The sequence below is a fragment of the Rhizobium sp. P2_G2 genome (assembly GCF_056403555.1).
Window position 1 is genome coordinate 1 of the sequence record NZ_JBFUFF010000048.1, and the last position, 47,251, is coordinate 47,251.

44 protein-coding genes, 1 tRNA gene and 1 pseudogene are annotated in these 47,251 nt (G+C 61.0%); 23 read left to right on the top strand and 23 right to left on the bottom strand.

What is annotated here, in order from left to right:
- Window positions 1–188: 188 nt before the first annotated feature.
- Entirely contained in the window at window positions 189–1,244 is a 1,056-nt protein-coding gene (locus tag AC1D06_RS26105) for an SIS domain-containing protein (RefSeq protein WP_477988698.1), read from the bottom strand.
- Window positions 1,245–1,443: 199 nt separating this feature from the next.
- Between AC1D06_RS26105 and AC1D06_RS26110 the strand changes: the two genes are divergently transcribed.
- Complete coding sequence (locus tag AC1D06_RS26110; protein ID WP_477988699.1) at window positions 1,444–2,505, top strand: nucleotidyltransferase family protein; 1,062 nt, start codon at window positions 1,444–1,446, stop codon at window positions 2,503–2,505.
- A 128-nt stretch (window positions 2,506–2,633) separates the two neighbouring features.
- On the opposite strand, the gene AC1D06_RS26115 is transcribed toward AC1D06_RS26110, so the two are convergent.
- Window positions 2,634–3,140 (bottom strand): DUF992 domain-containing protein, encoded by a 507-nt coding sequence (locus AC1D06_RS26115; protein WP_477988700.1) that lies wholly within the window; start codon window positions 3,138–3,140, stop codon window positions 2,634–2,636.
- Window positions 3,141–3,520: 380 nt separating this feature from the next.
- Between AC1D06_RS26115 and AC1D06_RS26120 the strand changes: the two genes are divergently transcribed.
- The 3 genes from AC1D06_RS26120 to serA all read left to right on the top strand — a co-directional run bounded on the left by AC1D06_RS26120 (window position 3,521) and on the right by serA (window position 7,406).
- Window positions 3,521–4,354 carry an outer membrane protein gene (locus AC1D06_RS26120; RefSeq protein WP_477988702.1) on the top strand — a complete coding sequence of 278 codons (834 nt, stop codon included), beginning with the start codon at window positions 3,521–3,523 and terminating at the stop codon, window positions 4,352–4,354.
- A gap of 185 nt (window positions 4,355–4,539) precedes the next feature.
- Complete coding sequence (locus tag AC1D06_RS26125) at window positions 4,540–5,718, top strand: phosphoserine transaminase (RefSeq protein ID WP_477988703.1); 1,179 nt, start codon at window positions 4,540–4,542, stop codon at window positions 5,716–5,718.
- Between the two features lie 86 nt (window positions 5,719–5,804).
- Entirely contained in the window at window positions 5,805–7,406 is a 1,602-nt protein-coding gene (serA, locus tag AC1D06_RS26130; RefSeq protein WP_477988705.1) for a phosphoglycerate dehydrogenase, read from the top strand.
- A 76-nt stretch (window positions 7,407–7,482) separates the two neighbouring features.
- On the opposite strand, the gene AC1D06_RS26135 is transcribed toward serA, so the two are convergent.
- Window positions 7,483–9,156, bottom strand: a complete 1,674-nt coding sequence (locus tag AC1D06_RS26135; RefSeq protein ID WP_477988706.1) for a tetratricopeptide repeat protein — start codon at window positions 9,154–9,156, stop codon at window positions 7,483–7,485.
- A 439-nt stretch (window positions 9,157–9,595) separates the two neighbouring features.
- Between AC1D06_RS26135 and AC1D06_RS26140 the strand changes: the two genes are divergently transcribed.
- Window positions 9,596–9,775 (top strand): hypothetical protein, encoded by a 180-nt coding sequence (locus AC1D06_RS26140; RefSeq protein WP_477882625.1) that lies wholly within the window; start codon window positions 9,596–9,598, stop codon window positions 9,773–9,775.
- Window positions 9,776–9,850: 75 nt separating this feature from the next.
- Here the strand turns inward: AC1D06_RS26140 and AC1D06_RS26145 are convergent, their stop codons facing one another.
- Window positions 9,851–10,354: a cytochrome b gene (locus AC1D06_RS26145; protein WP_477988707.1), complete on the bottom strand. Its 504-nt coding sequence runs from the start codon at window positions 10,352–10,354 to the stop codon at window positions 9,851–9,853.
- A 163-nt stretch (window positions 10,355–10,517) separates the two neighbouring features.
- Between AC1D06_RS26145 and AC1D06_RS26150 the strand changes: the two genes are divergently transcribed.
- The 3 genes from AC1D06_RS26150 to AC1D06_RS26160 all read left to right on the top strand — a co-directional run bounded on the left by AC1D06_RS26150 (window position 10,518) and on the right by AC1D06_RS26160 (window position 13,031).
- Window positions 10,518–11,180 carry a response regulator gene (locus AC1D06_RS26150; protein WP_477882628.1) on the top strand — a complete coding sequence of 221 codons (663 nt, stop codon included), beginning with the start codon at window positions 10,518–10,520 and terminating at the stop codon, window positions 11,178–11,180.
- On the top strand, window positions 11,177–12,505 hold the full coding sequence (locus tag AC1D06_RS26155; RefSeq protein ID WP_477988708.1) for an ATP-binding protein: 1,329 nt from the start codon (window positions 11,177–11,179) through the stop codon (window positions 12,503–12,505). Before AC1D06_RS26150 ends, AC1D06_RS26155 begins: the two co-directional genes overlap by 4 nt.
- Before the next feature lie 88 nt (window positions 12,506–12,593).
- The gene (locus AC1D06_RS26160) at window positions 12,594–13,031 is read left to right on the top strand and encodes a plastocyanin/azurin family copper-binding protein (protein WP_477882631.1); all 438 of its coding nucleotides are present in this window, start codon (window positions 12,594–12,596) and stop codon (window positions 13,029–13,031) included.
- A gap of 78 nt (window positions 13,032–13,109) precedes the next feature.
- Here the strand turns inward: AC1D06_RS26160 and sciP are convergent, their stop codons facing one another.
- The gene (gene sciP / locus AC1D06_RS26165; RefSeq protein ID WP_477882633.1) at window positions 13,110–13,385 is read right to left on the bottom strand and encodes a CtrA inhibitor SciP; all 276 of its coding nucleotides are present in this window, start codon (window positions 13,383–13,385) and stop codon (window positions 13,110–13,112) included.
- A gap of 247 nt (window positions 13,386–13,632) precedes the next feature.
- On the opposite strand from sciP, the gene mnmA reads away from it, so the two are divergent.
- Both mnmA and AC1D06_RS26175 read left to right on the top strand, forming a co-directional pair.
- Window positions 13,633–14,829: a tRNA 2-thiouridine(34) synthase MnmA gene (gene mnmA / locus AC1D06_RS26170; RefSeq protein ID WP_477882635.1), complete on the top strand. Its 1,197-nt coding sequence runs from the start codon at window positions 13,633–13,635 to the stop codon at window positions 14,827–14,829.
- 106 nt (window positions 14,830–14,935) lie between these two features.
- Window positions 14,936–15,012: transfer RNA gene (locus AC1D06_RS26175), tRNA-Met, on the top strand.
- 104 nt (window positions 15,013–15,116) lie between these two features.
- Here the strand turns inward: AC1D06_RS26175 and AC1D06_RS26180 are convergent.
- Window positions 15,117–16,430 (bottom strand): calcium-binding protein, encoded by a 1,314-nt coding sequence (locus tag AC1D06_RS26180; RefSeq protein WP_477882637.1) that lies wholly within the window; start codon window positions 16,428–16,430, stop codon window positions 15,117–15,119.
- A 274-nt stretch (window positions 16,431–16,704) separates the two neighbouring features.
- Window positions 16,705–17,352 carry a hypothetical protein gene (locus AC1D06_RS26185; RefSeq protein WP_477882638.1) on the bottom strand — a complete coding sequence of 216 codons (648 nt, stop codon included), beginning with the start codon at window positions 17,350–17,352 and terminating at the stop codon, window positions 16,705–16,707.
- Window positions 17,353–17,586: 234 nt separating this feature from the next.
- On the opposite strand from AC1D06_RS26185, the gene AC1D06_RS26190 reads away from it, so the two are divergent.
- A complete protein-coding gene (locus tag AC1D06_RS26190) occupies window positions 17,587–20,571 on the top strand; it encodes a beta strand repeat-containing protein (RefSeq protein WP_477988710.1) in 2,985 nt (994 codons plus the stop codon).
- Here AC1D06_RS26190 and AC1D06_RS26195 read toward each other — a convergent pair.
- Window positions 20,482–20,778: pseudogene (locus tag AC1D06_RS26195) on the bottom strand (M10 family metallopeptidase C-terminal domain-containing protein); the annotation flags it as partial. The gene AC1D06_RS26190 and the pseudogene AC1D06_RS26195 overlap by 90 nt on opposite strands.
- Before the next feature lie 382 nt (window positions 20,779–21,160).
- Here AC1D06_RS26195 and AC1D06_RS26200 point away from each other — a divergent pair.
- Complete coding sequence (locus tag AC1D06_RS26200; protein WP_477882641.1) at window positions 21,161–21,403, top strand: hypothetical protein; 243 nt, start codon at window positions 21,161–21,163, stop codon at window positions 21,401–21,403.
- Between the two features lie 22 nt (window positions 21,404–21,425).
- Here AC1D06_RS26200 and AC1D06_RS26205 read toward each other — a convergent pair whose 3' ends face one another.
- Both AC1D06_RS26205 and AC1D06_RS26210 read right to left on the bottom strand, forming a co-directional pair.
- On the bottom strand, window positions 21,426–21,986 hold the full coding sequence (locus AC1D06_RS26205; protein WP_477882642.1) for a hypothetical protein: 561 nt from the start codon (window positions 21,984–21,986) through the stop codon (window positions 21,426–21,428).
- A gap of 6 nt (window positions 21,987–21,992) precedes the next feature.
- Window positions 21,993–22,802 (bottom strand): calcium-binding protein, encoded by an 810-nt coding sequence (locus AC1D06_RS26210; RefSeq protein ID WP_477988711.1) that lies wholly within the window; start codon window positions 22,800–22,802, stop codon window positions 21,993–21,995.
- A gap of 313 nt (window positions 22,803–23,115) precedes the next feature.
- Here AC1D06_RS26210 and AC1D06_RS26215 point away from each other — a divergent pair, with 313 nt between their 5' ends.
- Together AC1D06_RS26215 and AC1D06_RS26220 are read left to right on the top strand one after the other, a co-directional pair.
- Complete coding sequence (locus AC1D06_RS26215; protein ID WP_477988713.1) at window positions 23,116–23,628, top strand: DUF6622 family protein; 513 nt, start codon at window positions 23,116–23,118, stop codon at window positions 23,626–23,628.
- Window positions 23,629–23,766: 138 nt separating this feature from the next.
- Window positions 23,767–25,104, top strand: coding sequence for a CAP domain-containing protein (locus tag AC1D06_RS26220; RefSeq protein WP_477988715.1), 1,338 nt, complete (start codon window positions 23,767–23,769; stop codon window positions 25,102–25,104).
- Between the two features lie 88 nt (window positions 25,105–25,192).
- Here AC1D06_RS26220 and AC1D06_RS26225 read toward each other — a convergent pair whose 3' ends face one another.
- The 3 genes from AC1D06_RS26225 to AC1D06_RS26235 all read right to left on the bottom strand — a co-directional run bounded on the left by AC1D06_RS26225 (window position 25,193) and on the right by AC1D06_RS26235 (window position 27,291).
- Window positions 25,193–25,384, bottom strand: coding sequence for a hypothetical protein (locus AC1D06_RS26225; RefSeq protein ID WP_477988716.1), 192 nt, complete (start codon window positions 25,382–25,384; stop codon window positions 25,193–25,195).
- 159 nt (window positions 25,385–25,543) lie between these two features.
- Entirely contained in the window at window positions 25,544–26,392 is an 849-nt protein-coding gene (locus AC1D06_RS26230; RefSeq protein WP_477882651.1) for an amidohydrolase family protein, read from the bottom strand.
- A gap of 131 nt (window positions 26,393–26,523) precedes the next feature.
- Window positions 26,524–27,291 (bottom strand): IclR family transcriptional regulator, encoded by a 768-nt coding sequence (locus tag AC1D06_RS26235; RefSeq protein ID WP_477882652.1) that lies wholly within the window; start codon window positions 27,289–27,291, stop codon window positions 26,524–26,526.
- A gap of 220 nt (window positions 27,292–27,511) precedes the next feature.
- On the opposite strand from AC1D06_RS26235, the gene AC1D06_RS26240 reads away from it, so the two are divergent.
- From AC1D06_RS26240 to AC1D06_RS26275, 8 genes are all read left to right on the top strand, one after another.
- The gene (locus tag AC1D06_RS26240; RefSeq protein ID WP_477988718.1) at window positions 27,512–28,621 is read left to right on the top strand and encodes a mandelate racemase/muconate lactonizing enzyme family protein; all 1,110 of its coding nucleotides are present in this window, start codon (window positions 27,512–27,514) and stop codon (window positions 28,619–28,621) included.
- Between the two features lie 10 nt (window positions 28,622–28,631).
- The gene (locus AC1D06_RS26245) at window positions 28,632–28,961 is read left to right on the top strand and encodes an L-rhamnose mutarotase (protein WP_477988719.1); all 330 of its coding nucleotides are present in this window, start codon (window positions 28,632–28,634) and stop codon (window positions 28,959–28,961) included.
- A 357-nt stretch (window positions 28,962–29,318) separates the two neighbouring features.
- A complete protein-coding gene (locus tag AC1D06_RS26250) occupies window positions 29,319–30,386 on the top strand; it encodes a Gfo/Idh/MocA family protein (protein ID WP_477988721.1) in 1,068 nt (355 codons plus the stop codon).
- Window positions 30,383–30,838, top strand: coding sequence for a MaoC/PaaZ C-terminal domain-containing protein (locus AC1D06_RS26255; RefSeq protein WP_477988723.1), 456 nt, complete (start codon window positions 30,383–30,385; stop codon window positions 30,836–30,838). Before AC1D06_RS26250 ends, AC1D06_RS26255 begins: the two co-directional genes overlap by 4 nt.
- Window positions 30,839–30,871: 33 nt before the next feature.
- Window positions 30,872–31,606: an SDR family oxidoreductase gene (locus tag AC1D06_RS26260; RefSeq protein WP_477988724.1), complete on the top strand. Its 735-nt coding sequence runs from the start codon at window positions 30,872–30,874 to the stop codon at window positions 31,604–31,606.
- A 48-nt stretch (window positions 31,607–31,654) separates the two neighbouring features.
- Window positions 31,655–32,500, top strand: coding sequence for a fumarylacetoacetate hydrolase family protein (locus tag AC1D06_RS26265; RefSeq protein WP_477988725.1), 846 nt, complete (start codon window positions 31,655–31,657; stop codon window positions 32,498–32,500).
- A 20-nt stretch (window positions 32,501–32,520) separates the two neighbouring features.
- Window positions 32,521–33,798, top strand: a complete 1,278-nt coding sequence (locus AC1D06_RS26270; protein WP_477988726.1) for an L-fuconate dehydratase — start codon at window positions 32,521–32,523, stop codon at window positions 33,796–33,798.
- A 284-nt stretch (window positions 33,799–34,082) separates the two neighbouring features.
- On the top strand, window positions 34,083–35,195 hold the full coding sequence (locus AC1D06_RS26275) for a calcium:cation antiporter (protein WP_477988727.1): 1,113 nt from the start codon (window positions 34,083–34,085) through the stop codon (window positions 35,193–35,195).
- Window positions 35,196–35,247: 52 nt separating this feature from the next.
- Here the strand turns inward: AC1D06_RS26275 and AC1D06_RS26280 are convergent, their stop codons facing one another.
- Complete coding sequence (locus AC1D06_RS26280) at window positions 35,248–36,108, bottom strand: PhzF family phenazine biosynthesis protein (RefSeq protein ID WP_477988728.1); 861 nt, start codon at window positions 36,106–36,108, stop codon at window positions 35,248–35,250.
- Window positions 36,109–36,315: 207 nt separating this feature from the next.
- Here AC1D06_RS26280 and AC1D06_RS26285 point away from each other — a divergent pair, with 207 nt between their 5' ends.
- On the top strand, window positions 36,316–38,028 hold the full coding sequence (locus AC1D06_RS26285; RefSeq protein ID WP_477988729.1) for a sensor domain-containing diguanylate cyclase: 1,713 nt from the start codon (window positions 36,316–36,318) through the stop codon (window positions 38,026–38,028).
- Between the two features lie 109 nt (window positions 38,029–38,137).
- Here the strand turns inward: AC1D06_RS26285 and AC1D06_RS26290 are convergent, their stop codons facing one another.
- From AC1D06_RS26290 to AC1D06_RS26330, 9 genes are all read right to left on the bottom strand, one after another.
- Window positions 38,138–39,862, bottom strand: coding sequence for an ABC transporter substrate-binding protein (locus tag AC1D06_RS26290; protein WP_477882668.1), 1,725 nt, complete (start codon window positions 39,860–39,862; stop codon window positions 38,138–38,140).
- Window positions 39,863–39,937: 75 nt separating this feature from the next.
- Window positions 39,938–40,345: a DUF2160 domain-containing protein gene (locus AC1D06_RS26295; protein WP_477988730.1), complete on the bottom strand. Its 408-nt coding sequence runs from the start codon at window positions 40,343–40,345 to the stop codon at window positions 39,938–39,940.
- On the bottom strand, window positions 40,342–40,665 hold the full coding sequence (locus AC1D06_RS26300; RefSeq protein WP_477988731.1) for a hypothetical protein: 324 nt from the start codon (window positions 40,663–40,665) through the stop codon (window positions 40,342–40,344). Before AC1D06_RS26300 ends, AC1D06_RS26295 begins: the two co-directional genes overlap by 4 nt.
- Window positions 40,665–41,549: a carbohydrate ABC transporter permease gene (locus AC1D06_RS26305; RefSeq protein WP_477988732.1), complete on the bottom strand. Its 885-nt coding sequence runs from the start codon at window positions 41,547–41,549 to the stop codon at window positions 40,665–40,667. The genes AC1D06_RS26300 and AC1D06_RS26305 overlap by 1 nt, the downstream gene beginning before the upstream one ends.
- Before the next feature lies 1 nt (window position 41,550).
- Window positions 41,551–42,417: a carbohydrate ABC transporter permease gene (locus AC1D06_RS26310; protein WP_477882834.1), complete on the bottom strand. Its 867-nt coding sequence runs from the start codon at window positions 42,415–42,417 to the stop codon at window positions 41,551–41,553.
- Window positions 42,418–42,419: 2 nt separating this feature from the next.
- Window positions 42,420–43,499: an ABC transporter ATP-binding protein gene (locus AC1D06_RS26315; protein WP_477882836.1), complete on the bottom strand. Its 1,080-nt coding sequence runs from the start codon at window positions 43,497–43,499 to the stop codon at window positions 42,420–42,422.
- 10 nt (window positions 43,500–43,509) lie between these two features.
- Window positions 43,510–44,592: an ABC transporter ATP-binding protein gene (locus tag AC1D06_RS26320; protein ID WP_477988733.1), complete on the bottom strand. Its 1,083-nt coding sequence runs from the start codon at window positions 44,590–44,592 to the stop codon at window positions 43,510–43,512.
- Window positions 44,593–44,639: 47 nt separating this feature from the next.
- Window positions 44,640–46,184 carry a glycerol-3-phosphate dehydrogenase gene (glpD, locus tag AC1D06_RS26325; RefSeq protein WP_477988734.1) on the bottom strand — a complete coding sequence of 515 codons (1,545 nt, stop codon included), beginning with the start codon at window positions 46,182–46,184 and terminating at the stop codon, window positions 44,640–44,642.
- Between the two features lie 135 nt (window positions 46,185–46,319).
- The gene (locus AC1D06_RS26330) at window positions 46,320–47,096 is read right to left on the bottom strand and encodes a DeoR/GlpR family DNA-binding transcription regulator (protein ID WP_477988735.1); all 777 of its coding nucleotides are present in this window, start codon (window positions 47,094–47,096) and stop codon (window positions 46,320–46,322) included.
- Window positions 47,097–47,251: the final 155 nt, after the last annotated feature.

Consider the following 47,251-nt stretch of genomic DNA (forward strand, 5'->3'; position numbering starts at 1 on the left):
GAAGCCCGAGAGGCMACGGCAGCGAGAAATCAAACCCGCCGAACCAGAATAAGCAAACCCAAGCGTCGGGCCGGGAGAACTATAAGCCTGACGACTTCAACCGCTCCAACCGCCCGGTGCGGACCCGCATGCCGGGTGGTGTGGGAGGGGCGGAGCTGATTGGCTCCCCCCTATCCCGATTCAGGACTTCACTCGATGGCGGTGATCTTGGAGCCGTTCAGAAATTTGGCCGGCTCGAAACCACGGGCAAGCGCCATCGGCACCATCATCAGCTGGATGGGGACGATTTCCAGCACCGGCAGCAGGCCCTCGGCGACGGTGGGTAGCGGGAAGGGCAGGATCGACGCGACCGCCAGGGTCACGGCATCTTCGGGCTCGATGATCAGGCAGCGCCCGCCGAAAGCGGCGATATCGGCGGCGGTCTTGCGGTTGAGCTCCTGTGTCGAGCCATTGCCCATGAACATGATCGCGCGAAACCCCTCACGAACCAGTTCGAGCGGTCCATGGCGGAACTGACCGCCGCTCAACGCCGTCGTCGAAGCCTTGGCGGCCTCCGCCGTCACCAGTGCCGCCATGGCCGCACTGCCATAGCTGGCGCCGCGGCCGATGAACATGATCGGCGCATCATGGCCGACGAAATCGGCGAGGCGGGCGGCTTGGGCCTCCGCCCGCGGCAGGAGGCTAGAAAGCGCATCGGAGAGTGCGGCGATCTCGGCCGGCAGTGTGTTGCCGCGGCCGATGAGCACTTCTTCGAGCATATAAAGCGCTGTGAGACCGGCTGTATAGGTCTTGGTCGAGACCGTCTGCTCGGGACCGACTTCGGTGGCGATCGAAAACTTCGCCCAGCGGGTCATCGAATTGTCCGGCGTGTTGGTGATGCTCACCCGCATGCTGCTATGGCCGTCGATCTCGGCCATGCGCCGCAGTTCGACGCTTTCGCCGGACTGGGTGACGGCAATGATCAGCGTGCCCTCGCGCAACAGGCCCGGCGCCTGCTGGATGAGTTCCGATGTATCCCAGAGCGAGACCGGAACCGGCAGGCTCTGGCTGAGCCTCAGCCACGAGCCATAGGCGCTGTAGAGCGAGCCGCCCATGCCGGTAATGACGACATGGCGGATCTGCCCGCCCTGGATCAGCTGGCGGATATCGCCGGCACGCTCGAAGAAGTCATCGGTGAGCAGCCGGGTCAGGCGGCGGATGGCCTCGGGCTGTTCGGCGATTTCGTCGAGATAGGATTGGGACATGGGCTCCTCCATCGGCGGCGTCTTGCAATGGTGAGACGAAAGGCCGTGGTGGGCACCGGGTCAAGGGAAAATGGTCCCGTGTGGTGCGTTTTTCGCGACGGCTATGCATGGGTGCGCTGTTCGCTTGACCTGCCAACACCCGCGGCTTGCTCATTTTCATCTGCTATACTAGAATTGCGAAAATAGTATAGGAACAGGCATGAAACAAATCGACCTCATGTTCCGGACGATGATTGCGGAGTTGCAGCAGCGGACATTCGATGCGCAATGGATGGCAGATTTCCCGCCTTCGGGACGGTTCATTCGGGTCGTGGTCGATCATCGCGCTTATTGGTATTTTGATCAACCCGATGGAAAGGGCGGACAGAAGCGGCACTATGTCGGGCCTGTCGATAATCCCGAAATCTCAGCGCGCGTGGAAGAGTTCAGGGAGATTAAGGACGATTATAAAAGCCGCCGCAGGATCGTTTCGGCATTGACGCGAGAAGCTGGGTTGAGCGCGCCGGAAAGGTTCACGGGCGATGTGGTCGAGGCGTTCGCCAATGCCGGCCTCTTCCGACTGCGCGGCGTGCTCGTCGGTACGGTCGCCTTTCAATGCTACGCGACCCTTCTTGGCGTCCGCTTGCCCGCTGCCGCGGTCATGACGGGCGACGCGGATCTGGCCAAGGACCATGCAATCTCTGCCGAAGTTGAGGATTCTCTTCCTCCCATCCTCGATCTCCTGCAACTGGTCGATCCGACTTTTCGTGCGCTACCGCATTTGAGTGGCTCGCCCCGATCGAATGCCTTTCGAAATGCAAGCGGTTATCGGGTGGAGTTTCTGACGACAAATCGAGGATCCGACGACTATGCAGACGAACCGGCACCCATGCCGGCGCTTGGTGGTGCCGGCGCGGAGCCGCTGCGGTTCATGGATTTTTTGCTGCGGGACCCGGTGCGGACGATCCTCCTGCATGGCGCTGGCGTTTCAGTCGTCGTCCCCGCGCCCGAACGGTTTGCAGTTCACAAGCTGATCGTCGCCAGCCGCCGCCCTGATGATGCCGGCGACAGGGCAAAACGGGACAAGGATATCCGGCAAGCGGAACTGCTTTTCGAAGCAATAGGAGATACGGGCGGTGGCCGCGATCTCACCGATGCTTTTCGTGAGGCGTGGGAGCGGGGGCCAGCCTGGAGAGCCGCACTCGACACTGCGGCCGATTTGCTGTCGCAAACGGGCAAGGTGACGGTCATGCCCTACTACGAGACAGTGGCGAAGGGCTGAAGCCCGTCGTGCTTGCCGCGTTCAGCAACTGGCCCGGAAGAACTTTAGGTGATCGGATGCCTCTTCAACGAACGACGACACGCGCGCGATCGGCGATCGCGCGCGTGTCGTGTACGCGGCGTTGCGCGTCATTCCGCCGGCTTTAGCGTCACCGTCGTGCTCGCAGCCGCGACATTCAGGCCGATCTGGCCGGTAATGCTCAGCGGTTGGAGCTGGATCGATCCGCGCGTGCCGCCGAGCAGCACATTGGCGCCGACACCGGCGCCAAGGGTCGCTTCCGCCGAGGCGCCGACATAAATGCCGCCCAGCGAACCGTGGTGATAGCCGGCGGTCGGCGCGAAGACGGCCCAGACGATGCGGCCCTGGCTGGTATAGCCGAGATCGACCCCGAGTTTCTTGATGTAGCCGGTATAGTTGTCGCTGCGATGATTGCTGGAACGGAAGACGCAGTTCAATTCCTTTGCCGAGCCGAGCAGATAGCCGCCGCCTTCGCCGACATCGCAGGCAAGCATGCCGATACGGACGCCGCCGCGATGGTCTTCTTCATAAACGATCCTGTCGGCCGAATAACCGGTGGATGCGTAGATGGTTGCAAGGCATGTCGCGGCGAGCGCCGCTGCAAGAGCATTCTTCATAGTCATGTCCTTCTCAGAGCAGGCCAATAACGCCGCAGAACTGGTTTTGGTTCTATCACGCATGGTCACTGCCGGTTAGAGATCGAGAGCGCCATGGCGAACCGGATCAAGAGACGCAAACAATCCCGTTGCCGGAACGTGTGCCGGTCGAGAATAAGAACAACATCTGGACTTGATTGCGACGGAGCCCGAACTTGTATCCTGATGCAGGTCGTGGTGCGTTCCGGTGGCATGACGCAATCCGAAGGCGATCGAAAATGGGTTAATAGACAAGGTAAACAATGCCTTTGCGAATATGCTTAACCGCAGGTTAACCACTCCTTGGCATAGTTCTTCCATCGATCGTGCCGGTTCGCGCCGGTTTCCTGGAAGGACGTGCCATGACTGTTCGCAAGATTCTCGCCGCAGCACTCGCGCTGGGCCTGGCCACGCCGGCGCTTGCTTTCGACAATCCGCCGCCGGTAGACGACGTGCCGGAGATCACCACGATCGACACGGCGACCGGCTGGTATATCCGCGGCGACCTCGGCTACAACGCGACGGTGGATTTCAGCAAGCCGACAGTGAAGACCTACAAGCCGGCGGCCAACAGCTATACGGCGCAGAAATTCGACAGCCAGCGCTTCAGCGGCGACTATTCGCTCAATGCCGGCGCCGGCTACCAGTTCAACGATTGGCTGCGGTCGGACCTGACGCTCGACTATTTCAAGGGCTCGCTCGACGGCAAGTCGACGAATGCAAAGCCCTGCGGCCTGCAAGGGGCGGGAACCCATTGCGGCAATGGCTACCAGCAGGACATCTATTCGCTCGGCCTGATGGCCAACGGCTATGTCGATCTCGGCACCTATTGGGGACTGACGCCCTATCTCGGCGCCGGCGCCGGCATGACCAATGTCGATTACAGCAAGCTCACCGTATCGAAATATTGCATCGACGGCGGCGGCAAGTGCGATAAGGGTGTCGACTATAAGGATGCGCGCTATGGCGGCCTCGAAAGCTGGCGCTTCAGCTATGCGCTGACCGCCGGTGTCTCCTACGACATCGCCACCAATATGAAGCTCGACCTCAGCTACCGCTATTCCGACGTCGCCGGCGGCGACATGGTCGACTGGAGCGCGTCCGACAAGAGCAATGGCGCCACCGGCATCAAGGGCACCGATGGCGGCTTTTCGCGGCAGGAAATCCGCGCCGGCCTGCGGGTGACGGGCTGGTAAGCATCTGAAATCATTTCTTATTGCACAAGGCGGGCGAGAGCCCGCCTTGTGCATTTGTATGCCTGCGGCAAAATATCCCCTGTTTGCGTCACTTGTCGCTTGACTTGAATCGACCCTTCCCATATTCCCGGCGGCGGGACACCTCTCCCCAACGAGAGGCCATATACCTGGAAGGGTAGTTTATCATGGTAGAACTCGCAGCGCCTGTCGCTCGTCCGGCAAACACGCACTTCTCCTCCGGCCCCTGCTCGAAGCGCCCCAATTGGTCGCTCGACGCGCTCAAAGACGCAGCGCTTGGCCGCTCTCATCGCTCCAAACTCGGCAAGAACAAGCTCAAGCAGGCCATCGACCTGACGCGCGAAGTTTTGCAAGTGCCGGCCGACTATCGCATCGGCATCGTGCCCGCGTCCGACACCGGCGCCGTCGAAATGGCGCTCTGGTCGCTGCTCGGCGCCCGTGGCGTCGACATGGTCGCCTGGGAAAGTTTTGGTTCGGGCTGGGTGTCCGATGTCGTCAAGGAGCTCAAGCTCGCAGACGTCAGAAAATTCAATGCCGATTACGGCAAGCTGCCCGACCTTTCCGCTGTTGATTTCGACCGCGACGTGGTCTTCACCTGGAACGGCACGACCTCCGGCGTGCGCGTCGCCAACGCCGATTTCATCCCGGCCGACCGCAAGGGCCTGACCATTTGCGACGCGACATCGGCTGCTTTCGCGCAGAATCTCGACTTCGCCAAGCTCGATGTCGTTACCTTCTCCTGGCAGAAGGTGCTCGGCGGCGAGGGCGCACATGGCGTGCTGATCCTCAGCCCCCGCGCCGTCGAACGGCTGGAAACCTATGAGCCGGCCTGGCCGCTACCGAAGATTTTCCGCATGGCCAAGGGTGGGAAACTGAGCGAAGGCATCTTCCAGGGCGAGACGATCAATACGCCGTCGATGCTCTGCGTCGAGGACTATATCGATGCGCTTCTTTGGGCGAAGTCGCTCGGCGGCCTTGCAGCGCTGATGGCCCGTGCCGACGCCAATGCCAAGGTCCTGTTCGATTTCTGCGACGCCAATCCCTGGCTGGCCAACCTGGCTGAAAAGCCGGAAACGCGCTCCAACACCTCCGTCTGCCTGAAGATCGTCGATCCGGCCGTGACCGCGCTCGACGCCGCCGGCCAGGAAGAGTTTGCCAAGGGCGTGGTCGCCATCCTGGAAAAGGAAGGTGTCGCCGTCGATATCGGCGCCTATCGCGATGCTCCCTCGGGCCTGCGCATCTGGTGCGGCGCCACGATCGACACCGCCGATCTCCAGGCGCTTGCCCCGTGGCTGACCTTCGCCTTCGAAAAGCAGAAGGCGACGCTGCATGCCAAGGCTGCCTGATTAGGCCCGACTGATTGCATGACCCTTCCGTGACATGCGGAAGGGCTCCCCAATTCTCAGACATAACTTCTTTTCAGGAGGCCTTCATGGCACCGCGCGTTCTCGTATCCGACGAACTTTCGGAAACTGCTGTCCAGATCTTTCGCGATCGCGGCGTAGATGTCGATTTCCAGCCGAAACTCGGCAAGGACAAAGACAAACTGGCCGAAATCATCGGCAATTATGATGGCCTGGCGATCCGCTCCGCCACCAAGGCGACGGAAAAGCTGATTGCCGGCGCTACCAATCTGAAAGTCATCGGCCGCGCCGGCATCGGCGTCGACAATGTCGATATCCCGGCGGCCTCGCGCCGCGGCATCATCGTCATGAACACGCCATTCGGCAATTCGATCACCACGGCGGAACATGCCATCGCGCTGATGTTCGCCGTCGCCCGCCAGCTGCCCGCCGCCGACTCCTCGACCCAGGCCGGCAAATGGGAGAAGTCGAAATTCATGGGCGTCGAGATCACCGGCAAGACGCTGGGCGTCATCGGCGCCGGCAATATCGGCTCGATCGTCTGCGCCCGGGCACTCGGCCTCAGGATGCATGTTCTGGCCTATGATCCCTTCCTGTCGGCCGAACGGGCGCAGGAAATGGGCGTCATCAAGGTCGAGCTCGATGACCTCCTGGCGCGTGCGGACTTCATCACGCTGCATGTGCCGATGACCGACAAGACGCGCGGCATTCTCAATGCCGAGGCGCTCGCCAAGACCAAGCCCGGCGTGCGCATCATCAATTGCGCCCGCGGCGGCCTGGTCGACGAGGCAGCGCTTGCCGAAGCGATCAAGTCCGGCCATGTCGCCGGTGCCGGCTTCGACGTGTTCGAGGTCGAGCCCGCTACCGAAAGCCCGCTCTTCGGCCTGCCGAACGTCGTCTGCACGCCGCATCTCGGCGCCTCGACCACGGAAGCGCAGGAAAATGTTGCCCTGCAGGTGGCCGAGCAGATGTCGGACTATCTGATCAAGGGCGCGGTGTCGAACGCCATCAACATGCCGTCGATCACGGCGGAAGAAGCGCCGATCCTGAAGCCCTTCATCAAGCTCGCCGATGTGCTCGGCGCCTTTGTCGGCCAGGTCACCGAGGATGCGATCAAGGAAATCGAGATCCTCTATGATGGCGCCACCGCCAACATGAACACCAAGGCGCTGACCTCGGCGCTGCTCGCCGGCCTGATCCGGCCGCTGGTGGCCGATGTCAACATGGTCTCGGCGCCTGTGATGATCAAGGAAAAGGGCGTTATCCTTTCGGAAGTCAAGCGCGACAAGTCGGGCGTCTATGACGGCTATATCAAGCTGACGGTGAAGACCGACACGATGACCCGCTCGATCGCCGGCACGGTGTTCTCCGACGGCAAGCCGCGCTTCATCCAGATCAAGGGCATCAACATGGACGCCGATGTCGGCGCCAACATGATCTACATCACCAATACCGACGTGCCCGGCATGATCGGCTATATGGGCACCACGCTCGGCGAAGGCGGCGTCAATATCGCCAACTTCCAGCTCGGCCGCGACCGCCAGGGCGGCGACGCCATCGCGCTGCTCTATGTCGATGAGCCGGTGAAGGACGAGGTGCTGGCCAAACTGACGGCGAATCCGGCGGTCCGCCAGGCCAAGGCACTGGCGTTTAATGTCGATACGTTCTGAATTAGCCTCCAGGGCGAAAAGAGGGCGCGGCGGGATGGCCGCGCCCTCTGTATTTCGGGAATGGCCAGGCCGATTCTCAGTGCAGGGGCGCGCGTAGACAATTCCGCCTGATGATCTCCGTTTCCGCGACCAGTTCGCGCAAGGTCGGCTCGGTCGCATTGCCGAAGCGGGAGATCATGACGTCGCAGGCGGTAACCGCGTCTACGGTAAACCCGATTTCGCCGAGCGTCCTTGCCTTATATTGGAGCGCCGTGGCGACGTTTTCGCGCAGGGCCAAGTCTTGCGCCGTGCCAAAGCGGGTGACGACCTCCTCAAACGGGGCGATCGCGTCGCCACCGCGTTGAAGTATGTTGAACGACACGCCCTTGCCGATGAGTGCCTTGGCGACCGATTCGCGCAAGAGCGGTTCTGACGCATCGGAGAAGCGCGTCACGACATCGTCATAGACGGCGATCGCATCGTCGATGCGCCCGAGATCGCGGAGGTCGTAACTCTTGTTGATCAAGGCCTTGGCAATTTCTCTCTGCATGAACAATTCCGTCGACGTGCCGATCCGCGCGAGGACATCGTCGTAGACAGCGATCGCATCTTTGCTGCGCCCAAGCTCGCTGAGCGTGGTCCCCTTGTTGACGAGGGCTCTGGCAGTTTGTTCGCGCAAGGGCAATTCAGCCGCAGTGCCGAAGCGGGTGAGGACCTCGTTGAACGCCGCAATCGCCTCCTCGCCGCGCCCGCGCCCGTCGAGTGTGGTCCCCTTGTTCACAAGCGCCTTGGCCACCTTTTCGCGCAGAGGCAATTCGGTTGCCGTGCCAAAGCGGGTGAGGATGTCATTGCACACAGCAATCTCGTCGTCGCTGCGCCCGAGCGCACTGACCCGTGCTCCCTTGTTGAAAAGTGCCATGGCGACCTGTTTGCGCAGTGGCAATTCGGTGGCCGCGCCGAAGCGGGCAACGACGTGATCGTAGACGGCGATCGCAGCGTCGCTGCGCCCGAGCTCACCGAGCTCGTCTCCCTTGTTCACCAGCGCCATGGCGACCTGTTCGCGCAGGGGCACCTCGATCTCAGTGCCGAAGCGGGCGACGATGTCGTCATAGACGGCGATCGCGCCGGCATGGCGACCCAGTTCGGCGAGCATCGCTCCCTTGTTCAACATCGCCTTGGCAACTTCCTCGCATATGGACAATGCGGTTTCGCTGCCGAAGCGGTCGATAACATCGTCGTATACAGCAATCGCAGCCTCGGTTTGCCCGAGCAAGGTATGCCGGATCCCCTTGTTCATGAGCGCCGTGGCGGCTGTTGCGCGCAGGGTCGATTCCGTCGCTGCACCGAAGCGGGCAACGACGCCGTCGTAGGCGGCAATCTCGTCATCGGTTCGCCCAAGCGCGGCAAACGCCACTCCTTTGCGCAGGAGCGCCGTGGCGAATGCTTCGCGCAGGGGCAATTCAGTCGCCGCGCCGAAACGGGCAAGGATGTCATCGTAGACATATATCTCGTCTTCGTTGCGCCCGAGCGCGCCAAGCCGGGTTGCTTTGTTGAGGAGCGCCAGAGCGATTTGTTCGCGCAATGGGAATTCGGTCGCTGCGCCGAAGCGGGCAACAATGTCATCGTAGACGGCGATCTCATCATCGTGGCACCCGAGCTTGCCGAGTGCGACTGCCCTGTTCACAAGTTCTTGCAGTAGATCCGGGATATCGGCAGCGTCACCACAGGCGTCCCGCAATTCCTTCCGTCCTGGATCGTCGACGGTCATCATTTGTATTTCTCCCAAGATGGACTTTGCGAGCACTGGAACGTTGTCGTGACGATGAGCGCATGTTGCAGCGTCCAACATCATGGAAAAAACGCGCCAGGTTGCCTTGCTGGATAAGTCGAATTGTAAGATCGGCACTATATCGACACTCGGGAAACCTGCAATGTCCATAAGAGCGCGGGTTAAGAGGTGCTGGCGATCGGGTTGGCCCAAGGTTCGCAGGCCTAGATCGATTGGTCGCGGGGACCGGGCAGAAGGATGGTCCGAAGCGTAATTTCAGTAGAATCTTGTATCATTTCCAGCCACATATTGCGGCATTCTAGCGAAACTCCATCCGTATATAAGCATTTTGCGAATCTGCTTGTAAAATAACTCCTTATATTTACTATCGTCTCAGTATCTCGTGTGGAGGCGCGTTGTGCTGCATTTGGATCCTGAGACAATGGTGATCATCGAGGCCCAACCGGACGGGCGTTTTACCTTCCAGGTGAAGTTCAAGGGCGTGCTTGGCCCGAAGAGCAGCCCGATGCGCAGCCGTGACGACATCGAGCTGCTCGGCAATACGCTGCTCAAACATCTGGAGCGAAACTCCGACCAGTGGATGGCGTTGGCCAATCTTTAGCGGTCGCCGATCGCCGGTTGTGCTGTCTGCGCTCTTTATTGTTGCCTTGAAGCACACCCTTATCGCTGAACTTTTTTACCCCGCACCGCCGGTCATCCGGGCGAGAACGTTCGTCTTCCACCAGAATTGGTGCACGAGCACGGCTGCGACATGCAGGCCGATCAGCGCCCAGAGCAGCGCTTTCACCGGACCGCCATGCAGATCGCCGGCAATGTCGATGGCGAAGAAATATTTGGCGATGCCGAGAAGCGGCATGACGATCAGCACGGCGTAGAAGACAGCGTGCGACATCGTGCCGAGGAGGTGGAAGATCTCCGGCTCGCCTTCAGGCTTGCCCGGCGCGCCCTGGATCAGCCGCATGAGCAGCCGGAGTATGGTCAGGCCCAGGATCGCGAAGCCGGCATAGATGTGCAGATTGGCCGAAAACATATCGGCCGGGCTGGGGACCTTGCCGTCGTCGAATGTATCGGTAACGTGTTCGATGCTGGCGGGTAAAAGAAGATTGAAGAAGACGAGGAGAACGGTCAGCCAGTGCAGGGCGCGCTGCGCCAGGGAGTAGCGGGTGCGAATATTTGTCATGGGATGCCTTTTCGCGTTTGATTTGCCCGCCTTTTGACGCATCCGCCTGACAATAACCTGAATGGCACCAAACCATATCGCGGAGAGGTCTATTGCTTCAAATCAATCGGCGTTTGAGCGACTCGGCTACACTAGCAGCACCGATGTCCCAAGGAGAGGCCTTTTGCGCATATTGCTGATCGAGGATGCCGCTGTCCTGGGCGCGGCGGTTCGCGACCATCTTGCCTCGGCGGGACAGGCGGTCGACTGGATGCGCAGCATTGCCGACGCAAAAGAGGCGCTGGATGCGGTCAGCTATGACCTGGTTCTGCTCGACCTCAGGCTGCCCGACGGCTCGGGCATCGAGCTTTTGCGCAGCCAAAGATCGAAAGGCAACGCTACACCGGTGATCATCATCACCGCGCATGACCAGATCAGCGACAGGATCGCGGGGCTGGACAGCGGCGCCGATGACTATCTCGTCAAACCCTTCAATCTCGATGAGCTCTCAGCCAGGATCGGCGCGGTCATCCGCCGCTTCCGCGGCAACGCGACCTCGGCGACGAAATTCGGCGATCTGGAAATCAACGCCATCGACCGGCGGCTGACCGACGGCCGGCGCGAGATCGAATTGTCGGCGCGCGAATGGGCCGTGCTCGACACGCTGTCCGCCCGTCCTGGGGCGATCATCTCGAAAGCCAGGATCGAGGAGGCGCTTTACGCCTTTGGGTCGGAGATCGAGAGCAACACCGTTGAAGTCTATGTCAGCCGCTTGCGCAAGAAGCTCGGCAAGGAGCGTGTCCAGACCGTGCGCGGCGTCGGCTACAAGCTCGTGGCCGCGTCATGATATCTTACAGCATCACCCGGCGGCTGGTGGGCTGGCTGACTGTGTGCACGATTACTTTCTGGGGCATGGGTGCGGGGCTTGGCGCCTATGTGATGCATGATGAATTCGGCGAGATCTTTGACAGCGCCATGCAGGAGACCGCCGACCGGCTGCTGCCGCTGGCGCTCGACGATGTCCGCAAGGGCGACTTGCCCGATATGCCGCGGCGCCTGCAGAAATCCGATGGCGGCTTCGACGGTTACCTGACCTACCAGGTCAGGACCAGGGATGGCCGGGTGCTGATGCATTCCTATGAAACGCCGCCGGCGCCGTTCAAGGCACCATTGGCCGAAGGCTTCTGGCAGGGCGACAATTTGCGTGTCTTCACCATTGCGGCTGATGATAACCGGGTGTTCGTCCAGGTCGCGGATTCGCTGGCACACCGCTCGGAGGCCATGCGGGACAGCATTTTGGCGCTGCTATTGCCGCTCGCTATCCTGGTGCCGCTCAGCGTCGTCCTGCTTCTCTACATCATTCGCCGGGCGATGGCGCCTTTGACCGAATTGCGCACAGCCATTGCCGAGAAGGACAGCGGCAATCTCTCGCCCCTGGTCCTGCAAGGCCTGCCGAACGAGCTGGCGCCGATTGCCAATTCGCTCAACATCGTGCTCGCCCGGCTGGCGGCGGCATTCGCCGCCGAGCGGGAATTCACCGCCAACAGCGCCCACGAACTCAGAACCCCGATCGCCGGCGCCATGGCACAGGCCCAATTGCTGATCGAGGAGCTCGGCTCGTCACCCGCAGCCGAACGCGCCGTGATGATCGAGCAATCGCTGAAAATGCTGACCTCCCTGACCGAGAAACTGCTGCAACTCGCCCGCGCCGAAGCCGGCATCGGTCTCGTCGAGGCGCCGCATGACCTGATTCCGGTCGTCGATATGGTGGTCGAGGACATGCAACGGCATGCCGGCAATCGTCAGAGGATCGACAGGATCATGGAGGAGGGCGCGCGGCTGGTGCGCGCGGTCAATCCCGATGCTTTGGCGATCGTGTTGCGCAACCTGATCGAGAACGCCATGCACCATGGCGAAGAGGCCAAACCGATCACCATTCGCATCGATGCCGAGGGAAGCATCGCGATTACCAACGCCGCACGGCCGTTCACCGACCAGGAACTCAGCCGCATCCGCCAACGCTTCCATCGCGCCGACGATCGCTCACCCGGTTCCGGTCTTGGCCTCTCCATCGTCGAGCGCCTGCTCACCCAGATGAACGCATCGCTGCAACTGCAGTCGTATCAGAGGGGTGGTGAGACCCGGTTCGAGGCCTTGATCCGCTTCGCATGAAGTCTGCCTTGGCGGTTCTGCGTTCAGGTGCGTGTCAGGTGGAGGCCCTACCGAGGTGGCGCAAACATCAATAGGAAAGGTTTCCTGAATGTCGAACACAATCCGCTTCGCACTCCTGCTTGCCGCATCTTCGGCCCTTGGGCTTGCCGCTTCGCCATCCTTCGCAAACACCGCGATCAAGGTCATGGAGAGCGGCGAGGGCGGCGGCGCCATGGCGATCACGCTGGATCCGCCGGCCGCAAAAGCCGGCGCCGTCACCTTCCAGGTCCACAACGATGCCGCCAGCGAAGAGCATGAAATGGTCGTGGTCAAGCTGAAAGCCGCGGATCAGCAAATCCCCTTCAACACGAAGAAGGACAGGGTCGACGAGAAGAAGCTGAAAAGCATGGGCGAAGTCTCGGACCTCAAGCCGGGCGCGGACGGCAAACTGACGGTCAACCTGAAGGCCGGAACCTATCTGGTTCTCTGCAACATCAAGGGCCATTACAGCGCCGGCATGCATACGACCCTGACGGTCGCGCCGTAAGACCAGCACCGCCATCGGGCGGACGCAACAAGAAAGGGCCGCGTGTGCGGCCCTTCGCAACCCTGTTTCAAAGCGATGTCAATGGCGGTATTGCTGGATGCGCGTGGTGCGCAGGCCGGCGAGGCCGTGGTCGGAGATCGAACTCTGCCAGGAGAGGAATTCCTCGACCGTCAGCGTGTAACGTTCGCAGGCTTCTTCCAGACTGAGCAGGCCGCCGCGGACGGCGGCAACCACTTCCGCTTTACGACGGATCACCCAGCGGCGCGTGTTGGCGGGGGGCAAATCGGCAATCGTAAGCGGGCTGCCATCGGGGCCGATGACATATTTTACTCTCGGACGTATCGCTTCGGTCATTGGACTCTCTACACAAACAAAGACCATATGGATCGACATTAGAGAGTCAGATTTAAAAATTGCCTAAACATATGCGGAAAAATTGACGAAAAACTGTTTGAAAACAGGTCAGTGCCCGGCATTGTTGCTGAAAAGCCTGAAGTTCTCGGCTTGTGAGGCCCGAAACTAGCGCCTATATGCAGCGCCGAAAGCATGGTATTGAACCGTGAAAACCCTCTGTATAGCGTCAGTAGAAAAGCAAAATTCCGTGAACAGCCTCGATTTCGACAAGCGTCCCGAAGACACCCGTGTGGTCGTCGCCATGTCCGGCGGCGTCGATTCGTCCGTGGTCGCCGGCCTGTTGAAACGCCAGGGTTATGAGGTTATCGGGATCACGTTGCAGCTTTATGACCATGGTGCGGCCGTGCATCGCGCCGGCTCCTGCTGTGCCGGCCAGGATATCGACGATGCCAGGCGCGTCTGCGAGACACTCGGCATCCCGCATTATGTGCTCGACTATGAGCGGCGCTTCCTGGAGACGGTGATCAACCCGTTCATGGAAAGCTATGTCGCCGGCGAGACGCCGATCCCCTGCGTTGCCTGCAACCAGACGGTCAAATTCGCCGATCTCTTGGTGACCGCCAAGGAACTCGGCGCCGATGCGCTGGCGACCGGCCATTATATCCGCTCGCGCCCCAGCCCGACGCCGGGTAATCCCAACCGGCGCGCGCTCTATCGCCCGGCCGACGCCGAGCGCGACCAGAGCTATTTCCTCTTCGCCACGACGCAGGAGCAGATCGACTATCTGCGCTTTCCGTTGGGCGGCATGCCGAAGCCGGAAGTGCGGGCGCTGGCGGCCGAAATGGGCCTCGTCGTCGCCGCCAAGGCCGACAGCCAGGACATCTGCTTCGTGCCGCAAGGCAAATATTCCGACGTGATCACCAAGCTCCGGCCGGATGCGGCGCTTGGCGGCGACATCGTCCATCTCGATGGCCGGGTGCTCGGCCAGCATGAGGGCATATTGCATTACACGATCGGCCAGCGGCGCGGTATCGGCATCGCCACCGGCGAGCCGCTTTATGTCGTGCATCTCGATGCGCGCTCCAAGCGGGTGATCGTCGGGCCGAGGGAAGCGCTGGAAACCCGCAGGCTTTATCTCCGCGACGTCAACTGGCTGGGCGATGCGCCACTGGCAGAGCTCGCGGCCGATGGTTTCGACTGCTTCGCCAAGGTCCGCTCCACCCGGCCACCCAAGCCGGCGCGGCTCCATGCCGACGCCAAGGGCATTTATGTCGAGCTCGAAGAGGGCGAACCGGGCGTAGCGCCGGGCCAGGCCTGCGCGCTTTATTCGGCCCCGGGCGAGGACGCGCGCGTCTATGGCGGCGGCTTCATCGAGCGCTCGGAGAAAGAATCGGCCGCGGAAACCCAGCTCCGGGCGCTGCTTTTGGCGAGCCAGGCGGCATGATTTTTCGCGTCCGGCATTTTCTTGTTTTTGCCCGATAGCGCTTGACAGGATAGGAAACGCAGCCTTATAAGCCGCGCCACCGAGACGTAACCAGCTCGGTATCGATGGCGGGATAGCTCAGTTGGTTAGAGCGTGGGACTCATAACCCCAAGGTCGGCAGTTCAACTCTGCCTCCCGCTACCAAATTTCCAAAAGACAGATCCGGATTCGCAAGTAAGCAGGGCAGAGAACCGGCATCACTCCCTGACTGTCTTCGTCCTCGTGTTCGGCTGACCGACCGCCCTGCCTCAGAGGGCGAAGTTGATCGATGTGAGCGTCAGCGGACCGGTGAGCTCGACTTCGAAATCGGCTTTGTTGTCACCGTCAACGTCGCCGTAGACATAGGTGTTGCCGCCGTTCTCGGCATAGCGCAGGTCGCCGGCCTCGTGATGGAAATCCTGGGTTCCGATGAAGTGGAACGCTTGATTGCCCTGTAGATTGGTGTTGGCGTCGATCGCGTGGAGATCCATGGCATAGTGCACCGGGTCGAAGTCCGTGATGGTGTCCCGGCCGGATTTTGCGGCTGTGGAGTCGCTGGCCTTCTGGTAGATGAACAGGTCTGCCCCGCTGCCGCCCGTCATCACATCGGCGCCCGCTCCTCCGGTTATGTCGTCGCCTACACTTCCTCCCGTCAATTGATCGTTGCCGGTGCCGCCGACGATCGTGTCGCCGCCACCGCCGCCGGAAATCGTATCGTTGCCGGTACCGCCATTCAGCGATTGACTGGTGAAGGCGCCGGTGATGATGTCGTTGCCGCTGTCGCCGAAGATGATACTGGTGCCGCTAGCCAAGATTTCATCACCGCCGGAGCCGCCATGGATCGTGTCCGACGCGGCGCTGCAGCCGATGTGGTCCGCCTGGTCGCCGCCATAAATCTTGGCCGTTGCCACCTCCACGGTAATGTCATCATGTCCGGAGCCGCCGAAGACCTGGACATTGCCGCCGGAACTGAGTGAGGCGACCTGATCGTCGCCGGCACCGCCAAATACTGTGTCATTGCCGCCATGAAGGATAAAGGTGTCGTCTCCCTGATCTCCCCAGAGCGCATCCTGGTCTGTATTTCCGTAGAGCGTATCGTTGCCCTCGCCTCCCAAAGCCTCGGTGGCGTTGCCCACGAACAACGCGTCGTCACCATAGTAGCCAAGAATGCGCTCTCCAAACGTACCGGTGTAGTTGTCGCCGTAGATCGTCAGGTAATGGTTCGTCAGGTGCGAAGTGCTCACATCGAGATCGATTTCTCCAGGAAGCCCCGATGGCATGAACAGTTTCACATAAAGCGGTGCAGTTGCGCTCGCCGTCAAAGTGCCATTTGCGCCAGCGGAATCCGAAGAAGTCTCGGTCAGGACGAGTTCGCCGTCAGCGTTATAGACATTGAAGGACGTATCGGTGGCACCGTTGCCAAAACTGTTGGCCGTCAAATCATAGGTTTGGCCAACCACCGCATCGAGCTTGATCCAGACTGCGCTGTTGAACTCGTCGATATCGCTTTCGAAATCCGCATGCGCATTTGCGTCATCCCATTGCAGGGCGCTTATATCGGATGCCTTGGGCAGAGTTACCATGCGAAAAACTCCGGGCTCGGTGTGGCACGTCCGCGTATGGAACTCTCTTTGCAGTGAAATGCAATGGTTTCGATCTGGGAGCCTTCACATTCGCTATCAAATCAAGTTGCGCTTCATTAGAAGCCGTGTCCTCTGATGACCTCGTGGCCGCCGCCGCCGAACGTATTGTGATTTCATTCGATAGCTAGCTGGCGCGCTTGCCCCAAAGCGCGAGCATCGATCCCTGGCGAGGCGAGACCTTCAGCGACAATCCGCGTTGCCGTCGCAACATCCGTCAAAAGTCAAAGTCGCCCATAGCGAGCTCGGCTTTGTGCATGTTGCTGATGACCAGCGTATCATGGCCGAGGGTGATCCAGACATTGCTGCCGTGATCCTCCGCATGTGACTTCACGTCGTGAAAACCGTCGATACCCTTCCATCTGTGGACATCGATGTTGTCGCCGTCGTCGCGGTGAAAATCCTTGATCACGTCCGTGCCGTCATGGGTAGCGAACCCGAACGTATCGCCACCTGCGCCGCCGGTAAGCTTGTCATTGCCTTTATAGCCGGTGAGATAATCAGTGCCGTCCGAACCAATCCAGTTGTCATCGCCGTTGAACAGCATTTTCAGGAGTCGTGACAATCCCTGCTGGGTGAGGGCTGCGCTCAGGTCGGCGACATTGGCTTTGATGTTTGCGACCGAGAACATCACATCCGTATCCTGGTCGGCGAAGAGAATGTCATCAAGCGTTCCCTTGACGATGGTGCCGTCCTGATACTGGAAGCCTTGGCCTTGGAAAATGATGCGGTTGGATGTGTCTGCATCGTTGAAGTTGGCGTAGGTCGATGCATGCTCTTCCGTCAGCAAGGCAGGCCCCTTGCTGAAGACGTCGAGTATGCCGGAATCCTCCGGCATGAATTCAGAATATTGAATCTTTGCCATTCCGTCCTCCCGCGACATCGCCCTTAAATTAGCGATCGGTGACAAAAGGTAAAGGCCRAAGCGATGTTGTCGGCCGGTCGGATAAAGACGACGAAATATAAGGCCGAACCCTCCCTGATCAGGGAATGACATGCCCCCAGCAATTGGGCAGATTTCCTGGATCTCTTAAGTTTCGGCATGGGCAGCGTGGTGACGACTGGTCACTTGCTTGTCGTTCGACCGAAGGAGGGCATCGTGACGTTTTACTCTTGGCAGAGCGCGAGTGGCGGCGACTTCAACACCGCGAGCAACTGGCACAACGGACCCGAGACGGATATTCCTGGTGCGGGCGATGACGTCTTCATCAATGTCGTCGGCACGATCACCACCGCAGGCCAGAGCGTCAACAGCCTTCAACTCGGCTCAAACAGCACCATGACCGGAGGCCTCTCGGCCACAACGATCAATGGCGGCGGAACGCTGGATGGGGGCATCTACAACGCCACGACCGTGTCTCAGATGGTGTTCGCCGGCGGCAAGCTTACGGCTGACACGGTCGATGGCGGTGATCTCACCGGAGGAAAGGTCAGGGCAGGCACGCTCAAAAATTTCAACATCGACGGCGCGGAGGTGAAGGCCGACGAGATCGCAAATGCAGGCGGTAAAATCGTCGGCGGTAGCCTCGATATCAGCGCACTTGTTTTGCAGGACTCCTCAAGCCTGCTGACCACCGGCGGCAGCGTGACGGCGGATACGTTCGAGTTGGTCGGCACCGGTCCCGGGTTGAATGGGATGGATGTTGCCGCGGGAACCGTGACCGTTGTCGGGGCCGCCACGTTCGTGGGTAGTCAGGCTTTTCTCAATGTCGGCAAGGATACCATATCGTTCAGCGGCGTGACGGGCGGAAGATTGAATCTGCAAGGCGGGTTCACGCTCACCGCACTGACCGGCGGTTCTCCCAACAGCCTGACGACATGGACCGGCGGGATGACGACAGTCGCCGGCGCCGTCCTTGTCGACATGGTCAATGCACATGTGCAGAACAGTGGTCTGGTCGTCGACGGCGGCACGATGAGATCCACCGGCACGATGACGCTCGGGCAGACGGCGCAAGGTGATCTCAACGTGCTGGATAGCGGCAAGGCGAGCGTGAACACGCTTGTGGCCGGAGACGGCGCGGGTGCCAGCGGCGATATCGTGGTGACCGGTGACGGCTCGACGCTGACGGTAAAGAAGTCCATCACGGTTGGCGAGAAGGGTGTCGGCTCGCTCAACGCCAACAATGGCGGCAATGTCGACGCCGGCGAAGTCGTGGTTGCGGGCGAGGGGGCGCCCACCGGCGGCAACAAGGATGACACGACCGGTTTCCACACCCAGCACATCAGCAGCATTTCGGTCGGAACCGGCTCGGATATGACGTTTGACGCGCTAACCCTCGGCGAAGCCGGCTATGCCCAGGCCTCCGTCATCGGCATCCTGACAGTGACGGGCGACAGCACCGTGGCAGAAGAAGAGGACAGCGAGGGGCGGGCTTTCGTCAATGGCGGCAGTTGGGAGACCGAGGGCAGCCTGACGGTCGGCTCGGCCGGCAAGGCGCGGGTCGATGTCGGCGCCAACGGCGTGTTGCTGGCGGACGGCGATCTGACGCTTGGCGAGGAGAAAGGTGGCTCGGGCCAGATTGTCCTCGGCGACGGCACGGCCGGAGACGGGCCGGGCAAACTCACTGTCGGCGGGGACCTGACGATCGGCGGTGGCGGCACCGGCACGCTTCTCAGCGATCTCTCGACGGTGGTGTTGGGGGGCGGCAAGATCACGCTCGGCGAGGAGAAGGGCAGCAAGGGTACGCTGACGCTGCACGGCGGTTCGCTGACCACACGCGGCGAAATCGTCGTGGGAGAGGCGGGCACGGGCACTGTCATCTTCAACCAAGGCGCCAGGCTGGAAGCGGCGACCGGCAACCATGCGGCCGACCTCACGCTCGGCGAAAAGTTCGGCGGCACGGGCACGGCGACATTCGACGGCAAGGGCACCGTGGCGACCGTCGCGGATATCGAGGACGGCGTGCTCGGCAAGGGCAGTCTGAAGATCACCAATGGCGCCAAGCTGACGGCGGCCTCGGCCGATCTCGCGACACAGGTCAACACCAATGCCAATGGCGTGACCATCGACACGGCCGGCACTTTCATCGTCAACGGCGACCTTTCGGTGGGCGAGCAAGGTTTTGGCACGTTGAGCATCAAGGGCTCCGGCCAGGCCGTGGTTTCGGGCGAGGTCGCGGTCGCCGAAGATGAGGGCTCGATCGGCTCAGCCACCATTTCGGGCGCGGTGACCAGGAACGGCAAGACGACAGCCTCCGGCTTGGCCTATGGCACACTCTCCGTCGGCGAAGGCGGTTCGGGCACGCTGACCATTAGCAAGGGGGCCGAGGTCGCGCAGATCAAGGGCGGCGAGGGGGCGGTCGAAATCGGCGCCGAGAAGGGAGCGACAGGGAAGCTGACGCTCATGGACAAGGGCTCGTCACTGGCGGGCGAGAGTCTCTCGGTCGGCGGTACGGAAGAGAAGGCGGGCGGCAAGGGCAGCCTGTCGGTTTCGGGCGAAGCCGAGGCGACCTTCAACGCCGCCACGATCTGGAAAAGCGGCAGTGTCGCCCTGAACGGCGGCACGCTGCATCTGACCGGCGCCGTCGAGGGCAATGGTGCAATCATGATCGGCAAGGCCGGCACGCTGATCCTCGATGGCGAGGACAAGAGTGTTGGCATCGGCTTTGCCGCCGGCAGCACAGGTGCGACCTTGGCGCTTGCGGATGCCGACTTGCTGCACGCAACGGTGAAAGGTTTTGCCGAGGGCGACAGCATCGCCATAGGAGGGCTCGACGCGCAGGCAGCGATCAAAGTCGCCGCCAAGGGCGCGAATACGGTCGTCACCATTCTCGATCACGGCAAGCAGGAGGGCAGCCTGACGCTTGCCGGCCACTATGGCAAGGCTGATCTGGACCTGAGCGCTGCCGGCGTGCTGACGACAACCGGGGCAAAGTCGGTTGCCGAGGCTGATCCGCAGGCGGCACTTTCGGAGACGGTGAAACATGTCAATCCCGACGCAGACGGCGCCGATAACGCCTCACATTTCTTCCGGCATGCCTCCGATCACGCTTCAGAGACCGGGATGACTGCAAGCCACGATGCGCTGGTGATCGATCTTATGCATGAAGCGAACCTGAGCGATACCGAGTTTCTGTTCTGACGGCAGGTGGTCGAACGCGGGCGGATGGCTGAACTGCTTCTTTCTGATCCAGTGGATATGTTGCATGCCAGGTTTCCCGATCTCGGCGTTCAATGTCTGCAGGTCGATGAGGTCGGTCCCGTGGGGAAAGCCGGTGATTGTGTCTCGGCCGTTCGACGCTGCCGCCGAATGCCTCGCCGAAGAATAGTGGAAGACACCCAGATCGGCCCCTGCGCCGCAATAGAAGCTGTCGGCACCGCGCCTTGCGGCCCGAAGTCCCTTGGCGGGTCATATGCAGGCTGTCGTCCGTGGTGAACGTGCCGGTGTCGGGGAACCCTGCGCAAATTGAACCGTTCAGAAAGTATAGTCAGGCTCGGCACCCCTCATCCTCCCCCCAGAGGTCTCCGCCGCCGAGCCTATATAGAGGCCCACCGCTCACCCCTGGCGGTGGGTTTTTGATATCAGGCCGTTCGATCGGAAGACGTTCAGTAGGCTCAGGGGCGACCGGCTCAACTCAGGGGCGCTTGACTCTTGCCTGCACCGTGAACATTATGAGAACAAATTCCGCCATAGGCGGGATACGACCCTATGATAACGATGGAGCGCTGCCATGGACGCATTGGCGGAAGGTCAACTGCGCCTAGATTTGGACGAGGGGCAACAGGAGGACGCCTCAGCGCCGGAGATCGATCTGGCCGAGACCTATCTCGCGGCGCATAGCGGAGATGCGCTCGCTGCCATCCGCGATCTTCTGCTCGATGCCGATTTCCTGCGCGACCAATTGTGGACGGCGTCGCAGATGATGTCCGCCGGCATGGGGCGCGGCTGGCGGCCGAAATATGAGAGAGCGTGACGGTGACTTACCCTCCTGAGCCTCACTGGGGAGCCATTTTCGAGAGTGCCATTCGATAGACTGCCCAGACATTGCAATCGGCATGATGCTCTTCCGGGTGGGCGCGCCGGAGGTTGTTCGATATGTCTCGCACTCGGCCGAAATCGTCTATCAGGCCCCGTTCATTGATCTCCTCGTTGGCGAATATGTCCGGGAAACCGCCGCAATTTGTCAAGGCGCTGATCGAATGGTCCTGGTCCAGAAGCTCGAAGCCCATGAACGAGAAATCCGGCTGGGCGAATTCGCGAACTTCCTCCTCTGTCGGGTTGCGAAGCACGGCCAGTACGTTGACGCGATGAAAATCCCCGATTTCAGCAAGCATGAAATCGAGGTCGATGAAGAAATTGAGGAGATTGTCCTCATTGACGATGTGTGGCCAATAGCTGTCCTTCACCTCCGGCAGCACGAAGGTGCAAAGCATGCCATCGAGCGAGACGAGCTCGCGGAGTTGATGGAGGCCCGACCAGTTCAGATAGTCTCGCCAGACGTCGCCTGACTGAGCGTCGAAAGCCGTTGTCGCCAGGTAATAGGGGATGGCCGGCATCGTCAGTTACAGATCGAAGTAGCCGGTTTTCAGCGGAACGTCACCCTGCAGGTGGATGGCGAAATCGACATTGCCGTCGCCATTGCGATCGGCGTAGATCCAGGTGCTGTGGTCCGCGGTTTCGACCCGCAATTCGCCGGCATGGTGATCGAAGGCATGGCGGCCGATGAAGTCGAACGCTTGATTGCCGGATTTGCCGGTATTGGCGTCGATGGCATGCAAGTCGATCCTGTCGTGCTCCTTGCCGTTGAAGTCATGGATGATATCGGCGGAGGCGGGGCTGCTGTCCTTGACCAGGGTGAAGACGAACGTGTCCTTGCCGCCATTGCCCCAGAGATCGTCGCTGCCGGCGCCGCCGGTGATCAGGTCATTGCTGGAACCGCCGCGGATCGTGTCGTGCCCGTCCTTGCCGAGCAGCGTGTCGTTGCCATTATAGCCGGCAATCAGGTCGCCATACTGGCTGCCGCTCAAGTCATCGTCGCCGCTGAGTGTCGAAGCGAGCAACGACAGATCATCCTTGGTGGAGGATGTGTTGAGCACGTGGATCAAGTTCGGAATATCGACATCGGCGCCGGACAGCGACAGCATGCTGTTGCCATGATAGGTCAGGCTGAGGCTGTAGACCGTGCCATCGGTCAGATAGCCGTTTTGATCATGCACGAAACCCTGACCGGTGATCGTCAGCCGGAAGCTGCCGGCGACGCCGGTGATCGTCGATGAGGAAAAGGTGGTGATTTCAGCGTCATCGACACCGGTGAAGTCGAAATCGGACATGTCGAGCGAAAATGCCGGACCGACAACCAGTTTGATACTCATGATTCCCCTCATTCTCTTTGCGTGCAAAGTGGCGCGTGAAAGACGGCCCGTCAAGCGCCCACTTGCAGCCTGTACACCATGACGGCGGCGCTCCGAATTCGTCAGCCTCGTGGCGGAAGGAACGTTCGTGATGAGCCAAAGGCGAGCACCACATGCGACGGTCGCGTAATTGGACGGAGCTGCCATTTGCCGACCGTCAAACGCAATGATCTGCCGCGGCAAACCCGCGCGGATAAAGCTGATTTTGCCGGCGGTACTGTCAGCCGACGCAATAAGTTGATACCGGTGTGTCGGATATTTTTGGGAGCATCGCATGACGGTCACAGGCTTTCTCGCACATACGCCGCCTTGGGTTTTCCTGCTGTTCTTCTATTTTGTCTGGCGCGGCATCAGGGCGATGCGGCCGGCTGATGTCACGCTACCGAAACTGGCGCTGCTGCCGGTGATCCTGACCGTCTGGGGCATCTATGAGTTGATCCGCGTCTATGGCCTGGCGGCAGATGTTTGTGGCATCTGGGTCGGCGGGCTGGTGATCGGCATCGGCATTGGCTTGCTCATGCTGCGTAGAGCGAAGGTTTCTGTCGATCCCTTCAGCGGTGTCATCCGCCGGCCGGCGGATTTCACCTTGCTGCCGCTGATCCTCATCGTGTTCGCGGTGAAATACACCTTCGGTGCAATGGCGGTGATCAATCCGGCTCTGTTGCAGGAATTTTCGATGCGCCTTGCCGACCTCGGTCTTTCCGGGGTGTTTACCGGCATCTTCATCGGCAAGTTCGCGGTTTACGCGACACGCTATTTTTCCGCACGGGCGGCGGTGCAGGGGTGAGGCGTGGCCATCGCCGCGCCTGCATTGGCGCGAAGGCAGCAAGCCATCTGCCTTGAAAACATCGTGGAATGCTGAAATCATCGGCGCGAGGGATTTCACCACATATGGCTGATGCAACATTGTTTGGGAGAGCATTTCATGGCCAATCTGACGCCCCAGGAACAGTTGATGCTCGAACTCATCAACCGCGCGCGGATGGACCCCGCCGGTGAGGCCAAGCGCGATCACATCGATCTCAACGAAGGCCTTGATAAGGGCACGATTTCGAGTGCGCCAAAGCAGGTGCTGGCCGGCAATGACGACCTTGCCAGCTCCGCCGCCAACCACAGCAAGTGGATGCTGACCAACGATCTCTTCCAGCACGAGGAGACGAAGGGTTCGAAGGGATATACGGGTGTCGAGCCCTGGGATCGGATGAAGGCGGCGGGCTATGTCCTCGGCGACAGCGGTGCGGGCGAAAATATTGCCTGGCAGGGCACACACGACACGATCACCGATGCGATGGCGACGCAACTCATCGTCGTGGAGGAGAACGGCCTGTTCATCGACAAGGACATTGCCGGCCGCGGCCACAGGCTCAATCTCCTCGATGGCGATTTCAAGGAAATCGGCATCGGCCAGGAGTTGGGCACGTATACCTATCAGAGGCAGACTTACAACACATCCATGGTCACCCAGGATTTCGCCGGCGATTCCAGCCGCACATTCGTCACCGGCGTCGTCTACAACGACACGGTCAAGAACGACGATTTCTTCACTGTCGGCGAGCAGGTGGCGGGCGCTAAGGTCTCGGGTTCCGGCGCCTCCGATACGACGGGAGCGGGTGGCGGCTATGAACTGCTTTATGGCTCCGCGGGGTCGAAAACGATCGACTTCGACCTGAAGACCGGCACGGTGAGCCTCGGGCTCAAATTGGGCGCGACCAATGTCAAGGTCGACGTGGTCAATGGAGACGAGGTCTGGGCCGATCACAGCCTGACGTCGGTGTCCAAGAATGTTGCCGAGCTGCATGCGCTGGGGATCGGCAAGGTCGACTTCAAAGGCGCGGGCAGCGGTCAGGAGATGTTCGGCAACAGCGCTGTCAACACGATCAAGGGCAATGGTGGGGACGACACGATCGATGGCGGCGGCGGTATGGACAAGCTCTATGGCGGCACGGGAGCGGACACGTTTGTCTTCGCCAAGGGCGATACCGGCAAGACGCATGGAGCGGCCGACACGATCGGAGATTTCACGACGGCGGATGGTGACAAGATCGACCTGAGCCAATGGGATGCCGACTCGACCAAGAAGGGCCAGCAGGGTTTCGACTTCATCGGCAGCGACGCCTTCGGCAAGCATGCCGGCGAACTGCATGTGGTGACGACGAAAGCCGACACCTATGTCGAAGGCGACACCAATGGCGACGGCAAGGCGGATTTTTCCATCCACCTCGCCGGGGTGGTGAACCTCACGGCAGGCAGCTTCGATCTTTGATCGACCGGTAGGCGATCGCTCTCCGCTCCGAAGAGAGGGGCATCGCTGTCGCGTCCGCCAACGTAGCGTTTTATTTCTGCGTCGCGCCTTACGCTGCCGGGCGTGCCGCGTGGGCTTCCATCAGCGATGCGGYAATCACCTGCATCAGCTGGTAGCTGTTGGCCCGTGTGTTCTTCTTGTCCAGATTTTGTGCCGCGACGGCCAGGTGATAGCCTTCTTTGGACACGATCTCATAGGCCCGGGTCAATGCCCAGGCTTCAAATTCCTGCCGCTCTTCCATGTCAGCCCCGAAACTAAATCATTTAGTCCGCCTGCGAATCACTCGCACATTCGAAATTACGACATTTCTTAAATATTGAAAGACGATACAAAGCCGGCCGCCAAACTATTGGGCGGCAGCCTGTTCAGAGTTGATGAAGATCAAGCTGGAAGGCCGTTTTCAGGCCTTGACGTCGAGATTCCAGATCCGGATCGCATTGCCGGAGAGCAATTTCGCCTTCTCTTCGCGGCTCACGCCTTCGAGCAGGGCATGCGTGGCGCCGACCCAGGTCGACAATGTACCGGCCAAAGTGCAGACCGGCCAGTCGCTACCCCAGACCATCCGATCGAAGCCGAAGCACGAAATTGTGTGTTCAGCATAGGGGCTGATATCGGCGAGCGTCCAATTGTCAGTGTCGGTATAGGCGACGATGCCGGAGAGCTTGCCGGCGACATTCGGGCGTTTGGCGATCTCGGCGAGGTTCTTTGCCCAGGCATCATAGCCGTGACCCTTGATGCTGGGTACGCCGCAATGGTCGAGGATGAACTGGACGTCGGGAGCAAGGTCGACGAACTCTTGCACGATCGGCAGCTGATGCGGCAGGGCAACGATGTCGAAGGTCAGCCCGGTCCCGGAAAGCCGCTTGATGTTGTCGCGAAATACAGGAGATTCCGACAGGTTATCGGGCATTTCGTGCAATATGCGGCGAAAGCCCCTGACGATGTTCTTATTGCGGACGCGTTCCAGATAGTCGGCAAAGCCCTCGTGTTCCGGGCGGCATGAGGCGATGGCACCGATCACAAGGCTGCTGGGGCGGGCAGCGATCTCCGTGACGTAATCAGTCTCGGCTTCGATGTCGCTTTCGGCGACGTCGACCTCCATGTGCAGGCTGGCCGCAATGCCGAGGCGCCTGGCCTCGACGGCATAGTCGTCATAGGAAAAGCTGCGGTTCAACGGGCCGGCACCTGCAAGCCATGGATAGCTGAGCGCCGCCTGGTCGACGATGTGCAGATGGGTGTCGATAATCACGCGCGTTCCTCCTGAACTGAATGCGCCACTCTGGCATGGCGACTGTGTCTATTCAAATAAAAATCTATTATTCAAATAGGAATATAGTTTCTCCCTGGAGCATTCCGATAACCGCTCCCGCGTTCAGGGCGCTAGCCGATGGAATTGGACAGTTGCTGCGCCGTCTTGGTCAAAAGCTCGATCGTCTGCGAAATATCCGGTGCATTCGGCATGTTTATGATGGTGATATAAGGGATGGTCAGCGCTGCGATCGCCTTGCCGTCGGGGCTGAGGATCGGGGCGGAAATGTTGACCACGCCGGCGGTCTGCAGGCTCGGCATCATCTCGTAACCGCGCTCGCGGATCTGGTCGAGCCGGCCGAGGAATTCCGGCGTCAATGCGCTGACATCCTCGCCCTTGGCCTCATATTCGCGGATCATCATGCCGCGCTCTTCCGGCGTATGGAAGGCGAGCAGGACATGACCCGAGCCGGTATTGTAGAGCGAGATATGCGAGCCGACGCGGATGGAAATGCCCCAATAGCCCGGCGCTTCCTGCTGCGCGATGACCACGGCCGAGCCGCGATCAAAGACGACGAGCTGATTGGCCTGCCGGCTCTGTTCGGCGAGGTCGCGCATCAGCGGCGTGGCATAGGAAGCGAGGCGGCGCACCGGCGCATGCAGTTGCGCCAGGCCGAACAATTTCAAGGTCAGCGAATAACGGTCGCCGTCGACCTTGGTGACATAGCCGCGTTTCACCAGGCGGTCGAGCATGCGGTAGAATTCATTAGCGTTGCGGCCCATGCGTTTGGCGATTTCTGCCTGGGTCAGGCCGCCATCGATGCCGGCCAGGAGTTCGAGGATGTCGAGGCCCTTGTCGAGCGCCGGCGCCCGGTAGCGGTCGTTGTCTTCGTCGTCCAAAGGGGCGCCCTCATGAATAATGAAATTCATATGCGAGAGGGTTCTAAATCAAACGAATGGTCTTGACAATAGCTGAATAATTTATTCATAAGTAAATCGCGCTCGGGTGGCCATTGCCGCCGCGATCGGCGTTGAGCCCGGCGTCAAAGGACATGACACCTTTGACCCAGTTTCGCATCCTTTTGGTGCGGCAATCACGAGGCATTTGGGAGGAACCGCGATGGCACGGATTGAAAAAGTCGAGCTGCGCATGGTTGACCTCGTGCCCAAGGTCAAGCGCACCGACGCTATTCAGAGTTTTGTCAGCCAGGAGACGCCGATCGTTACCATCACCGACAGCGATGGCGCGGTCGGCACCGGCTATTCCTACACGATCGGCACTGGCGGCTCTTCCGTCATGCGGCTGCTCAACGACCATCTCGGTCCGAGGCTGATCGGCCAGGATGCCGACCAGATCGAGAGCATCTGGCACGATCTCGAATTCTTCACCCATGCCACGACCATCGGCGCGATCACCGCGATCGCGCTCGCGGCCATAGACACCGCGCTCTGGGATCTCAGGGCAAAGAAATTCGGCCTGCCGCTGTGGAAGCTCGCCGGCGGTGCCAGGGATCGCTGCCCGCTCTATACGACCGAAGGCGGCTGGCTGCATATCGAGCCGCAGGCGCTGGTGGATGACGCGCTCGCGGCCAAGGCCCAGGGCTTCACCGGCTCGAAGGTCAAGATCGGCAAGCCGCATGGTTCCGAGGATTTTGCCCGGCTCGAAGCGGTGCGCAAGGCGGTCGGCGACGGCTATGAGATCATGACCGACGCCAACCAGGGTTTTCGGCTCGACGAGGCGATCCGCCGTTCCGAGCGGCTGCGCGACATCGACCTTGCCTGGATCGAGGAGCCGTTGGCGGCTGACGATATCGACGGCCATGTGCGGCTTTCTCAGAGTACGTCGACGCCGATCGCCATCGGCGAATCGCTCTATTCGATCCGGCATTTCCGCGAATATATGCAGAAGGGCGGCTGCTCGATCGTGCAGGTCGATGTCGGCCGCATCGGTGGCATCACGCCCTGGCTGAAGGTCGCGCATGCGGCGGAAGCCTTCGACATTCCGGTCTGCCCGCATTTCCTGATGGAACTGCATGTCAGCCTGACCTGTGCCGTGCCGAATGGCAAATATGTCGAATACATCCCGCAGCTCGACGAGATCACCGGCAAGCATATGGTGATCGAGAATGGTTACGCGCTGGCGCCATCAGAACCGGGCATCGGTATCGACTGGGATTGGGACGAGGTGAAGCGCCGCTCAGTCGCCGAATTTTCACACGTGATCGGCTGAGGAGAACAAGATGCAGCGGATGGGATTTATTCTGGGCCTGAAGCCGGAAAAGGTCGTCGAATATCGGGAACTGCATGCGGCGGTGTGGCCGGACGTGCTGAAGATGATCACCGACTGCGGCATTCGCAATTATTCGATCTATCTGAAGGAGCCGGAGAATCTGCTGTTCTCCTATTTTGAATATGTGGGCACGGATTTTGCCGCCGACCAGGCGAAGATGGCGGCTGATCCGGTGACGCAGAAATGGTGGAGTGTGTGCATACCGTGCCAGGAGCCGCTGGCGACCCGGAAGGAAGGCGAGTGGTGGGCTGGGATGGAAGAGGTGTTTCATCTTGATTGAGGTGGATGTGCCCGGCGTTGGCTTCGTTCGGTCTTGTAGATGGGGGATATACCCCTCACCAACTTCGGCCAAGGGTTCGCAAGTGCTCACCCGGCCTCGTTCGTCGCTGCAATCGATCCACTGGATCGATTGCTCCGCTGCGCGGACCGCTCCTCACCCTCTCCCGCAAGGGGCGAGGAAAATTCGCGGCGCCCGCTCGGCCCCAAGCAAGGCCAACAATCGTGGCACCTTACCTCTCCCCTTGCGGGAGAGGATAGCAAGCCCGTGCGAGACGAAGTCGAGTGCCTGGGCGCGCTTGGTGAGGGGTAATGCGACGGTAGAATTCGTGTCTGCCGTCGATGTTTCGGAGGGCACCCAATGACCTTCGACCCACTTTCCCTCGCCCAATCCTGGCCCGCACCCGCCAATCCCCGCCCGATCGTCACCTTCGGCGCCGGCTCCATCGTCGGCGACGCCCATTTCCCCGCTTACAAAAAAGCCGGCTTCCCCATCGCAGGCCTCTATGATCCAGACAAGGCCAAGGCCGCAAGGCTCGCCGCCGACTGGGGAGTCAAAGCCTTCGCCACCCCGGAAGAAGCCGCAGCCACCCCCAACGCGATTTTCGACCTCGCCACGCCACCCAAGGCTCACGCCTCCGTTCTCAAGACCCTGCCTGACGGTGCGGCGGTCCTGATCCAGAAACCCATGGGCAGCGATCTCGCCAGCGCTACCGAAATCCTGAACATTTGCCGTGCCAAACACCTCAAGGCTGCCGTCAATTTCCAGCTCCGTTTCGCACCGATGATGCTGGCGCTCAGGGATGCGATCGCCAAGGGCCTGCTCGGCGAGGTCGTCGATTTCGATGCGCTGCTCGCCGTCGACACGCCCTGGAGCCTCTGGGCCTTCCTCAACGGCCTGCCGCGGATCGAGATCACCATGCATTCGATCCACTATCTCGACCTGATCCGGCAATTGCTCGGCAATCCCCAGGGCGTGCATGCCAAGACGATCGGCCATCCGAGCCATGACATGGCGCAGACGCGCACCAGTGCGATCCTCGACTATGGCGATAAAGTGCGCTGTGCGCTTTCGATCAATCACGACCACAAATTCGGCCGGCGGCACCAGGCCTGCGAGTTTCGCATTTCCGGCACCGAAGGGGCGGCCTATCTGCAGCTCGGCCTCAATCTCAACTATCCCAAGGGCGAGCCGGACATTCTGGAAATCTGTCCCAAAGGCGACGATGGCTGGGTGACGGTACCGCTTCAGGGCGCCTGGTTCCCGGATGCGTTTGTCGGGCGGATGGCCAACCTGCAGCGCTTTGCTTCCGGCGAGGATGCGGAGCTCGTCAGTTCCGTCGAGGATGCCTGGAACACGATGGCGCTGGTCGAGGCCGCCTATCAATCCTCTGCCCAGCCGGCGACGCCGCTGGCGAGGAGGCCGTGATGGAACAGGCTGTTTATTTCGAGGACTACGAACTCGGCCATGTGCGCATGACCACCGGCCGGACGATCACCGAGACGGATTTTGTCGTCCATGCCGGCCATACCGGCGACTTCTTCCCGCATCACATGGATGCCGAATTCGCCAAGACCACGCCGTTCGGCCAGCGCATTGCGCATGGCACGATGATCTTTTCGATCGGCGTCGGGCTGACGGCGACCTTGATCAATCCGGTCGCCTTTTCCTATGGCTATGACCGGCTGCGCTTCATCCGGCCGGTATTCATCGGCGATACGATCCGCACCCGCGTGACGATCGCCGCCAAGGAGGACGATCCGAAGCGGAAGGAGGTCGGCCGCGTCGTCGAGCGCTGCGAAGTGCTCAACCAGCGCGACGAGGTCGTGCTCGCCGCCGACCATATTCTCATTGCCGAAAGGCGCGTCAGAAGCGTCTGACCGGCTCGGCCAGACCATTGGAAGGACAAGACGATGGAACATGCAATCAAGGGCAAGTCGGTGCTGGTCACCGCCGCCGCGCAGGGGATCGGCAATGCGATCGCCACGCTTTTCGCCAAGGCCGGCGCCAAGGTGCTGGCGACCGATATCAACGAGACCCTGCTGAAGGAGATCGACGGCAAGGACGGCATCGGCACGCTGACGCTCAACGTGCTTGATGACGCCGCCGTCAAGGCCGCGGTGGCCGAGCATGGTCCGTTCGACGTGCTGGTCAATTCGGCCGGCGTCGTTCACAACGGCTCGATCATGGACATGCCGGACAAGGATCTAGAATTCGCCTTCGACCTGAACGTCAAGTCGATGATCCGCACGATCCGCGCCGTGCTGCCTGGAATGCTGGAAAAAGGCGATGGCGCCATCGTCAACATCGCCTCGGTGGCGTCGTCGATCAAGGGCGTGCCGAACCGCTTTGCCTATGGCGTCACCAAGGCCGCTGTGTTGGGCCTGACCAAGTCGGTCGCTGCCGACTATGTCGCCAAGGGCATCCGCATCAACGCCATTTGCCCTGGCACGGTGGAAAGCCCGTCGCTGCAGGACCGCCTGCGCGCCCAGGGTGATTACGATGCCGCCCGCACCGCCTTCATCGCCCGCCAGCCGATCGGCCGGATCGGCACGCCGGACGAAATCGCCGACTTTGCGCTCTATCTCGCCACCGCGACCTATACCACCGGACAATGCTATGCCATCGATGGTGGCTGGACTATTTGACGTCCGCCATCCCGAACCGAACGACAAGACGAAGCTAGGAAAACACCCATGAAACTGATGCGCGTTGGCGCGCCGGGCGCCGAAAAGCCCGCAATCCTCGACGTGGATGGCACGATCCGCGATCTCTCCGCCCATGTCGCCGATATCGGCGGTGATGCGATCGGCCCGGAAGGGCTGGCGAAGATCGCCGTGATCGACACGACCACGCTGCCGGTCGTCCCGGCCCATACGCGTATTGGCCCCTGCGTTGCCGGTACCGGCAAGTTCATCTGCATCGGGCTCAACTATTCCGACCACGCCGCCGAAACCGGCGCCACCGTGCCGCCGGAGCCGATCATCTTCATGAAGGCCACCTCGGCGATCGTCGGCCCGAACGATGACGTGCTGATCCCGCGCGGCTCTGAGAAGACCGACTGGGAAGTCGAGCTCGCGGTGATCATCGGCAAGACGGCAAAATATGTTTCCGAAGACGAGGCGCTGGGCTATGTCGCCGGCTACGCCGTCTCCGACGACGTCTCCGAACGCGCCTTCCAGACCGAGCGTCAGGGACAGTGGACCAAGGGCAAATCCTGCGACACGTTCGGCCCGATTGGCCCCTGGCTGGTCACCAAGGACGAGATTCCCAATGTGCAGGACCTGAAAATGTGGCTGACCGTCAATGGGGCGAAGATGCAGGACGGCTCGTCCAACACCATGGTCTATGGCGTGAAATATCTCGTCTCCTATCTCAGCCAGTTCATGAGCCTGCATCCCGGCGACGTCATCTCCACCGGCACGCCCCCCGGCGTCGGCATGGGCCAGAAACCGCCGCGTTATCTCAGGGATGGCGATGTGGTCGAGCTCGGCATTGAAGGGCTGGGGACGCAGAAGCAGACGTTCAAGCAAGACGCCTAAAGAAAATCGGTGAGGCCATTTTGACCAAGATAACCAGTCTCAAGACGCTCGATATCCGCTTTCCCACGTCCAAGAGCCTCGACGGCTCGGATGCGATGAATCCGGATCCGGACTATTCCGCGGCCTATGTCATCCTCGGGACCGACGGAGACGGGCTCGAAGGCCATGGCCTCACCTTCACCATCGGCCGCGGCAACGAGATCTGCTGCGCCGCGATCGAGGCGATGACGCATCTGGTTGTTGGCCTCGACCTCGACTGGATCCGCGAAAACCCGGCCCGTTTCTGGCGGCATGTGACGGCCGACAGCCAGTTGCGCTGGATCGGACCGGACAAGGGCGCCATCCATCTCGCCACCGGTGCGGTAGTCAATGCCGTCTGGGACCTGCTCGCCAAGCAAAGCGGCAAGCCCGTCTGGCGGCTGGTGGCCGAGATGAGCCCGGAGGAGATCGTCGATATCGTCGATTTCCGTTATCTGACCGATGCCATCACCCGCGACGAAGCGCTGGCGATCCTGAAGAAGGCAGAGCCCGGCAAGGCTGCGCGTATCGCCCGGCTCGAAGACAAGGGCTATCCCTGCTATACGACCTCGGCCGGCTGGCTCGGCTATGACGACGCCAAACTGCGCCGCCTCTGCCAGGAGGCGATCGATGCCGGCTTCAACCATATCAAGATGAAGGTCGGTCGCGACCTCGAAGACGACATTCGCCGGTTGACGATTGCCCGCGAGGTGATCGGCCCCGACCGCTACCTGATGATCGACGCTAATCAGGTCTGGGAAGTCGACCAGGCGATCGACTGGGTGAAGAGGCTGCAATTCTGCAAGCCCTTCTTCATCGAGGAGCCGACCAGCCCGGACGATGTCTTCGGCCACAAGGCGATCCGCGAGGGTGTTTCGCCGGTCAAGGTCGCGACTGGCGAAATGTGCCAGAACCGCATCCTGTTCAAGCAGATGATCGCCCAGGGCGCGATCGACATCGTCCAGATCGACGCCTGCCGCATGGGTGGCCTCAACGAAGTGCTGGCGGTGCTGCTGATGGCGGCGAAATTCGGCCTGCCGGTCTGGCCGCATGCCGGCGGTGTCGGGCTCTGCGAATATGTGCAGCATCTGTCGATGATCGACTATGTCGCGGTGTCGGGCGAGATCGAGGGCCGGGTGATCGAATTTGTCGACCATCTGCATGAGCATTTCTTTGATCCTTGCGTGATCAAGGATGCGGCCTATATGCCGCCGAAGATGGCGGGGTTCTCGATTGAGATGAAGCCGGAATCGCGGGAGCAGTATTTGTTTCGGGGGTGATTTTCAGGCAGTGCCGGGCCCCTCATCTGCCTGCCGGCATCTTCTCCCCGTAGTGACGGGGAGAAGGGATTTGCGGCGCCGTCCCCATCCTTCTCAAACGTCTACCGAATGCCTTCCGGCGCGGCAAACTCGGAGCAGATTCCCTCTCCCCGTTTCAACGGGGAAAGGGTTAGGATGAAGGGCAAACGCTGTCGCTCGCGATAGATTTAGCCCGCGCCGGTTGACGACCCGGCCAGCTTCGTGCGCTTTTACGGCCCACGGAACTCGAATCGGAAGATTGCAGCTTGGCCGAAAACCATCACGCCTCCATTCCGACCTGGACCTGGGTTGCGCCTGCGCTCGGCGGCGTCCTACTTGCCGTCAAATACCTGCATTTCGTCGCCGAGGACGCGGTTCTGGTGCTCGCCTCGGCCGCCGTGCTCCTCCTGGCCGCGGTCTTCGCCGCCGTACATCACGCCGAAGTCCTGGCGCTCAAGCTTGGCGAACCGTTCGGCTCGATCCTGCTTGCGGTGGCGGTTACGGTCATTGAAGTTGCGCTGATTGTCTCGATCATGGTGTCCGGCGCCGAGGGCAGCGATATCGTGGCGCGCGATACCGTGTTTGCCGCGGCGATGCTGGTGCTCAATGGCGTCATCGGCCTTTGCCTGGTCATGGGTGGCAGGCGGCATTTCGAGCAGCGGTTCCAGCTTCAGGGCGCCACGTCGGCGCTTGCCGTGCTTGGCACGCTCGCGACACTGACGCTGATCCTGCCGAATTTTACCCTGACGGCTGCGGGACCATCCTATTCGCATGTGCAGGTGATCGTCGTCGGCGCTGCATCGCTGGCGCTGTGGTGCGGCTTCGTCTTCGTTCAGACCGTCCGGCACCGTGACTATTTCCTCGACCTGCCGCCGGAGGCGGATGTTTCCACGCCGGCGGAGGTGCATATCGACAAGCCGCCGAATGGCGTGGCGCTCATCTCGCTCGGCCTGCTGCTGCTCTCGCTTGTCGTCGTTGTCCTGCTGGCCAAGACGCTTTCCTATCCGCTCGATCGCGGCATTGCCGCGGCCGGATTGCCGAAAGCCTTTGTCGGCGTGGTGATTGCCGCGATCGTGTTGCTGCCCGAGGGGATAGCCGCGGCAAAATCGGCGATCCGCAACCAGCTGCAAAACAGCATCAACCTGGCGCTCGGTTCGGCGATCGCCAGTATCGGCCTGACCATTCCTGCCGTGGCGGTGGTGTCGCTCGTCCTCGGCAAGGACCTGGTGTTGGGGATTTCCAGCGCCAACATGACGCTTTTGGCCCTGACACTGTTCGTCAGCACGCTGACGCTCGGTACAGGCCGGACGACCGTGCTGCAGGGGCAGATTCATCTGGTGATTTTCGTGGTTTTTCTGCTGGTGTCGGCCGTTCCGTGATGGGCAAGGCGAATTCCGAGAGGGGTTAGGTGAGGGGGCCAATGACCAGCCCTTAAATCTCCGCCTCGCCCTCGAGATAAAATACGCAAGCGCCTTCGAGCTCTACCCGGTCGCCGTCCAGCCGGCAGATGACTTCTCCGCCGCGTTTCGAAGCCTGATAGCCGCGGAATGTCGTCTTGGCCAATGGGCCGGTCCAGTAGGGTGCCAGCATGCAATGCGCCGCGCCGGTTACCGGATCTTCGGGAATGCCTTTGGCCGGGGCAAAATAGCGGCTGACGAAATCATAGCCTTCCTCGCCCGGTGCGGTGACGATCACGCCCGGACGGTCGGTGGCGGCGATTGCGGCCATGTCAGGTGCCAGCGCGCGAACGGTCGCGGCACTGTCGAGGATGGCCATGTAGTTGAAGACATTCGAATAGACTTCGCGCGGGGTGACACCGAGCGCCTCGGCCAGGCCAGGCGGACAGGGGACCTGTTCCGATGGCCGGGCGGGGAAATTCATCCTGTAGCGGCCGTTTTGTCGCCGAACGGGCAGTGGGCCGCTGACCGTCTCGAAGGTCACGTCATCACGGCCCGGCTGCAGCCGTTCCATGACCACGGCGGCGCTGGCGAGCGTCGCGTGGCCGCAGAGCGGCACTTCAACGAGCGGCGTGAACCAGCGCAGTCGATAGTGCTCGCCTTCGGAAACGAGAAAGGCGGTCTCGGCGAGATTGTTCTCGGCGGCGACCGCCTGCATCAGCCGATCCTGCAGAAATTCCGGCAGCAACATGACGGCTGCGGGATTGCCGGCAAACCGTTTCGTTGTGAAGGCGTCGAGCTGAAAGATTTTCACCCGCATCTGTGTCCCCTCCCGGATGCGGCGTATCAGACCGCGGTCGATTTCCGCCGTGACATCTGCGTCGCTTGCCGACACGTGTCAATCCGGGCCGATTCCTTCGGTGGTTCCCAAAAGGGCCTTCGATACCGTGCGGCAATAGCCCGCATTCGTCCCATCCTAATCATTTTACTCAAATTCGGCCGGATTTTTTGCCGCAGCGTTAGCATGCTCGAATGTAAGGAAGATCGTTCATATTCTGTTGCCATCAAGGTGAGACGACAAATGATGGAGTATGAAGGGCGCATGGCTGCGTGGTTTCAGGTTCTCGCCGACCGGATGACGATCCGGGTACAGACAGCCTTGATGACAGCGGTGCTCTGCGCGGGCGCGGTCATTCTTGCGAGCGGTGGCGCGGGTGCGATTGCACGATACTACTTGATTGCCGAGGCAAAGCACGATCTGCAGGGCTTGGCGCGGTCGATGTCGGATCGGCTCGGCATGCGCATGCACGAGCGCTACCGTGAAATCACCAATCTCGCGCAATTGCCGCCGCTCAGGCGTATCTGGACCGGCAATGCCTCCGAAATTCGTGAGACGCTTGAGCAGGTGCAGTCGAGCTTGCCGGCCTATACCTGGCTTGGCTTTGCCGGCACGGACGGCAAGGTGATCGCGGCGACCAAAGGCATGCTGGAAGGCCAGTCGGTGTCGGGGCGGCCGTGGTTTCTGGCAGGACTGAAATCGGCAGCGGTCGAGGATGTGCATGACGCCAAACTCCTCGACAAGATCTTGCGCAAGAACCCGTCCGATCCACCCCTCCGCTTCGTCGACATCGCCGTGCCCGTGCGGTCGAAGGAAGGCAAGCTCGTCGGTGTGCTGGGCGCGCATTTGAGCTGGGCCTGGGCCAACGATCTGCGCGACAAGGTGCTCGACAATCGCTCGCATGACGCTCTTGATCTGATGATCATCGGCAAGGACGACAAGATCCTGCTGGCGCCGCGCAATTCGTCGCATGTGCCGCAGGTCGTGCGCGATCCGCAGACGGGCTGGAAAGTCCAGGACGACGAGAGCAGCAAGCCCATGCTGACCGTCTTTTCCGAAACGCATGCCGTCGGCGACTATCCGGGACTTGGATGGACGGTGGCCGCGCGCCTGCCGATGTCGGTGGTCGAATATCCCGCCCATGTCGCCAACCGGCTTATCCTCGGCTTCGGCATGTTCCTGGCCGTTGCGGTGTTGGTCGTTGCCTGGTTCCTGGCAGGCAGCGTGACGCGACCGCTGAAACAGCTCGCCATCACCATGGACACGATCGGTCGCGACCCGAAGATCACCACCGTCTCGCGCCAGCATGGATCGGTCGAGGTGTTGAACCTGTCGCTGGCGATCCGCTCGTTGCTGCGCCGCGCTGGTCTCGCCGAGACCATGCAACGCGAGCAGGAAGAGGCCAACAAGCAGCTCGACCTCGATATCAAGCGGCTCAGGACGCTGGCCGAAACCGATGGCCTGACCGGCGTGCTCAACCGCCGCGCCTTCCTGCCCTTCGCCGCCAAGGCGCTTGCGATCGACCGCCAGGTGTCGCGTGCGCATGCGGTACTGATGATCGACATCGATCACTTCAAGTCCGTCAACGACACCCATGGCCATCAGACCGGCGACGAGGTGCTGAAGCATGTGGCGCGCACGATCGCCTCGGAAATGCGGGTCACCGACAACCTGGCGCGGTTCGGTGGCGAGGAATTCGTCGTGCTGCTCGACGTCAGCGTGGGCGACGTCGCCGTCGAGATCGCCGACCGCGTTCGCAACGGGCTGGCCAATACGGCGCTGATCACCGTCGGCACGTCGATCCGCGTCACCGCCAGCATCGGCGTGGCGATGACGACGGCGGATGATCGCGACATTGACGATGCGATCGCACGAGCAGACGTGGCGCTCTATGCCGCCAAGGCGGGTGGACGCAATGCCACGGTGCTTTATGGTGATGAGCTGTTGGGTGGGCAGGCGATCCGCCAGTCGGCTTGAGGGTTGGACACCCTCTTCTCCGCCCTTCGGGGAGCGGAGGGAGCAAGCGATACCAACAAAAAAACCGGGGCATCTCTGCCCCGGCTTCAATCAGCGCCACGTATGCGGCTTACTGTTCCTTCCAGCTCTTGACCAGGTCGTCATAGTTGACGGTCTGTGGCTTTTCCTTTTCGTTTTCGATCTTCAGCTGCGGCGCCAGATGGCCGTTCTTGACGGCGTCCGCGTTCCAGTAGTTGAGATCATGCTTTTCGGCGAGCTTCGGACCGATGTCGCCCTGCACGCCGGATTTCTCGATGCGGGCAAGCACCTTTTCCTGTTCGGCGCAGAGCGAGTCCATCGCTTCCTGGGCGGTCTTGGCGCCGGAAGCGGCGTCGCCGATCGCCTGCCACCAAAGCTGGGCGAGCTTCGGATAATCAGGCACGTTGGTGCCTGTCGGCGTCCATTGCACGCGGGCCGGCGAGCGGTAGAACTCGATCAGACCGCCGAGCTTCGGTGCGCGCTCGGTGAAGCTCTTGTCGTGGATGGTGGAATTGCGGATGAAGGTCAGGCCGACCTGGCTCTTCTTCACGTCCACGGTCTTCGACGTCACGAACTGCGCATAGAGCCATGCGGCCTTGGCGCGGTCGGTGGGGGTCGATTTCATCAGCGTCCAGGAGCCGACGTCCTGATAGCCTAGCTTCATGCCGTCCTTCCAGTAGACGCCATGCGGCGAGGGCGCCATGCGCCATTTCGGCGTGCCGTCGGCATTGACCACCGGCAGGCCGTCCTTGACCATGTCGGCGGTGAAGGCGGTGTACCAGAAGATCTGCTGGGCGATATTGCCCTGGGCCGGGACCGGGCCGGATTCAGAGAAGGTCATGCCCTGGGCTTCCGCCGGTGCATAGGCCTTCAGCCAGTCGAGATATTTCTGGATCGAGTAGACCGCCGCCGGGCCGTTGGTGTCGCCACCGCGATCGCTGCAGGAGCCGACCGGACGCGAATGATCGTCGACCTTGAGACCCCATTCGTCGACCGGAAGACCGTTCGGCAGACCCTTGTCGCCGCTGCCGGCCATCGAGAGCCAGGCGTCGGTGAAGCGCCAGCCGAGCGACGGGTCCTTCTTGCCGTAGTCCATATGGCCGTAGACCTTCTTACCGTCGATCTCGCGGCCGGTGAAGAATTCGGCGATGTCCTCATAGGCCGACCAGTTCACCGGCACGCCGAGATCATAGCCATACTTGGCCTTGAAATCGGCCTTGTTCTTCGCGTCGTTGAACCAGTCGTAGCGGAACCAGTAGAGATTGGCGAACTGCTGGTCAGGCAGCTGGTAGAGCTTTTTGTCGGGCGCCGTGGTGAAGGACGTGCCGATAAAATCGTTGACGTCGAGCATCGGATCGGTGACGTCCTTGCCCTCACCAGCCATCCAGTCGGTCAGGTTGCGGACCTGCTGGTAGCGCCAATGGGTGCCGATCAGGTCGGAGTCGTTGACCCAGCCGTCGTAGAGGTTCTGGCCGGTCTGCATCTGCGTCTGGATCTTTTCGACGACGTCTCCTTCCTGGATGACGTCATGCGTGACCTTGATGCCGGTGATAGCATAGAAGGCCGGGGCGAGCACCTGCGACTCATATTGATGCGTGGTCAGGGTTTCCGACACAACCTTGATTTCCATGCCCTTGAAGGGCTTGGCTGCGTCAACGAACCACTGCATTTCCTTTTCCTGGTCAGCGCGCGAGAGCGTTGACAGGGGGCCAATTTCCTTGTCAAGGAATTGTTTGGCTTCGTCCATTCCGGCGAGTGCGCTGCCTGTCATGGCAAGCAGCATCACCGCAGTCGTCGTCAGTAATTGCTTTCGCATAAGATCCTCCCTGGGGTTTTGCGATTGCGATAGGAGCGATCCGGTGGCAGCCGGATCGCTTCATTCCTTCCGACCCTAGACCAGCTTGAAAACGCCGACGGCGTAGACAAGGGACAGGGCAAGAGCCCACCACAGATTGGGTCCGACAAGACCCAACCATGCGAGATGAATAAAACCGGAGCCGAGCAGCGAGATGAACAGGCGATCCCCCCGCGTCGTCTCGAACCTCAAGAGCCCGACGCGCGGATTGCCGCCGGGCGAGGCATATTCCCAGATCGCCATGCAGGAGAGCATAAGCGCGACGACCAGGAAGARCAGCGCGGTCGGCAGCGTCCAAGCCATCCAGCCGCCAGTGGCAAGCGGCGCGAACCAGTCCGTGGCGCCATCCTTGACCGGCAGTAGGCGGACCAGCGCCCAGGTGGCGGCGGCAAAGCAGGCGAGCACGATGATGAGCGCGATGCTCCAGTTGGCGGTTTTTCTCATTTGGCTGTCCCCCTGACGAGCCCGCCTTTGAGATCGGCATGGGCAATCAACTGCATGAGTCCGGCGAGATGCTGGGCGGCTTGCCAGACTGCGGGCTCGACATCGCCGCTTGTTGTGAGTTCCTCGCGGCTATCAACCAGATCATCGATGAGATTGGCCCTGACCAGCGGCGGCTCGGTGGAACTGAACATCTCGTCGGAGAAGACCGACCAGTATTGGCGGTGTGGCGGGCGGATATGAGTCACGCCGCGCGCGTCCAGCTCCTCGAACAGCCGTTCGGTCAGTTTATGGATCTCGGCGACGGCGATCGTCTCCGACATCACACCCTCCCCAGGGCAAAGCCCTTGGCGATATAGTTGCGGACGAAATAGATGACCAGGGCGCCGGGGATCAGTGTCAGGACGCCCGCGGCAGCGAGCAGGCCCCAGTCCATGCCCGAGGCCGATACGGTGCGGGTCATGGTGGCGGCGATCGGCTTGGCGTCGGTCGTCGTCAGCGTCCGGGCGATCAGGAGTTCCACCCAGGAGAACATGAAGCAGAAGAAGCAGGCGACGCCGACGCCGGATGCGATCAGCGGCATGAAGATTTTTATGAAGAAGCGCGGGAAGGAATAGCCGTCGATATAGGCGGTTTCGTCGATTTCCTTCGGCACSCCGGACATGAAGCCTTCGAGGATCCAGACCGCCAGTGGAACGTTGAACAGGCAGTGCGCCAGCGCCACGGCGATATGGGTGTCGATCAGGCCGAAGGCGGAATAGAGCTGGAAGAAGGGCAGTGCGAAGACGGCCGGCGGCGCCATGCGGTTGGTGAGCAGCCAGAAGAACAGGTGCTTGTCGCCGAGGAAGCGGTAGCGCGAGAAGGCATAGGCCGCCGGCAGCGCCACCAGGACCGAGATCACCATGTTCATCACCACATAGGTGATGGAGTTGATATAGCCCGAATACCAGGCCGACTGGGTGAAGATCGTATAATAATTGGCGAGCGTCGGCTTATGCGGATAGAGCGTCAGCGAAAAGACGATCTCCTCATTGGTCTTGAAGCTCATATTGACCAGCCAGTAGATCGGCACCAGCAGAATGATGATGTAGATCGTCGGCACCAGCCATGCGAACCGCGATTCGTCCCGGCGAACGGCCGTGCGGCCGGCATTGGTGGCAGCTGCCGCGAGGCCTGTGGTGGTGATGGTTTCGTTGGTCACGGCCATGTCAGCGCTCCGCGTCGTAATTGGTCATCACGGTGTAGAACACCCATGAGAACAAGAGGACGATCAGGAAATAGACCAGCGACATCGCCGCCGCCTGGCCGAGGTTGAATTCGCCCAGCGCCATCTTGACGAGGTCGATGGAGAGGAAGGTGGTCGAATTGCCGGGGCCGCCGCCGGTGACAACGAAGGGCTCGGTATAGATCATGAAACTGTCCATGAAGCGCAACAGGATGGCGATCAGGAGAACACGGTTCATCTTCGGCAATTGGATATAGCGGAACACCGCCCAGCGCGAGGCGCCGTCGATCCGGGCTGCCTGGTAGAAGGCATTGGGGATCGACACGAGTCCGGCATAGGAGAGCAGCACGACGAGGCTCGTCCAGTGCCAGACATCCATGATGATCACCGTCATCCAGGCATCGATCGGGTCGCGGACATAATTGTAGTCCAAGCCGATGGCATTGAGTGCATAACCCAACAGGCCGATGTCACTGCGGCCGAACACCTGCCAGATGGTGCCGACGACATTCCACGGAACCAGCAACGGCAGCGCCATCAAGACGAGGCAGACCGGCACGCCCCAGCCTTTCTTCGGCATGTTGAGCGCGATGAAAATGCCGAGCGGCACTTCGATGGTGAGGATGATGGCCGAAAAGATCAGGTTGCGAGCCATGGACGACCAGAAACGGGGCGAGGCCAGCAGTTCCTGATACCACTCGATACCGTTCCAGAAGAACTGGTTGTTGCCGAGCGTGTCCTGGAAGGAATAGTTGACCACAGTCATCAGCGGCACCACCGCCGAAAAGGCGACGAGCAGCAGCACCGGCAGTACCATGAACCAGGCTTTGTTGTTCCACGTTCTGTCCATGGTCAGGCTCCCATGCCGCTGCGGTCGAGATCGACGCGCCAGGAATTGGCGTAGAGATTGATGCCGGCCGGGTCGAAGCTGAGCTTCGGATCGGCGGGCACCGTGTCGTCCTCGCCGATGATTGCCGCCACGTCATGGCCTTCGAGCTTGGCGCGCACCACCTTGTGGCGGCCGATATCCTCGACCTTACTGACCGTGACAGGCATACCCTCGCGGCCCATGCGCACATATTCCGGCCGGATGCCGAGCTCAGTCGGGGCGCCGGTTTTCGGCGCGCCGGGCAAGGTGATCGCCTGGGAGCCCAGCCGGGCGGTCGCGCCGTCGACCGTAATCGGCAGCAGGTTCATACCTGGCGAACCGATGAAATAGCCGACGAATGTGTGGCTCGGCCGTTCGAACAGGTCGGCGGGCGTGCCGATCTGAACGATCTCGCCGTCATACATGACCACGACCTTGTCGGCGAAGGTCAGCGCCTCGGTCTGGTCATGGGTGACATAGACCATGGTGTAGCCGAATTCGCGATGCAGCAGTTTCAGCTGCGAGCGCAGCTGCCACTTCATATGCGGGTCGATGACCGTCAGCGGCTCGTCGAACAGGATGGCGTTGACGTCGGAGCGGACGAGGCCACGACCAAGCGAGACCTTCTGCTTGAGGTCGGCGGTCAGGCGCCGCGCCTTGCGGTTGGCCATCGGCGCGAGGTCGATGATGTCGAGGATTTCGTTGACCTTCTTCGTCACCTGCGCCTCCGGGATATGCCGGTTGCGCAAGGGGAAGGCAAGATTGTCGAACACAGTCATCGTGTCGTAGACGACCGGGAACTGGAACACCTGGGCGATGTTGCGGTCCTCGGTCCTGAAATTGGTGACGTCACGCTCGCCGAGCAGGATGCGGCCATGCGAGGGGATGAGCAGGCCCGAAATGATGTTGAGCAGCGTGGTCTTGCCGCAGCCGGAGGGGCCGAGCAGCGCATAGGCGCCGCCATCTTCGAAGACGTGGTCGACTTCCTTCAGCGCATAGTCCGAGGGTTTGCTCGGGGTGGCGGTGTAGGCGTGGCGGATATGGTCGAGTTTGATGCGCGCCATGAGCGTTCTCCTATGCCGCCTGCTTCAGCGGGGCGGCGGCGTTCGAGCCGTCGTCGCGGAAGGCCAGCAGATGGCGGGTGTCGAGATAGACGACCATGCTGGTGCCCGGCGCCAGGTCATGTACGCCCTTGGTCAGCATCACCCAGCGGTCGCCGCCATAGGCGAGATGGATGAAGCTTTCGGAGCCTGTGATTTCGGTGACCATCACTGTCGCCTGCAACTGCGCGGTGGCGATGCTTTCCGGCTTTGGCGATAGGTGATGCGGGCGGAAGCCGATGGTCAGCGGGCCGTCGGCAAGCGAGGCCAAGTCGCCAGGCAACGGGATTTCCGCGCCGCCGGAGAGCACGAAGACATTGCCGCGTTTGACGGCATTGATGGTGTTGAGCGGCGGGTCGGAAAAGGTGCGGGCGGTGATCAGGTCGGCGGGCTTGCGGAACACTTCCACCGTTGGTCCGAACTGGGTGATGCGGCCCTGAGACAGCGTCGCGGTATTGCCGCCGAGCAGCAGCGCTTCCGACGGTTCGGTCRTGGCATAGACGAAGATGGCGCCGGTCTCGGCAAAAATCTTCGGCAGTTCGGCGCGCAATTCCTCGCGCAGCTTGTAGTCGAGATTGGCGAGCGGCTCGTCAAGCAGGACGAGATCGGCATTCTTGACGATGGCGCGGGCAAGCGCGGTGCGCTGCTGCTGACCGCCGGAGAGTTCCAGCGGCACGCGCTTGAGATAGGGCGTCAGCCGCAGGAGTTCGGCGGCCTTCATCACCTCACGGTCGATATCGGCGGTGGACTTGCCGGCAACACGCAGCGGCGAGGCGATATTCTCGTAGACCGTCATGGCCGGGTAATTGATGAACTGCTGGTAGACCATCGCCACATTGCGGCCCTGCACCGGCTTGCCGGTGACATCGCGGCCCTCGACCCAGACGGAACCCTGGGTCGGCCGGTCCAAGCCAGCCATCAGCCGCATCAGCGTCGTCTTGCCGGACAATGTCGGCCCGAGCAGGACGTTGAGCGAGCCCTTTTCGAGCGTCAACGTCACGTCGCGGATGTGCATATCCGCGCCGACCTGCTTCGATACATCTCTTAATTCCAGCATACGTCCTCCTCCCAGCGGGATTGCTGTCAATATCTGCCTGCGAAGGCCTAAGTCGTCGCAGCTCCCGCCGTGCCGGTCTGGCGCATCTCGGCGCCCTGCCGTTTACTCATGAAAACACCAAGCGCTTCCACGCCCGCCGCGTCGACCTTCAGCCCGAGCTTGGTCCGACGCCACAACACATCTTCGGGCTCGACCGCCCATTCTGCAACCATAAGATAGCGAACTTCGGCTTCCGTCAAATCGGCGCCGAACAGGGTGCCGAGATCCGCCATTGACGTTGCCTTGCCGAGGATCGCTTCCGCCTTGGTCCCATAGAGGCGAACGAGCCGCTTCGCATGGGCCTCGGCAAGAAAGGGGTATTGCCGGCGGATTTTGGCCAGCAGGCCATCGAAACCGCTTCTGTCGAAATCGCCGCCGGGCAGGGTGGAGCTCGCCGTCCAGGGTTTCCCACGCGCGCCGAGCACGGCCTCGATCTTCTCCAGCATGTGCTCGGCGAGCCGCCGATAGGTGGTGATCTTGCCGCCGAAAATATTGAGCAATTGCGGTTCGCCCGGCGCGCCGTCGGCCTTCAGCACGTAATCGCGCGTCGCCTCCTGCGCCTTGCTGGCACCGTCGTCATAGAGCGGGCGGACGCCGGAATAGGTCCAGACGAGGTCGGCGCGGGTCACTGGTTCCTTGAAATATTCGCTGGCGCCGGCACAGAGATAATCGATCTCGGCGTCGCTGATCTCGACGGCGGCCGGATCGCCTTTGTAGTCCTGGTCGGTGGTGCCGATCAGGGTGAAATCTTCCTCATAGGGAATGGCGAAGAAGATGCGGCCATCATTGTTCTGGAAGAAATAGGCGCGCGGATCGGCGAACTTCTTGCGGATGATGATATGGCTGCCCTGGACGAGGCGGACATTGTGGGCGTTGCTGCCGGCAGCACTCTGCAAGAGCTTGTCGACCCAGGGACCGGCGGCATTGATGAACAGTTTTGCGGAAACCGTCTCTTTGGCGCCGCTCAGCACATCCTCGACCAGGATCGCCCAGACGCCATTTTCGCGCCGCGCCGATACGACCTTGGTGCGGGTGCGGATGACAGCGCCGCGATCGGCGGCGTCGCGGGCGTTGAGCGCCACCAGCCGCGCATCGTTGACCCAGCAGTCGGAATATTCAAAGGCACGGACAAAGCGTTCCTTGAGCGGCCGGCCGGCCGGATCGCGGGTCAGATCGAGCGTGCGGGTCGCCGGCAGCGCCTTGCGGCCGCCGATATGGTCGTAGAGGAACAGGCCAAGCCGGATCAGCCAGCCGGGCCGCATGTCCTTGTGCAGCGGCAGCACGAAGCGCAGCGGCCAGATGATGTGCGGCGCCATGGCCCAGAGCACTTCGCGCTCCATCAGTGATTCACGCACCAGGCGAAATTCATAATGTTCGAGATAGCGCAAGCCGCCATGTATGAGCTTGGTGGCGCGTGACGACGTGCCGGCGGCGAGGTCCTTCATCTCGGCGAGGAAGACCGAATAGCCGCGGCCAACCGCGTCACGAGCGATGCCGCAGCCATTGATGCCGCCACCAGCAATGAAAATGTCGTAAACCGTCCCGGATGCCACTGCGCGTTCCCCCTTCGCAATGCAGCATTTATTGCAATTGCGAACCTGCCAGCATTCAAAACGAAGATAAAACGAATGTCAATCGAAAATTCTGAAACCGAACACGCGCGCAAATCAGGCTGGTTCAAACTGCATTCAAGCGGCCGCCGGATTGGCGGTTTCGATCAACTGGACATTGTTTTCACGACAGATTTTGCGAAGGTTGTCGGGAAAGCAATTGTCCGTGACAAAGGTGTGGACCTGCGAAATATGCGCGATGCGCACTGGTGCCGTGCGTTCGAATTTGGTCGAATCGGCCACCAGGATGACATGCCGTGCATTGGCGATGATCGCCTGCGCCACCTTCACCTCGCGGAAATCGTAGTCGAGCAGCGCGCCGTCGTCATCGATCGCCGAGGCGCCGATCACGGCAAAATCGACCTTGAACTGGCGGATGAAATCCACCGCTGCCTCGCCGACAATGCCGCCATCCGTGCCGCGCACGACACCGCCGGCAATCACCACCTCGAACTGCGGGTAGATACGCAACCTGTTGGCAACATTGATATTATTGGTGATGATCATCAGCCGGCCATGGTCAAGCAGGGCCTGCCCGACAGCCTCTGTCGTGGTGCCGATATTGACGAACAGTGAGGCATTGTCGGGGATCAGTTTGGCTGCAGCGCGGCCGATGCCATCCTTCTCTTGCGCGGCGATCTGCCGGCGCTGCTCATATAGCATGTTCTCGGTGCCGGAGGGAAAGACGGCGCCGCCATGGATGCGGTTCAACAGGCGCTGCTCGCAGAGTTCATTGAGATCCTTGCGGATTGTCTGCGGCGTCACCTCGAAGCGGTTCGCCAATTCCTCCACCAGCACCTTGCCCTGGTTCTTGGCGATTTCGAGAATTTCCTTGTGGCGCGGAGAAAGAAACATGCGCATGCCTCGGACTTAATTTCGTGGCGCAGGATAGAACGAAAAAAACGAAAGTAAAGGGTTTGGGAGGGAGGTGCGGTTTGGGGACGGCGTCTGGGGCGCCCCCTTCTGTCCTGCCGGACATCTCCCCCACAAGGGGGGAGAGTGACCTGGGG

What these genes read in the sequence shown, in the direction of transcription:
- AC1D06_RS26125 (WP_477988703.1), top strand. Translation starts at nt 4,540, where the DNA reads ATGGTAGAACTCGCAGCGCCTGTCGCTCGTCCGGCAAACACGCACTTC.
- AC1D06_RS26180 (WP_477882637.1), bottom strand. Translation starts at nt 16,430, where the DNA reads ATGGTAACTCTGCCCAAGGCATCCGATATAAGCGCCCTGCAATGGGAT.
- AC1D06_RS26215 (WP_477988713.1), top strand. Translation starts at nt 23,116, where the DNA reads ATGACGGTCACAGGCTTTCTCGCACATACGCCGCCTTGGGTTTTCCTG.
- AC1D06_RS26115 (WP_477988700.1), bottom strand. Translation starts at nt 3,140, where the DNA reads ATGAAGAATGCTCTTGCAGCGGCGCTCGCCGCGACATGCCTTGCAACC.
- AC1D06_RS26155 (WP_477988708.1), top strand. Translation starts at nt 11,177, where the DNA reads ATGATATCTTACAGCATCACCCGGCGGCTGGTGGGCTGGCTGACTGTG.
- sciP (WP_477882633.1), bottom strand. Translation starts at nt 13,385, where the DNA reads ATGACCGAAGCGATACGTCCGAGAGTAAAATATGTCATCGGCCCCGAT.
- AC1D06_RS26290 (WP_477882668.1), bottom strand. Translation starts at nt 39,862, where the DNA reads ATGCGAAAGCAATTACTGACGACGACTGCGGTGATGCTGCTTGCCATG.
- AC1D06_RS26245 (WP_477988719.1), top strand. Translation starts at nt 28,632, where the DNA reads ATGCAGCGGATGGGATTTATTCTGGGCCTGAAGCCGGAAAAGGTCGTC.
- AC1D06_RS26285 (WP_477988729.1), top strand. Translation starts at nt 36,316, where the DNA reads ATGGCTGCGTGGTTTCAGGTTCTCGCCGACCGGATGACGATCCGGGTA.
- AC1D06_RS26240 (WP_477988718.1), top strand. Translation starts at nt 27,512, where the DNA reads ATGGCACGGATTGAAAAAGTCGAGCTGCGCATGGTTGACCTCGTGCCC.
- AC1D06_RS26330 (WP_477988735.1), bottom strand. Translation starts at nt 47,096, where the DNA reads ATGTTTCTTTCTCCGCGCCACAAGGAAATTCTCGAAATCGCCAAGAAC.
- serA (WP_477988705.1), top strand. Translation starts at nt 5,805, where the DNA reads ATGGCACCGCGCGTTCTCGTATCCGACGAACTTTCGGAAACTGCTGTC.
- AC1D06_RS26300 (WP_477988731.1), bottom strand. Translation starts at nt 40,665, where the DNA reads ATGTCGGAGACGATCGCCGTCGCCGAGATCCATAAACTGACCGAACGG.
- AC1D06_RS26140 (WP_477882625.1), top strand. Translation starts at nt 9,596, where the DNA reads ATGGTGATCATCGAGGCCCAACCGGACGGGCGTTTTACCTTCCAGGTG.
- AC1D06_RS26315 (WP_477882836.1), bottom strand. Translation starts at nt 43,499, where the DNA reads ATGGCGCGCATCAAACTCGACCATATCCGCCACGCCTACACCGCCACC.
- AC1D06_RS26205 (WP_477882642.1), bottom strand. Translation starts at nt 21,986, where the DNA reads ATGCCGGCCATCCCCTATTACCTGGCGACAACGGCTTTCGACGCTCAG.
- AC1D06_RS26160 (WP_477882631.1), top strand. Translation starts at nt 12,594, where the DNA reads ATGTCGAACACAATCCGCTTCGCACTCCTGCTTGCCGCATCTTCGGCC.
- AC1D06_RS26210 (WP_477988711.1), bottom strand. Translation starts at nt 22,802, where the DNA reads ATGAGTATCAAACTGGTTGTCGGTCCGGCATTTTCGCTCGACATGTCC.
- AC1D06_RS26105 (WP_477988698.1), bottom strand. Translation starts at nt 1,244, where the DNA reads ATGTCCCAATCCTATCTCGACGAAATCGCCGAACAGCCCGAGGCCATC.
- AC1D06_RS26145 (WP_477988707.1), bottom strand. Translation starts at nt 10,354, where the DNA reads ATGACAAATATTCGCACCCGCTACTCCCTGGCGCAGCGCGCCCTGCAC.
- AC1D06_RS26110 (WP_477988699.1), top strand. Translation starts at nt 1,444, where the DNA reads ATGAAACAAATCGACCTCATGTTCCGGACGATGATTGCGGAGTTGCAG.
- AC1D06_RS26135 (WP_477988706.1), bottom strand. Translation starts at nt 9,156, where the DNA reads ATGATGACCGTCGACGATCCAGGACGGAAGGAATTGCGGGACGCCTGT.
- AC1D06_RS26310 (WP_477882834.1), bottom strand. Translation starts at nt 42,417, where the DNA reads ATGGACAGAACGTGGAACAACAAAGCCTGGTTCATGGTACTGCCGGTG.
- AC1D06_RS26260 (WP_477988724.1), top strand. Translation starts at nt 30,872, where the DNA reads ATGGAACATGCAATCAAGGGCAAGTCGGTGCTGGTCACCGCCGCCGCG.
- AC1D06_RS26185 (WP_477882638.1), bottom strand. Translation starts at nt 17,352, where the DNA reads ATGGCAAAGATTCAATATTCTGAATTCATGCCGGAGGATTCCGGCATA.
- AC1D06_RS26250 (WP_477988721.1), top strand. Translation starts at nt 29,319, where the DNA reads ATGACCTTCGACCCACTTTCCCTCGCCCAATCCTGGCCCGCACCCGCC.
- AC1D06_RS26120 (WP_477988702.1), top strand. Translation starts at nt 3,521, where the DNA reads ATGACTGTTCGCAAGATTCTCGCCGCAGCACTCGCGCTGGGCCTGGCC.
- AC1D06_RS26220 (WP_477988715.1), top strand. Translation starts at nt 23,767, where the DNA reads ATGGCCAATCTGACGCCCCAGGAACAGTTGATGCTCGAACTCATCAAC.
- AC1D06_RS26265 (WP_477988725.1), top strand. Translation starts at nt 31,655, where the DNA reads ATGAAACTGATGCGCGTTGGCGCGCCGGGCGCCGAAAAGCCCGCAATC.
- AC1D06_RS26200 (WP_477882641.1), top strand. Translation starts at nt 21,161, where the DNA reads ATGGACGCATTGGCGGAAGGTCAACTGCGCCTAGATTTGGACGAGGGG.